Genomic DNA, 56785 nt, shown 5'->3' with positions numbered 1-56785 from the left:
GATTGACGGTCAGCGTATCGCTATTTTTTATCAATAGGCAGAAATTGCCCCACCCCTGTCTTGCGCAGAGCAACAGCATCTCCTTTGACAAAGATTTAAGGCTTTGGTTTAGCCCTTCCTCGTGTTAGCCTCATCAATACGACAGTCATTCTTGAGGAGGAAGACATGGTTGAAAATCGTCGCGTAAAATCACCTTTCAAAAATCGATATGAAAACTACATAGGCGGAAAATGGATAGCGCCCAAAAGCGGTCGCTATTTCGAAAACCGATCACCGGTCAATGGTGAAATCCTGTGTGAAGTTGCCAGATCACAAGCGGAAGATGTTGAAGCTGCTCTTGATGCCGCACATGCTGCCAAGGAGGAATGGGGCCAAACAAGTGCTACCGATCGCAGCATGGTGCTGTTGCGTATTGCGGACAGGGTGGAGGAAAACCTGAGGGCAATTGCAGAGGCAGAAACATGGGATAATGGCAAGCCCATACGCGAAACAATGGCTGCAGACATTCCATTGGTTGTCGATCATTTCCGCTATTTTGCCGCTTTGATCCGCGCGCAGGAAGGCGGAATTTCCGAGATCGACAAGGATACCGTTGCATATCACTTTCATGAGCCACTGGGCGTTGTCGGCCAAATTATTCCTTGGAATTTCCCGATCCTCATGGCCGCATGGAAATTGGCACCGGCTTTGGCCGCCGGTAATTGCGTTATCCTGAAACCGGCAGAGCAAACGCCGGCGTCCATCCTTTTCGTCATGGAGCTGATTGGAGATCTTGTCCCTCCGGGTGTTATTAATGTTGTGAACGGTTTTGGCGAAGAAGCCGGTGTTGCCTTGTCCGGCAATTCAAGAATTGCAAAAATTGCCTTTACCGGAGAGACCGGCACAGGTTCTAAAATTATGAAGGCGGCTGCCGAAAACATCATCCCTGTCACGTTGGAACTTGGTGGTAAATCGCCAAACATATTCTTCGGCGATATTATGGATCATGAAGATTCTTTCATCGATAAAGCCATAGAAGGATTGGTGTTGTTTGCTCTAAATCAGGGCGAAGTCTGCACCTGCCCAAGTCGCGCTCTTATCCACGAAGATATCTATGACAAATTCATGGAACGCGCGCTTTCACGCATCAAGGCGATAAAGCGTGGCGATCCATTTGATCCTGAAACCATGATTGGTGCGCAGGCATCTACCGAACAAATGGAAAAGATACTGCGCTATATCGAAATCGGCAAGCAGGAAGGTGCAGAACTGCTGACCGGCGGGCATAAATCCAGCCTATCGGGCGACCTGGCCCATGGTTGCTACATTGAACCGACGGTTTTCAAAGGCAACAACAAAATGCGCATTTTCCAGGAAGAAATTTTCGGGCCGGTTCTGGCTGTCACCACCTTTAAAACCGATGCCGAGGCATTAGCAATGGCCAATGACACCATGTATGGACTGGGGTCTGGCATTTGGACAAGAGACATCAATAAGGCCTATCGCTTCGGCCGCGCAATACAGGCTGGTCGGGTGTGGACCAATTGCTATCATGTCTACCCGGCCCATTCAGCCTTTGGCGGCTACAAAAAATCAGGTATCGGACGGGAAATGTACAAAACGACTCTCGAACATTATCAGCAAATTAAAAATATGCTGGTCAGTTATAGCGTTGATAAAATGGGCTTCTTCTAGAGCATTTTCCCAAAAGTGTGAAGCGCATCCGTGGGGAGAACGATTCACAGGATCGTTTTTTTAATCCCACTCCTATCGGACAAAAAATGCATAAAAACTAAAAACTTAGAGCACGTATTTGGTTCATCAAATGCCGAACGTGCTCTAGACATATCAGGGAGGGGTCGTCCCCTCCCCGTTCTATCCAAAGCACCGAGAAAAGCATGAATAACCCGCTTGCCGGTTATTCGTGCATGACAGACATTGCATTCAGGATAAAACCTGCTCATAAAACGGTTGAGATCCAACAATATCAGCAAGTCGATGATAGAAAAAACCGCAACGTCACACCTTACCCAGCCATCGCAAAGCATTTTAGCCATTTTATCGATCTGCCTAGCAACGCTCATGGCAATGATCGATACCGGCATTACCAATACGGCTTTGCCGACGATAGCAAGGGAATTCAGTACGGGTGAAGCCACAGTTGTTTGGGCAGTCACATCCTATCTGTTGGCAATGGTGGCCTGTACCCTTCCAATGGCAAGCCTAGGCGAGGTTTACGGTTTTCGACGGATATTTATCGGCGGCCTCGTCATTTTCACCTTGGCATCATTGTTGTGCGGCCTATCATGGTCATTGCCGACCCTTGTGGCGTCGCGAATCTTGCAAGGTGTTGGTGCCGCAGGATTATTGAGTACAAACCTCGCTTTGATACGATTTATTTTCCCGCCGCAAAAATTGGGATTTGGTTTGGGTTTGAATGCTTTATGTATGGGGCTTGGCTTTTCACTTGGGCCAACACTCGCATCCTGCATCTTATGGTTTGCCAGCTGGCATTGGTTGTTTTTGATCAATGTTCCCATTGGTCTCGTCAGCCTTGTCATGGCTCTGCAATCCCTGCCCCAGACACCCTTCAGCGCCTATCGATTTGACCGCCTTGCGGCCTTTTTCTGCGCTATCGGCTTTGCCGCACTCGTATTGGCGATTGGCGAGGGTGCCCATCGGCAGCCTTTAGCGGTGGTTATTGTTGTTCTAAGTATCGCGCTCGTCTGTATAAGCGCACTCATTTACCGGCAAAGACACCATCCTGCGCCCTTTCTCGCTTTTGATCTTTTTGGATATCGCATTTTTGCACTGTCGATCCTTGCCGTATTTTTTGCTTTCATTGCGCAGGGCATCGCTTTTGTGGCGCTGCCCTTTTCATTTCAATCCATTTTGCATCGCAGCCAGTTTGAAACGGGTTTTCTCATTGCCCCTTGGCCGGCAATGGCCGCCATGACTTCGACATTTACTGGGCGCCTTTCTGATCGTTTCTCGCCTGCTGCGCTGGTTGCTATCGGGATGTTGTTCTGCGCTTTAGGCATGTATGCACTCAGCCTTCTGACCGTTAATACATCAACTTGGATGATCGTTTTCTGTATGATGCTTTGCGGCTGCGGCATGGGTTTTTTCAATGCGCCAAACCAACGCATTATCATGTTTTCTACGCCTGCCAGCCGCAGTGGTGCAGCGGGCGGCATTATGGGCATCGCACGCCTTTTAGGACAATCAATTGGCAGCGCACTTGTTGCGTTTTGCCTGATTATTTCGTCTCAAATTGGCCCGCGCTACGCATTATGGTGTGGTGCTGCCTGTTTTGTTATCGCGCTTATTCTAGGCGGGTTCCGCATGATTGGTTTCAAAGGCAATGGATAGTATGCCTATCCATTGCTGAAACGGGTTTCCAATAGATCGACCTCGCGGATAAAGCGGCTGGCGGCTTCCTCCGACAACTGATGTCGCCTACCAAAAGCAAAATAGGTTTGGCGTTCGGCTTTCAACGCTTCTAACCGTAACCGGCGTTCAATTTCTTCAACATTGCGCGCAATAACGGCATCTTCGTCCGAAATATTTTGGCCGGCAAGCCTATCACGGTAAGTTTCCATAACTCTGGCCGCCGCAGTGGTGTAGAGGTCGGCGTCACTGCGCCCTTCACCAAGACTATGCACAGCTTGTTCAACCGCTTTAATTGCGGCTTCCGCAGCAGCGGTGCGGGCACGTTCTTCTTCTTTTTGATGCGAGGGCTCGGGGGGAAGTTCCAAACCATTCAATAGATACGGAAGAGCGACACTTGCTGCGACAAGGGATATCAGTATAACCCCCGTTGCCAGAAAGATTGCCAGATCACGTGCAGGAAATGGTGTCCCATCGGGAAGGAACAAAGGTAGGGTCAAAACACCGGCCAGTGTGACGGTACCACGCACACCGGCAAGAGACGTCGCCGCAATCAAGCGCCAGCCGGGGACAAACGGTTTCTGCCCACGCCGATGCGCGCTTGCCAATGTAAAACGCAAAGAAATCCAGACCCATATGAAACGAAGTGCCGCAAGCGCGAAGTTGATTGCAACAACATAGACGATCAACCACAATGGATCATGATGGCCGGTTTCCTCCACAACGACCGCCGCACTGCTGATAATATGCGGAAGCTGTTCACCCAGAATAACAAAGATCACACCATTGGCGACAAATTGGACTGTATCCCAGACGGCCAAACGCCGGATGCGTGTTAATGCCAGATTTCGCAAGCTATCTTCGGTAAAACTCATCGAGATGCCGGCAGCAACGGCTGCAAGAATACCGGAAGCTTCCGCAGCTTCTGCCGCCAGATAGGCAGCAAAAGGGATCAGCAAACTGACAACAATCTGCGAGCCGGTTTCTTCACCAAACTTGCGTGTCCAGTAATTGGTCACCCAAGTAACCAGAAATGTTGTGGCCGCACCGATGATCAAACCTGCAACAGCTGTCCATAAAAATGTTCCAAAAGCTGCAAACAAGGAAAAACTTCCGGTCATGGCTGCAGTGACCGCAAAGCGCATGCTGACAAGACCGGACGCATCATTCAAAAGCGACTCACCTTCCAAAATATGCATCAATCTTTTTGGAATAGGCACACGTTTGGCAATCGCTGAAACCGCCACTGGATCTGTTGGCGAAACGATGGCAGCCAATGCGAATGCGACAGCCAGAGGCATAGCAGGAATAATCCAGTAGGTAAAAAAGCCGACCCCCAGAACAGTAAAGACCACCAACCCCAGCGCCAATTCCAGCACCGTCCACTTGTCACGCTTCAAGCCTTCTTTCGGAATTCTCCACCCATCAAGAAACAGCAGAGGCGGTAAGAACAGCAAGAAAAACAATTCAGGGCGAAGTTTTACCCCCAAATCTCCCGTAAGAGGTATCAGCACTCCAACCGCAATCTGAATCAAAGGCAAAGGAATGGGAAGGGGCAAAGCGCGCGATATCGCGCCGCTTATGATCACGGCAACGAGCAAGATCAATATGACGATTACGGATTCCACTTTCTTTAAGCCTTTCAACACATTCCGTCGCTGAACATATCAGGGCGGTTAAAAGTTATTTTAAGATAAACCGAAAATAGTGGGCATTAAAAGGCGATAATGGCAGCGGTTTCTTACAATTAGTTGATGAGAGCAACATATCACCGTCCGGCACCGATCAGACTGGCTAGTCATTTGCGGGAACAATCAACAATCCTGGTCTGTTCTTGGTCGCCGGATAAAAAAGTGATAGGCTATTAAGAGGAGACGGGAGGACGATATGGCAATAACACCGGTAAACAGTTTGAAATTCGGCGCTGTAGAAATTATGCAGCAAAATGTTGAGCGACGGGAAAAGCAAAAAGATATTCCCAAATCTGCCAGCGATGCAACTGTGCAATCCGCCCACGACAACGCACCGTCTGCAGCAAAAGAACAAACAGGATATGACAAAATACGAAACAAATTGGCAGGCGCTGAAGTTTTTGATAGCAGCCGCATCACCAAGCAAGAATTGAAAATAAAATTCTTCAAGGAGGTTGCAAAAGCATTTGGTTTTGATCTCGACGAAGGCGGCGAAGATCTCAAGAACATGGCAAACAAACTTAGTGCCGCTATGAGGGATATGAAGCAGAATGATCCAGCAGCGTATCATGAATTACTGGATAAACTTGCCAAAAAACTGGGCTTGGACAAGCTTGGTATTGATGTTGAAGATATTGTCAGCGCATTTGCAGATCCGACCTCGGATGCGGCACGCAAAGTTGATAGGGCATTAGACGCCGCAATGAACAGTGATACACAAGATCAGGTCATGAAACTTATCCAGAAATTTCAACAGACAATTGTCGATGATCCAGACGTCGGAACATATCTGCCAAATAGTTTTCCGCCGGCGCGCTTTTAACCGTCGAGTACGCGCGAAATTTATGGCTGAAAACATTTATGCTGAAACAAAAAACACTATGTGTTTTTTGGAGCTCAAGGTTCTGTCGCAAACTGAAACCTTGACGCTTCAAACATTCACGACAGAATGCACCCGGCTTCATCAATCATCGCGATTTTTATCCTCCACCCCGGCAACAAACGCGCTTTCACATTTAATCAATGAAGTATATCCGAGTGAATGGGCAAACCTAACGGTGGGGTTGCCCATTCGCTGATGCGCGGCACGCTCTAAATTTGGTGATATTTAAAGCGTCTTACTTTGCCCATTCAGCAACCAGACGATCAGGTGTTTTGGTTGCACGTTTTTTCATAACAAAGCATGTGCGTCTCGCTGAGAATTGATTGCGATCTTCAAGCAAATCTTGGCGCATCTCTGCAAGTTCCGCAGTCCGGCAAGCTTGGGCTGACGTGGCGTCGAACACTTTCTTCACCGCAGTTTTTTCGTCCGATACAATAGCCCGCGCTTGTGAGCGGAGCCAATCGAGATAGGCATTCTTGTCTCTGGGGCCTATTCCATCAATCAGGCCGATGTTTAACGCCTGCGCGGCACTGACAGGCAGACAATCGGAAGTAAGCGCTTTTGCTTCTTCAGCACCTACCCGCTTGGGCAATGTATAGGTCCAATATTCCGATCCGTAGAGGCCCATTGTGGCGTAATGCGGGTTTAGAACAATTCCATCACGGGCAAGAACAAGATCGGCTGTAAGAGCCAACATGACGCCACCCGCCCCTGCGCTACCGCTGACGCCTGCAATAACAAATTGTTGCGCTGTTAAAATTTCTAAACATACGTCGTCAATCGCCTGGATGTTGCGCCAAGCCTCTTCACCCGGACAGTCTGCTGCTTCGATTGTGTTGAGGTGGATGCCATTAGAAAATGCATTCCATCCACCCTTCACAATAAGAACCTTGGTCTTTTGTAACTTTGCAAACCGCAAGGCCTCGACCGCATGTTCGCATTGTTCCGTACTCATAGCGCCATTATAAAAATCAAAAGTCAGCTCTCCGATCGGCCCGTCTTGCATATAGCGCACCGGACTGTACTCTTCATCAATCTTTTCTGCCGATAAAGGAGTATCCAAATCCGGCACCGACGCCAGCTTGTCGCCTAGAACCTGTACTGCAGGATATTTGAAAAGCGACCGGCCGTCTTCATTCACCGGCTTCAAAGAGCCGATCCATAGGCTTTTATCCCCGGTACCCAAAAGAATGGATCCAAAACGTTTGCCAAGTATTTTTCCAGCTTCTCCAATTTGATTGCTTGGGTGAGCATCATAAACATAATATTCCTTGTCACCAATTATCGTTTTTATTCCTGGAACACCGTCTGAAGCATTGATTTTTTGGAGAATGGAAAGCGTTGGCTGCGACCAATCTATTGAGCGATCCGCTTGTTTCATGTTTGGTTGCAAACGGCCCTCGACATGGTCGATTTCCGGAAGTGGTGTCGGTTTTCCGCCTTCTATGAATGATGTTATTGTATCAAAGATACATTTCATCGCTGCGTCACTTACGGCGCTATTGTATAATTCCGACTTTCTTATCGGATGCGGCACATCAAACCCATGCGAAGACCATACCGGCCCGGCGTCCATTTCTTCTACGGCTTGCAAGGCTGTCACACCCCATTTTTTCAAACCGTTCACAATGGTCCAATCCAGTGCTGAAGCTCCTCTGTCTCCGATAATTCCTGGATGTATGATAATAACTGGCACTTTATCGTTTTGCCAGAGTTCTGCGGGAACCCGGTCTTTTAAAAACGGACATATAACGATGTCCGGTTGCGCTCGTTCTACGGCACGAACGACTTCAATTTCATCAGTAAAGAGTTGAAAACTAACCATATGTCCCGCTTCCTTAAGCGCAGCCCAAGCTCTTTGCGTTAAGCCATTGAAAGCAGAAGACAACAAAATGATTTTCAGTTTCGGTTGCATTGTATGACTCTTTTCATTTCCTTTGTTCGGCTCGCTCAGCGTTTTATCCAAAATGATGACACTGACTGCCTTTAAGCACTCTCCTTTTGGTTTATGAAAATGATTCACACAACTATTAATTGCAGCTTCTAGGGGTGACATAAGTACGCAGGCTGATTGATAGTTATCAACCAGAAAGCGTCTATAGCACTCTGCGGGTATGGGTTGTGCAATGATTATATTACCGTCGAAAAAGGGAAGGTTTTCAAAACGAAGAGTAACATCGCACTTATAGCACGAATACATTTCTTGAATCGGTTTTGTCGACGTAGAGACGTTATAAATGCAAGGGAAAGCTTAGCGATACCGCTATCGCATTTTGAAGGCACGTGATTTGAGAGTTCACTGGTCGGAGTGAGAGGATTCGAACCTCCGACCCCCTCGTTCCGAACAAGGTACGCTACCAGGCTGCGCTACACTCCGACTGATTGGTGCAGCGGGCTTATACCTCTCCCCCGCCTTTCCTGCAAGTGGTTTTTAATCGGCCCGCAAAACCGCAGCACCCCATCAAGTTAAACCTTGAAATGCTATGTTAACAGCACTATCCCTTTCTAAAGACGAGTGCAGGAATTAGATAATGGCCGAAAAGATTATCAGTTTTATCATGAGCGGTGGTATCGGCTCACGTCTATGGCCGTTATCACGGGAGGATTTTCCCAAGCAATTTCATGATCTATCGGGCAAAGGCTCTATGGTTTCCCGCACGGTCAAACGCATGAATGCGCAGCAAGGCGACGGTGCACCAATCTATCTGATTGCCTCGGAAAACCATGAATACCGCTTGCGACAGGATATCTCAGGTCTCCCTCTCAACGGTGGCAGACCTATCTTTGAACCTTTAGGTCGTAACACCGCCGCCGCTGTCGCATTGGCCACGCAAATTACGCTTGCAGAGCATGGCGACGCATTGATGCTTGTTGTCCCCTCCGATCACGAGATAGCAACGGACGAAGATTTCTGGAATACAATTGAACAAGGGGTTAAGGCGGCGCGGCGCAATCGGATCGTCGTTTTCGGTATTCGTCCGGATAAGCCGGAAACAGGTTACGGGTATGTTGAAACCGGTAATAAAGCGGATGGTATCTACGATGTCGTTCGTTTTGTAGAAAAACCCGATGCATCTACGGCGGCACAATATCTTGAATCCGGTAATTTCTTATGGAACTCGGGAATTTTTCTATTTTCAGCGGCAACGATGGAGCAGGCGTTCATCACCTACCAGCCGGAAATCTGGCAAAAAACAGCACAAGCACGCGCAACAGCCCACACGGATATTTCAGGAACTTGGCTGAATTTCGATGAATATGCCGCCATCCCTTCCAACTCAGTGGATTATGCCATTATGGAAGAGGTGAAGGATATAGCGCTCGTACCGGCGCGTTTCCGCTGGAACGATTTGGGGTCTTGGCAATCTTTGCTCGATCAACAAGCCAGCCCAACCGTATCGGACGAACATGGCAACGTGACTATTGGCGATGTCGTCGCCATTAATTGCAAAGGCAGTTACCTACGCTCTGAGTCCGGGCTTTTATCCGCAGTAGGTCTGGAAAACATGGCTGTTGTTGCAACAACCGACGCGACATTTGTCGCACCTGTCGGGCAAAGTCAAAATGTCCGCGAAGTGGTGGCAACCTTGGAAAAAGTTGGAAGGCTTGAAACCAAGTTTACCCCTGCGGCCGACAAGATGCCACAAAGCGGGGCCTATCTCTCGCGCGTTGAACATTGGTTGTTTGATGAGACACTGCCTTTATGGTCGACACGCGGCGTGGATGAAAAAGGTGGCTTCTACGAAGCCTTGGGCTTTGATGGTCTACCGCTATTGCGTGACAAACGCATGCGGACGATGGCGCGACAAATATATGCTTTTGCTATGGCGGGCGAGATGGGATGGGATGGGCCGTTTAAAGCGCTTATAGATCACGGCCTTGATTTTATCGCGTGCAACGGACGAACCAGTAATGGCGGTTGGGCCTCTGTCCTAGGCAAAGAAGGCGGTATAATAGACGATACAGAAGATAGTTATGACCAGTCATGTGTTCTGCTGGCGCTTGCGCATGCCCATCGTGTTGGCCATAAGCAAGCGCTACCCATGGCCATGGAAACCTTTTCTTTTCTTGATCGCTGCCTGGCGGATAAGCATGGTCGGGGATTTTTGGAAAACACCCATGCGCGAGCCAAAGACGGATTTCGGCGCGCAAACCCGCATATGCATTTGCTTGAAAGTTTTATGGCATGGTTCGAGGTCACCGGTGATATCGGTTTTCTGCAAAGAGCTTCGCGCATTGTCGAATTATTCAAGAGCCATTTTTTCGACGATGACACCTGGACTTTGGCAGAATACTACGATGCCGACTGGCAAAGAGCCGCGTCGCCCGATGGCGACATATGCGAACCCGGACATCACTTTGAATGGTCGTCCCTTCTCGTCGATTTTTCGTCAACGTCCGGCGACCGGAGTGTGATCAAACTTGCGAAAAAACTATACGCTTCCACCATCGCCAACGGGTTAAATCGTGCTACCGGGCTTGCATATAATACGATATCGCGGCATGGCATGCCCATAGACACCAATTCCCGCAGCTGGCCGCAAACCGAAGCGATCAAGGCGGCGTTAGCCCTTGATGGCAATGACGGCCCAGATCTCAAACCGGAAATTGAGGCGCGTGTAGGCCGCCTCTTCCGATGGCATATAGAAGCAGCACCAAAAGGACTGTGGATTGATCTGGTTTCTGAGAATGGTCGTGCCATTGCCGACGATGTCCCAGCATCCATTTTCTATCATATGATTACCGCGCTGACCCAATATCGTAAGTTTGCGCAAGCTGGCGGAAATGGGAAAAGCTAAGATTGCTTCATGCTTAGCGTAAAATAGCACCGCACTGTCCTGGAGCGGTTCCCGATTGATGTGAATCATCAATCGGATAAGATACCGCGACAAATCAAAAGCTTGAGACGCGTCGGCCTGATTCAATCAGGTCGAAAAGCGCTTTAAACCAATACGGGGAACGTCATATAGAGCATTTTCCGAAAAGTGTGAAGCGCATCCGTGGGGAAAACGATTCACAGGATCGTTTTCTTAATCCCACTCCTATCGGACAAAAAATGCGGCAAAACCAAAGACCTAAAGCGCATATTCGATTCATTGAACAGCTTATGCGCTCTAGATTATTTAACGCCACTGTGGGCCGCGTGGCGGGGGTGCAGCGTGGTGCGGACGCATGGGGCCGTGGTGCGGCCGATAATAGGGTGGCGGTGGCGGGGGTGCGCGATATCCATGGCGCGGACCATAAGAGTGGCGATAGCGGGGCGGTGCCTTCTTACCAGAATGATAAATTGCCACGCCACCATTCGGCCCCACAATAACGCCGGATCGCGCTTCGGCTTGCGTCGCAAGTGCGCCGCCGGCGGGAAGAATGATGCCGAGGCTCAATAGAACTGCCAATATGTGCTTCATAACAAGTTTTCCTTTCATGTCATGAGTGCATATTGCGCCAATGCGTTTGAATTGACCGTGAACCTTAAATTTATTTTCAGTTCATGTTCGCTCTGCGAGATGGTATCTTTCAGGATTGGAGTGTTTTCAGCAAAGTATGAAGTGCATCCATGGGGAAAACGATTCACAAAATCGTTTTCTTATCCCGTTCCTATCGCATAAAAAACGCGGTATAAACAAGAGATTAGAGCGTCGATCTGATCCCTTCAGATCGAACGATGCTCGAGGGCCAGAACCTAATCAAATCCGTCAATTTTCAACAACCGATCCAAGGTGTTGATATCAACATTGATATCCATGACATCATTTTTCAACAAATTGGCATGTTCAGCCGAAAAGGCATTATCCAGGCGCATTAAAATCTTCAGGTTTGATTGATCAACATCTTGTACAACCTGCGCGCTTGGCTTGTTCGCCAAAAAAGCCAGATGCTTCTCACCAATATTGATGGCAATGGGCAGATAACGTTTTAAAAAGCGGGTTCCGCGTAGCACGTCGTTGGGATCGGTATCGATGCAATTGATGATATTATCAGCCGACCGTCCAATGCTTCTAAAAACATTGGCGTAACTGTCCGGCAATCGTTTAGCAATCTTCGACAAAGCCAAGACATCTTTTCGAAAAGGCTTTTCGTCAAACTGCCTACCGGCATTCTTGCTTTCTGGCTGATCCAAAGGCTGAGTATTTTCATTATTATTGGCGAGCTTAAGATATTCCCGAACAATAATGGATTGAGAAAGCAATTTATTGACTGCTAGGTCAAAATCCTCGGCCGCGGTTATAGCAGACAGCGTCTCGGCTTCTTTTGTCATATCGGCTAAACGATAAGCTACGGCAAAGAAAGGCCCGGATTTCCCTCGCTTTATACCGGATTTTATAAGCGCGGAGACATAGTCTACAATCTCTTTATAGATAGAGCTGATTTTTTCGAATTCTTTTCTTCTGAAGCTTGAAATGACGTTTAATGTCGCTGTGACACTGCCGTTAATAGAAATAAGAGCCCGTTTTATAGCTATGCCGGTCGAAAATCTGATACTTATCCAACCAACCGGGATGATCGACAAATAGGCCCATATCGTATCGGGAATTGCTTGATAGGGGAGATAGAAGGCCACCATCAACAGCGCGAACCATTCGGTCTTGGCGATTTTATGGCGGACATAGCAATGCATGATCCGTCGTCCATAAAACATTGCAACCCATGCCACCAAACCACCCAAAAGCAGCGCATAAGGTAGTGGCGCACCCAAAAGATAGGCGACAAGCACCTGAATAATACCGCATAAGGTCGGAAAAAAACCGCCAAAGCGATTGCTCATATGGCGCCCGAAAATACAGATAAGGCCCACATAGCTCGCAATCACCAATTCGTCTTTATCTGACGATGCGCCGTATAGTTCAACGTAAATCCATACGGCGGCAAACAGACTGGCCGCATGGATGAAAAGACGCTTGATGATCCCACGCTTCATTTGATAGCTTCAGGCTTCTACGGCTGCTTCGTGATTGCCGGCGCCGCCTGCGCGCCGTCAGATGCGATACGTTCGTTTACTTCTCTGTCAGCCTGTTTCTTTTGACGATCGGCAATATCGGCCAATTTGGTGAAAAGCTCTTTTTCCATTCTCTGGAGATCCTTTTCGACGATTTGCCGATTTTGTCGTCCTTCCTGAGAGATTTTCAGCGTCTCTTCGATCGAATTCAGAAGGCGATTATGTATATCTTTCAACGTATCGATATCAACAATGGAGCGCTCAACTTCACGTGCTGTTTCAATCGAAGTTGTTTCCAGCAATTCGGCATTTTTGCGCAATAGCTTATTGGTAGTATCGGTAACCTGTTTTTGCATTTTGGCAGCGTCACGCTGGTTTTGCAGAGCAATTGCCAATATGAACTGATTTTTCCAGATCGGAATAGTGGTCAGGATACTTGTCTGGATTTTTTCCGCCAAAGCCTGATCATTGCTTTGGATCAGCCGTAGTTGCGGTGCTGTCTGCAAAGTCAGCGTCCGCGAAAGTTCAAGATCATGCAGCCGCTTTTCAAAACGGTCGATCATGCTGTTGAAGTCGCGCAGCTTTTGCGCATCCAACGGATTTCCGCTTTCGTTCGCCATTTTCTGCATGGGCGGCAATTCGCCTGTGCGCGCCTGCTCAACGCGCATGCGGCCAGCAGCAATATAGTCTGTCATACTTTGATGCAGACGCAAATTCTTGCCGTAAAGCTGGTCAAGCATTTCGACGTCACGAATAAGCCCTTCCATGGAGCGATCAAGCTTTTCAGAAACCTGGTTCACCTGATCGGCGATAGTATCAAATTGCTGGACAAAGGTTTTCGCGGCGTCAAAAACCTGACCGATAAGAGGAAGGGCGGCAAGGACACTCTTCTTTTTCAACAAAACGGAAATGTCGAGTTCTTGCACCTTTTGCAACATTCCTGAAAGCAATTCACTGACCGGAGCCACATCACGAGCGCGCACTTTACTTAAAACCGAATCGGCAAAACTTGAAATATCCTGCATCGCATCAGCGCCGTAGGACACCGATAGACTTGGATCCATCAGGTCGATCCGCTCAGCCAAATTTGCCACTTTCTGCTCATCCGGCACGACAACATCTAGACGTGTGATATCTTTAACGCTCATCGGTTCCACCCTCTCAAACTCGTCGGCATATTAAACAACTGACACCAGACTACAATCCCTTTATCCGCTCATATGCAGCTTGCAGGCCATCTGTGAGTGCAGCTCGACCGCCATGCTCGTCGAAAAGTTGCGACACAAGCGCATTTGTACCGTTCTTGGTCGAAAACTCTCGCTCCAGCGCACTATAATCGGGCTTGCTGCTTTTCCGTGTTTCATCCGCGAGGTTTCCAAACATCGTGGATAAGAAGGCTATGGCTTTATCACCATCGAGCCCTTGATTTTGCAGCCACTGGCTCGACGTTTCCATCATATTGAAGTAAACGCCCATCAGTGAGCCTGCCGTCATCATCAGGTTGAACTGATTTTCATCTTTCACCACGATACTGCCACCAAGCGCATCGAACATCGTGCGCAAAAACGGGTGATCCGGATAAATTGCCGTTAAACTTCGGCGTTCGCTGACAAAAGGAAGCGGAACCGCACGATAGACCGGTTGCCCGACCCATTCTTCGGCCTGTTTGGCTGTTACCATTGCCAAAACCGAAACAACAAGCTTGCAGTGGCTGAAATCAAGGTGTTTCAGTGTTTCTTCTGCTATCTGGCTCCGCAGGCAGATGAACACCTGCTCGCTGCGGTCGATGACATCCTGATTGCTTTCCGCAATGTGGACACATGAATATTGGCGTGCAAGGCGGTCTGCTATCACGCCATTGCGTGGAGAAACCATGATTTGCACGACCTCAAGCCGGCTTGCCATCAGGCCATCAATCATGGCAGCCGTTATGGTTCCCGTGCCGATAAAGCCGATTTTCATTTTGGCGCCTCCACAACATAGTTTAATATCGGGCCAAGCCAACGCTCGACCTCGCTTACATCCATTTTTTTGCGCTGTGCATAATCCAGCACTTGATCACGCTCCACTTTGGCAACGCCGAAATAGTAACTTTCGGGGTGCGAAAAATAGAGTCCCGCCACCGATGAACCCGGCCACATGGCGAAACTTTCTGTCAATGAAACGCCCGTTGCCTGATGTGCATCAAGCAGCTTGAACAAAGTCCGCTTTTCCGTATGGTCAGGTTGTGCCGGATAACCGGGAGCGGGCCGAATACCGTGGTATTTTTCCGCAATCAAATCATCTCTGGAAATGTCTTCATCAGGCGCATAGCCCCAATAGAGCTTGCGCACACGCTCATGCAGGCATTCAGCAAAAGCCTCGGCAAAGCGGTCTGACAAAGCCTTGACCAAAATAGCCGAATAATCGTCATTGGCACGTTCGAAACGCTCGGCAATGGCCTGTTCGCCAAAACCGGCTGTTACGACAAAACCACCGACATAATCGGCAACGCCGACAGGGGCCACAAAATCGGCCAGCGCCATATTGGGTTTACCGTCCCGTTTGGTCAATTGCTGGCGCAAAGTATAAAATGTTTCAAGCTCTTCATTGCGGCTGTCATCAGTATAAAGTCGTACATCATCGCCAATGCGATTGGCAGGCCAAAAACCGATGACCGCCTTTGGCTCGAACCATTTTTCAGCAATGATTTTTTCAAGCATGGCTTGCGCATCGGCAAAAAGCTGTCTTGCGGTTTCACCCTGTTTCTCATCCTGTAGAATAGCAGGGTACCGTCCACGCAGTTCCCAGCTTTGGAAAAACGGCGTCCAGTCAAAATAACCGGCCAGTTCGGCAAGATCCCAATGGTCAAATATCTTGGTGCCAAGAAATGATGGTTTGGGCGGTTGATAGCGATCAAAGTCCAGCTGCAAAGCATTTGCCCGTGCATCGGCAATAGGCAGACGTTTTTTAGCCGCTTCGCTCTTTTCATGCGCGGCAGCAACCTGCGCATATTCAGCACGTAGGTTTTGAATAGTTTCTTCTTTCATCGTTGGTGAAAGCAGTGCCGAAACAACCCCGACGGCGCGGCTTGCATCCAACACATATACGCTTTGCCCGCGCTCATAACGCGGATGGATTTTGACAGCCGTATGAACTCGACTTGTCGTTGCACCGCCAATAAGTAGCGGAATATCAAAGCCCTGTTTTTCCATTTCACTGGCAACATTGACCATTTCGTCCAATGAAGGGGTAATGAGGCCGGAAAGGCCGATGGCGTCTGCATTTTCCGCCCGTGCACTCTCCAATATCTTTTGGGCGGGGACCATGACACCTAAATCGATGATCTCATAATTATTGCAGGCTAGAACGACGCCAACGATATTCTTACCGATATCATGGACATCGCCTTTTACGGTCGCCAATATGATCTTACCGGCAGTTTGACGGCCCTGACCGCCGTTCAACCGTTTCTCTTCTTCCATAAAGGGCAGCAAGACCGCAACAGCCTGTTTCATCACACGGGCGGATTTAACCACCTGCGGCAGAAACATCTTGCCAGCGCCGAAGAGATCTCCCACAACGTTCATACCGGCCATAAGCGGGCCTTCAATCACGTCCAGCGGGCGCGTTGCCGCCAAGCGGGCTTCTTCAGTATCAGCGTCGATGTATTCTGTGATACCGTTGACCAATGCATGTTCCAGCCGTTTTTCGACCGGCCACTCCCGCCAGCTTAGATCCTTTTCCTTTTGTGGTCCGCTAGCTTGTCCGCGATATTCCTCAGCCAAGGCCAATAGGCGCTCTGTCGCACCTTTATCCTTGTTCAACACGACATCTTCGCAGGCTTCGCGCAACTGCGGGTCAATCGATTCATAAACCGCAAGCTGTCCGGCATTGACGATCCCCATATCCATTCCTGCAGCAATGGCACGGTATAAGAAGACGGAATGCATCGCTTCGCGGACAGGTTCATTGCCGCGGAAAGAAAATGACAGATTGGACACCCCGCCCGATACATGCGCATAAGGCAATGTCTGGCGTATTTCCTTTGTAGCCTCGATGAAATCGACGCCATAATTATTGTGTTCGTCAATACCGGTAGCAACAGCAAAAATATTGGGATCGAATATGATGTCCTGCGGCGGAAAACCGACTTTTTCCGTCAATATTTTATAAGCGCGGCTGCAAATCGAAACCTTTCGCTCTTTGGTATCCGCCTGTCCGTCTTCATCGAATGCCATGACGACGACTGCAGCGCCATAAGCGCGCGCCAAAGATGCCTGACGCACGAAATTTTCTTCACCTTCTTTAAGCGAGATGGAATTGACCACCGACTTTCCCTGAACACACTTCAGACCGGCTTCAATAACATCCCATTTTGAAGAATCGATCATCACCGGTACACGAGCAATATCGGGTTCTGCGGCCAGAAGATTAAGGTAATCATGCATGGCGGCTTGCGAGTCGATCAAACCTTCATCCATATTGATGTCGATGATTTGCGCGCCGTTTTCCACTTGATCGCGCGCCACATCCAAAGCCGCCGCATAATCATTATTGGTGATCAACTTACGAAAGCGCGCCGAGCCGGTCACGTTGGTTCGCTCACCAATATTTACAAAGGGAATATCATCCGTCAATGTAAAGGGCTCCAATCCGGAAAGACGCAATCGCTTTTCGATATGCGGTGCAACACGCGGTTTGAACGGTTTTACGATTTCGGCAATTGCACGGATATGTTCCGGTGTGGTGCCGCAACAGCCGCCGACAATGTTGATCACACCTTCGCGTGCAAATTGCTCGATTTGCACAGCCATGTGGTCAGCCGTCTCATCATATTCACCAAAGGCATTCGGCAAACCGGCATTGGGATAGACACAAATAAGATGTTCGGTGTTTTCCGCCATTTCTTTAATGAGCGGCAACATGGCGTTGGCGCCCAAAGCACAATTGAGCCCGACAGAAAACGGATTTGCATGGGCAATCGAATAGAGAAAGGCCGTTGGTGTTTGCCCTGAAAGGGTGCGCCCCGACATATCGGTAATTGTACCGGATATCATAATTGGCAGGCGTATATTTTTCTCGATAAAGACTTCTTCGGCAGCAAAGATCGCCGCTTTCGCATTTAAAGTATCGAAGATCGTTTCAACCAATAGAAGATCAGCTCCACCGTCGATAAGACCGCGTATCTGATCGGCATAGGCTATGCGCAGATCATCAAAACTCACAGCGCGATAGCCCGGATTATTGACGTCCGGCGATATCGATGCCGTTCGATTTGTCGGGCCAATGGCACCGGCGACAAAACGCGGTTTACCATCTTGGCTTTCTGCCCGTTCCGCGGCGCGGCGGGCCAAACGCGCACCATCACGGTTCAGCTCGTAAACCATCGCTTCCATACCATAGTCTGCCTGGGCGATGGTAGTTGATGAAAATGTGTTGGTTTCCAGAATATCGGCACCAGCCATGGCATAGCGATAATGGATATCTTCAATTGATTGCGGCTGTGTCAGCGTCAATAGATCATTATTGCCTTGCAACGCGCATTCGCATGCCACAAAACGATGACCGCGGAAATGTTCTTCATCGAAGTGCAAGCCTTGAATTTGCGTTCCCATGGCACCATCAAGGATAAGGATTCGCTCTTTTGCGGCCTGATTTAAAAGCGCAATACGGTCGGTTGCGGGTTTGAGATTTCCAAATAGGCTGCTAGCGGGATGCGACATAGAGAACCCTTTCATATCAAGTACTTTCACTGACATAAAGATTTCTTTATGTCAATGAACCGTCCTATAACAAAACAAAAACGCCGGAAAACCGGCGCTTTTTTTACGGGATATCGCAGATAACCTATCGGACATAAATGCCGATAGACACTGCAACGCATAAGATTGCCAGAATAATCATGCCCAGATAGGCCTTTGGCTTATCAAACAATATGGCAAAAGCTGAAAACCAGCCGACAACGCCGCCTGCCAGCGCAAACAGAAAACCCGCTTTATTCATGGTGACAATATGCATGGCCATCAGGCCACCGATAATCAGCGCACCAAACATAATTAAAAGGCCGGTTGCGAACTTCTCATAATCGTCCATGATCAATCCTCATAATGGCAAAGGCACTTGCCCTGTTTGCAATAGCCCTCCTTCTAACGCATCACGTTGGAAAAACGAAATGTTTTTTAAAAAAAACCGATAAATCTATCGTGTCGGACGTATAAAGTGATGCCGTTGCAGCGCTACGATCAGCCTGTCCGCCATTGTCGGGCAGGCCCTGTTCTCGCCAGTCCGCTTCCCGGTTGATAATAGCCGGGAAACCGCACGGTTCCACCGTCGGCCAAACGTTTTGCGGTCAGTTCATGGGCTATTTCAAGCGTATCAAAACCCGCACGAAGCAAATTCGATATCTGGTCGATCAGAATATTGCCCGTTGCGCGGATCTCTCCCTGATAACCGTAACGGTTTTTCAGCCGCGCGGCTTTGGAGTAAGCGCGCCCATCATGATAAACAGGGATATCCAAGGCAATCAGCGGTATGGTTTCAAGATAGGGGCAAAGCACTTCAACATCATCGGCTGCGGACAACCGGACACCATTGCGCTTCGCATCGTCAGGCCGCGTTTCAACGAGCGATAGCCAAGCTGCAAGCGGCAAAATCAAAAGATGATTAGCGCCATCGTCAAATGCATCACAATGGTTATAAACATTGTCGATAAACCCGTTTATTCCCCATAATTTCGTTGCTGCTATTGTCTCCATCTATGCAGCCTTTGTCGGTTCGCCATAAAGCGCAAGTTTGAAGGGTGCCATTCCCAAACGTCGATAGGCCTCGATGAATGTCTCATGCTGGCTATCCCGTAATTGCAGATAAGTGTCGACAATCGTTTCAACCGCATCTGGAATCTTTTCAGGTTCAAATCCGCGCCCGGTGATCTCACCAATTTCCGTCATCGTGCCGCAAGCCCCGCCAAGGGTTAGCTGATACAGTTCCTCACCCTTTTTTTCCACACCGAGTATCCCGATATTGGCAACGTGATGATGGCCGCAGGCATTAATGCAGCCGGAAATATTCAAACTGAGCTCACCGATATCACGCTGGCGCTTTGCATCGGCAAAACGGGACGATATTGCCTGTGCAATAGGAATAGAACGGGCATTGGCCAATGCGCAATAATCCAATCCCGGACAGGCAATGATATCGGATATTTGCCCGATATTCGCGGTTGCCAGGCCCGCAGCCACAAGCGCATCGTAAACCTGTACCAGATCGGCCTTTGCCACATGTGGCAGCACGATATTTTGATGGTAGGAAACACGCAATTCATCATCAGAAAATTTTTCTGCCAGTTCCGCCAATACATCCATTTGTTCAGCCGTTGCATCTCCCGGAATGCCGCCAATGGGTTTGAGCGAAACGGTTACAATGGCGTAATCAGGGTGTTTATGAACAGCAATATTCTGCTCAACCCATTGATCGAAAGAAGGCTTGTGCAAACGGGCTTGTTGCAAAATAGAAGAACCGTCAGGACGCGCTGCGAGATCGGGATATGCGAAATAGTTTTCAATTGCCGCAATGTCCTGTTGTGGAAGTTTCAGTTGCCCCTCTTTCAAAGCGGAAAATTCAGCCTCGATTTCCTCTTTCAAGGTTTCAAGTCCCGTCTCATGAACCAGGATTTTGATGCGTGCTTTGTATTTATTGTCACGACGACCGTGTAGATTGTAAACGCGAATGATCGCTGTGGCGTAGCTTAATAGATCCTCTTCGCGAACAAAGTCATTGATGAGCCTGCCAACCATGGGGGTGCGCCCCTGCCCGCCCCCGACGTAGAAAGCAAAACCGATCTCGCCATCGCTATTACGTTTTAGCTGTATCCCGATATCATGAACCTGAATGGCAGCCCTATCCTCATCAGCACCGATAATGGCAAATTTGAATTTGCGTGGCAGATAAGAGAATTCTGGATGCAGCGATGACCACTGGCGCAAAATTTCGGCATAAGGTCTCGGATCTGCAACCTCATCGGCCGCAGCACCGGCAAAGTGATCCGAGGTGACGTTGCGAATACAATTTCCACTGGTTTGAATGGCATGCATTTCAACTTCTGCCAATTCTTTTAGAATTGCCGGTATATCGGACAATTTCGGCCAATTATATTGAATGTTCTGCCGCGTGGTAAAATGGCCATAACCGCGATCATATGTTCGAGCAATATAAGCAAGCTTATGCATTTGTCGCGATGATAACGTGCCGTAGGGAATAGCCACACGGAGCATGTAAGCATGCAATTGCAGATAGACGCCATTCATCAGGCGTAAGGGTTTAAACTCCTCCTCGGTCAGTTCGCCCTTGAGGCGCCTTTCCACCTGATCGCTGAACTCTTCAACTCTTGCGGACACAAATGCCTTGTCAAATTCGTCATATCTGTACATCAGCGTTCCTCCACAAAACGGGCCGAATAGGCGATTGTAGGCCCAGCGATACGGATGCGCTCACGCAGTCGTGTTGGAACCTGTTTGCCATCAATGTCGGCAAGATCAATGAGATTGGCATCAACGACGATATTGTTGTTCAGCGCTTCCAATGCTGCACTTTCCAGCAAGACGATGTCTTCCTGATCGGATGCAAAATAGGCCTTCTGGAAATCTTCGAGCCACTGTTTTTCCCCCGCAAACCAAACACAGGTTCCATCGATAAGGCGGTTGGCCGTCAAAACCTTTATACCCATAATGCGTTCCTCATGCGGCTTTTTTCGTGCTGTGCTTGGCTTTCACCGATCGCGCCCAAAAACCTTTGGCGGGCTCTGCATCAACAACTGTTGAGAGAATTTCATAGGCAATCGTTGCCTCACTCAACGTGACAATATCGTCGATCATGTCATCTTCATGCCGATAAAGTCGTAATACTTGTTTTCCTGCGGCCGCAAGCGTGTGTGCGTGCCAGGCTGCATCCCCTTTTCGGTGTATGGCCGGCTGCAAGATCGCATCGCGACGTGCAAGATCGAGGATGGTTTGCGACACATCGTCATTATAGAGGATCACATCAGCATTCATCAGCGCCCGTTGCCCTCGCAGCGTAATATTGTCAGCCTCATCCGTATTGACCGCAAACAAAGAAATGATCCCCTGCGCCTGAGACTGGTTGTCAAGCAATGCCAAACCCGCTTCATAAGCAAGATTTTCATCACCCAACGCGATCGCCCGCGCTACATCGCCCGAGAAAAATCGACGCCAGAATGAACGCCGTTCGCCGCCCTTTTGAAGCATTTCAGCCTGTGGCCGGAACTGTCCGGCAAAGCGTGCCAACCTTCCCAGACTAGGCGCTAATAGCGCATCAATGCGCGCACGAATGATTTGTGCCAGAACAGGCCCCGCGCCTTCAGAGCCGATTGCAACAATGATAGGTGCTCGGTTGACGATCGCAGGAGTATAAAAATCGCAAAGGGCAGGATGGTCAACAACGTTAACGGGAATGTTTGCAAGCCGTGCCGCGTGGACCACTTGATCATTGCTTCGGCTTTCACTTGCCGCTGCAAAAATCAGTGCTGCACCTTCCAGCATCGCAGCGGTAAACGGCCGGTCAATATATTCAATATCCTGTTCGGCTAGAAAGTCGCGCAAAACAGGAAGTGCATCCTCTGCTATGCAAACAAGATCGGCGTTTGTTTGCTGCAAAAGCCTTAGCTTGGCCAGCGCTTCCTCGCCATTTCCGATAACCAGAACACGTTTGCCTGCAACCTTAAAGAAAGCTGGAAATACAGATAGTTTTTCCCTGTCCTGCATGATCGTGTTGCTCCATGTTCCTTCTGTGTGGATTATCCATGGAAAAACGCATTGAGATAAGAGATAGTCGCATTCTGGAATGCCGCCGCTTGAAGCTTTTTTTCTAAACTTGATCGACAGTTGGAAAAAATTATCCGCGTGATTGAAAAAAGGCTGGCACATGCCGCGGCAGGCGGTGAGGCATGACAGCCACAAGATCGAAGCGTAAATCGAGCGCGTTGCGATCTGCCTGTTGCGCCAACCATATGTCAGCGGCCGCTTCGATGCGACGGCTGTTAACGATGCCGACCGCATCCATCGCTTCGGCTAGAGTTGGTCGTGCCTTTACCTCGACAATGGCGACAAGATTACCACGCCGTGCAATAAGATCGATTTCTCCATGCCGGGTTTTAAAGCGGCGGGCCGCAATGTGAAAACCTTTTAGTCGCAAAAACCAGGCAGCGCGTGTTTCGGCAGTAATACCGCGCAAAAAAGCCTGCTTCCTGCGCTTGTCTGCCATGCTTCTTCACCCCTTCAAAGCAATCAAACGCTGAAAGAGATCCTGTTTGCGCAAACCGGTCATCTTGGCCGCTTCACCGGCAGCCTTTGACGTGGAAAGCTCAGCTGCCAATTGCAACAATAATGCATCAACCTCTTCCGGTGTCGAAGATAGGCTTTTCGCGATTGTCTGCTCCACAACAAGGACAATTTCGCCGCGCACCCGCTCCTGTTCGCCGTAACGTTCAGCAAGTTCCCCCAGGGTTGAGACATCAACGGTCTCGAATTTCTTGGTCAATTCACGGCATAAGGCAGCGCGTCTTTCCGCGCCGAAAATCTCGGCCATATCCGCCAGTGTTTCGCAAACACGATGCGGTGATTCATAGAAAATCAGCGATGCCGGAATGTGACACAATTCTTCCAACCGGCTTTTACGCTGCGCCCTTTTTGAACTGAGAAAACCGGCGAAGAAAAAACAATCCGTAGGCAAGCCGGTAGCAATCAAGGCTGCCAAAATGGCGGAAGCACCGGGAATAGGAATAATCTTTATTCCTGCCTTGCGGGCTTCTTCCACGAGCTTGAAACCCGGATCAGAAATAAGCGGTGTCCCGGCATCTGAAACCAGCGCAACGGACTGCCCCGTGAGCATTGCCTCAATCAGTCTTGGGCCGGCTTCGGCAGCATTATGTTCCTGATAGATTACCGGCTTGTGTCGGATAGCATAGCGTTCAAGCAAGACACGTGTGACGCGGGTGTCCTCGCAAGCCAAAATATCTGCCGCCGCGAGCACATCAAGCGCCCGCAAGGTAATGTCACCAAGATTGCCGATCGGCGTGGCAACCAGATAGAGTGCAGGCTCCAACGATGAGGCTGTATAGCCATGGGCACCGATGATGTAATGTCGCTCGCTCATGCTTTGTATCCTATAGCCTGTAGCGAAAAACAGACGCTGGTTTTCGCGTGAGACGCGCGACACCACACAAAATCAATATCTACCGCCCCATACCAGTAACACCCGAAACGCATTAAAGCATTGTGCCGGTTTCAGCCAGCTGCGTATGCCAGGAAAATGCTTCCGCAATCAGATGGGGTGTCTGTCCACCATGGTTTTTCGAAGCCCGTTCGAAATAATCACGCAATTTGTCCCGATAGCTCGGATGGACGCAATTTTCAATAATGACAGGCGCACGCTCACGTGGCGCCAATCCGCGTAGATCTGCCAGCCCTATCTCCGTTACCAGAATATCGACATCATGTTCCGTATGATCGACATGGGTGACCATTGGAACAACCGATGAGATTTTACCGTTTTTGGCTATGGATTTGGTCACGAAGACGGAAATATAGGCATTACGCGCAAAATCTCCCGAACCACCAATGCCGTTCATCATATGTGTACCGCTGACATGGGTTGAGTTGACATTGCCATAGATGTCAAATTCCAAAGCAGTATTGATGCCGATAATGCCTAAACGACGAATAACTTCAGGATGGTTGGAAATCTCCTGCGGGCGCAGGATCAGACGATCTTTATAACGTTCGATATTCGGAAACACCCTGGCTGCGCAAGCCTCGCTTAGCGTTATGGAAGATGCAGAAGCAAAGTCGAGTTTGCCAGCATCAAAAAGTTCAAAGGTCGAATCCTGTAACACCTCGCTATACATCCGCAAGTTATGAAACGGACTATCGACCAATCCGGTCAGAACCGCATTGGCAATAGTGCCTATTCCTGCTTGCAATGGATTGAGCGTCATATCAAGACGGCCATGTTTGACTTCATTTTTGAAAAATTCGACCAAATGCCCTGCAATTGCATTGGTTTCATGGTCTGCGGGCAACACGGAAGACGGGCTATCTTCCTGATTGGTGATAACAATGGCAGCAATTTTTTCTGGCGGTACCGGCACATATTGCAAACCCACTCGGCTTTCACAGGACAGAACCGGAATAGGCTCGCGCGAGGGACGCTTGGTGGGGATATAGATATCGTGCAACCCTTCCAATGCCGGATTGGTGCTGGTATTGATCTCGACAATAATTTTATCGGCTAAAATGGCAAAACTTGCCGAATTGCCAATGGATGTTGTCGGGATGATACCGCCATCATCGTTGATCGCGAGAGCTTCAACAATTGCATAGTCGATGGGTGCGATCTGATTGGATCGAAGCTGTTCTACCGTTTCGGATAAATGCTGGTCGATAAACATAACCTCGCCACGATTGATCGCAGCGCGTAGTGTCGCGTCAACCTGAAACGGCATACGACGCGCCGTCACACCGGCTTCACACAATATCTTATCGACATCGTGACCAAGCGAAGCACCGGTTATCAAAGTGATTTTAAAAGGATCGGTCTTGGCCCGCTTTGCCATTGCAATCGGCACTTCCTTGACATCGCCGGCACGGGTAAAACCGCTCATGCCAACCGTCATGCCATCCTTAATCAGGCTTGCCGCCTGTTCGGCTGAAACAATTTTGTTTCTCAACGCAGCATTGCGGATACGATCTTCATACATCAGCTTCATCCATCATTAAGGTTATTCGGTCGAGGAGGCACCTTGGACTGTTGATTCAAGTTTTGCGCTCAGGGTTGTGCAAGCTCCATTTCGGCTAATATGGATTTGGCAGCGGCCAGAGGGTCTGCGGCCTGAACAATCGGACGGGCAACGACAAGATGGCTTGCACCCGCCAATATTGCATCCTTAGGTGTCATCACCCGTTTTTGGTCGCCCTTGTCGCTGCCTTGCGGGCGAATACCCGGCGTTACCAGAGCCATATCCGGGCCAATAAGCTTGCGTAATGATGCAGCTTCTGCCGCAGAGGCTACAATGCCGCCCATTCCGGCTTCGCGGGCCTGTTTGGCACGCTTGAGAACCATTGTTTCAGGCGTATCGTTATAGCCTGCCTCTTTCATATCTTCGGCATCCATGGACGTCAGAACGGTAACACCCAGAAGACAAAGGTCGCTTCCCTTTGCGGCGGCAACCGCCGCCCGCATCGCCTTGGGATAAGCGTGGAGTGTCAACATATCGACGCCAGATTTCACGATATTTTCAACGGCGCTTGCGATCGTATTATCGATATCGAGCAATTTCATATCCAGAAAGACATTTTTTCCCGAACGAACGAGATCACCGGCAAATTCCAAGCCACCGGCAAACAGCAACTGATAACCGATTTTATAAAAGCTGACCGTATCGCCCAATTGCCCCACCAGCTTTTCAGCCTGGCCGATTTCGGCTACATCCAACCCCACTATCAATCGGTCGCGCATTGCACTCACCATTAAGAATCTCCATTTTCTTTATAGGGTTTTACACAATGCCCGACATAAGAAAAGCCTCCTTCACACCGGTCGCGGCAATGTGAAGCAGGTTTCCCATCGTCATAAACGAAAATCATGTTCCGTTATTTTTTAAACCTGAGGCGGGCATAACCACAGTACCGTTGCCGGTGCTGGCACTGGTTTGCTGTGGTGCGACATTTTCTATGGCTTCAAAAGCAGTGTCCGGGGCATTGGGCCCGTCACGCAGACCGGTTTCCTCAAGCAGCCCCTTGGCTTTCGCGTCATAATAATAACCGCGGGCGTATAAACGCACGGCCTGCGATTCATCCCCTTCAGCAACTTTATAAGCTCCTGCGAGATATTTGACTGCAAAACGCAAATTGGTTTCCGCATCAAGCAATCCCTTCGGATCACCCGCATAGCCCATGCCCTTGGCAGTCGGATGGGTGATTTGCATAAGGCCGAAATATGGCCCGTTACGCGCACCGGGATTACCATTGCTTTCGCGCTTGACAACGCGGCGCACCAAACGCTCCGGCACATTGTAAGCTAAAGAATATTTGGAAATGAGCTGTTCGACTTCGGGTGTTGCCTGTTGCAGGGTAACGGGCGTAGATGCAGTGATAATCGCATCTTTTGTCGCGAGTGCGGCGGGATTTGCTGCTTTCCCGTTAAACGCCAATTCTTTGAATGAAGGGACGGGAATTTTTTTGTCCAGCAAATAGCCGTAGGATAACGGTGTGGTCATTGTCCCCATCTTTGCCGACATTGCCGCCGCTGAAGTTGCATCGGTCAATGAAGCGGATGGGTTTGCACCATTTTGTTGTGTACAGGCAGAAAGTAGCCCTGCGGCCGCGATAATACCAGAGCTGAGAATTAAGCGTTGTCTAGTCATGCGCCACCCGTTCAAGAATCAAAATCTTTTTCAAGTTTCTGTTCCAGTGCAACAAGATCGTCTGGAAGGGGCATCCCTTCTGCCTTCAAGATATTAAGCTTTTCGCGCAATGCCATTTCAATTTCATGGGCATCTTGCGGTTTATTGACCATTTCGTCGAAAAGCAGCGCTATTTCAGCCTTAATATCTTCAAATGCCATGTAAACACTCCGATTGTTTGATACCGCTTACCACAGGTTGAGGCGATTGGCAAAACACAGTTTATGAAAGGCTGTCTTTGATCTGCCGCGCCATTTGCGCATAGACTTTTGCGTGAGGACTTTCAGGGGCGGTTACGAAGATCGGTGTACCGGCGTCCGACAATGCACGCAGATCGGGATCTAACGGAACTTCGCCAAGAAAGGGAACGCCGCGCTTCTGTGCTTCCTGCTGGGCGCCGCCATGGCCGAATATGTCATATCGCGTACCCGTATCGGGGGCGATGAAATAACTCATATTTTCGACAACACCCAACACAGGAACGCCAACCTTTACGAACATCTCGATACCTTTGCGGGCATCAATTAATGCCAGATCCTGTGGCGTGGACACGATGACGGCACCGGTCAACTGCACCTGTTGCGCAAGGGTCAGTTGCGCATCGCCTGTTCCGGGTGGCATATCAACAACAAGCACATCCAATGGCGCCCAAAGAACATCACGCAGCATCTGCGTCACAGCAGACATCACCATTGGGCCACGCCAGACCATGGGCTTTTCTTCATCAACAAGAAATCCCATCGACATCAATTTTAAACCGAATTTTTCCAAAGGCTCCAGTTTTTTGCCATCAACAGCCCGCGGTTTCTCATCGATAAGTCCCGTCAAACGCGGTAATGAAGGGCCGTAGATGTCAGCATCCATCAAGCCCGTTTTGAAACCTTCAGCCTGCAACGCCAATGCAAGATTGATAGCGGTCGTAGATTTGCCAACCCCGCCTTTGCCCGATGCTACAGCAATAACATGCCGGACACCTTCAACAGGAGTTTTTGCCGGGGGCGCCGCACGCCCATGCGCACCAGCCGATTCTGCCACAATTTTCTTCGGTTCGGCCGGACGCGGAGCATCGCCCGCTTTTTTCTCCGCCGTCAAGGTCACGATAGCCGCTTTGACGCCTTCGATCGACATGACCACTTTTTCAGCAGCTTGACGCAATGGCTCCAAGGCTTGCGCTTTTTCATCAGGGACAGTGATGGAAAAAAATACTTTGCCATCGGCAATAAATATCTCTGAAAGCAACCCAAGTGAAACGATGTCACTTTCGAAATCCGGGCCTTTGACTTTTTTCAACTGCTCCAGAACAGCATCACGGCTGATACTTACCACGCTTTTTCCTTCCTGCATATACGCTGGATTTTAGTGATCAATATCGCGCGGCAAGGCAAAACGTCAACCGGCTATCGCGCGACCGGTTTGGTATTGATGGAAACCCGATCCGAATTCTGCGTCCCGATCCATTGACGGATAATATCGGCGTCTGCCTGACCAATCATATGGTCGGCCTCGACCATATGGCTTTCCACCTTGGCACCGCTTGCACGCAGCAAAGACGACAAGGCCGGTGCGAAAGGCGAATAAAGCACGTCTTTCTTACCGGATATGGTCAACACCCGCGTTTTACTGAGATTTTCATTGGGCATATCGTCCAAAACGGGCATGGACCGCATTAAAATGGCACGTCGCACAAGATCGGGATGCTCCATCATAATCACTGCCAACAGATTTGCGCCATTCGAGTAGCCGACAAAAGTGGTACGCGACAAGTCATATTCAACGCCATCGCCAAGGCTTACAAGAAATTTGACAAATGCATCCGCTTCACTGACAACTTCTTTCTGGTCAAACTTCGTCGGCGTAATCTTTCTGTACCAACGCGTTTCGCCATCCTGAACCAAGCGTCCTCGAATACCAACCAGTGTTGCCCGCGGCCATATCGGGCGCGCAAAAGAAAACAGCGTCGTTTCATCGCCGCCTGAGCCATGCAGCAAAACGATAATCTCTCCCGAAGGATTGGCTGGATGGTCAATGCGATAACGAAAATGATTGTGATGGACGAGTTTATCCTGCATCGCCGTATCTTTCTTTACGATAGGATCTTTGTGTTGCTTCAATATTCCTGTCCGGTGCGTGCTTAATCCACGTGCGGAATCACTTTGCGTTTCAGCACTTAATGTCGCATTGGAAAGCACAGCACCTCTGGAAGCTTCCGCAAAGGCGTGCGAAACAAAGCCGGACATTGCCAGCAGACCTATTACCAGACAAGAAAGAATACGCTTTTTCATGGCTCTGTTTTGACGCAAAGTGGTTTAAAAAAAATAAATTCCGGATAGAATTCAACCTTACGCTGCCAACCTGAAGCATCATTGTGACAATGATGCGACAAAAAGCGCTTTGATGCTGTCAGAAGTGTTTATAAAATTCAGCAATCATGTTCGAAATGTAAAACCATACCAAACCGGAAAGCCTCACGGCATATGATTTGCCGCAGCATATCGTCCGGTATCTTGGCCCCTTCATTCAACAAGCGAATATCCCTGCAAGCGGCCTCGACACATAACACACGATTGACATGTTTATGTGAAGAAACGTATTCACGGATCGTTTGCATAAGACCTTTCGTGATCATGCAGTTGTCATTTACCATGCTGGCACCATGCCTGAAACCTATGTTCTAACCCGACCATAATACAATCATAGGTTGAATATTTTTAAATACAACCGATACCGTTTAATATGGTTACCAAAAAAAAGACTGGAGATGCTGTTCATGACTTTCATTCGTAATTTCCTACGCGTGATTTGGACTTTTTTGGCATTTCTAGGTCTCTTGTGGTGCCTTTTCGGCTTTTGGTATCAACTTCCAGGCGGCAAAACCGCTTTTATCATCGTCGCCGTGCTCTGGTCGGCAGCTGGCGTCTATGGCCTCATCAATGAGTGGCGCAAAGCTTGGACGTCGCGTATACTGCTCATCCTGATGTTTTGTGGCTTCGCCGTTTGGTGGGCGACAATCCGGCCATCGCTTGAGCGCGATTGGGCGCCCGAGCTGGCACATACCGTATCGGGCAGCATCGACAGGAACAGCCCCGACACAGTGTATCTGGTCAATATTCGTGATTTCGATTGGATAACCACCGAGACAGCCCACGAAAAATGGATATCGGGCACCTATGATGCCAACGCGATCGTCGGGATGGATATCTATCTTTCTTATTGGATGGGTCCCTACATCGCCCATACGCTCGTTGGATTCACCTTTTCCGATGGCCGCCATTTGGTGTTTTCCGCAGAAATAAGACGTGAAAAGGGTGAAAGCTTTTCCGCAATTGGCGGTTTCTTCAAACAGTTCGAACTTGCAATGATTGCCGCAACCGAAGAAGACATTATTAAGCTCAGAACCGATATTCGCAAAGAAAACGTCTATCGCTATCCGCTGAAGGTCGAAAAGGAGAAGATGCGCGAACTGTTTCTCACTTATGTCACCACCGCCAATGCGCTTGCCGATAAAGCCCATTTCTACAATACGCTGACGGCAAACTGTACGACTGTGGTCTTTGACATGGCGCGCATTCTTGACCCGGGAATTCCGCTCGATTGGCGCATCCTCTTTTCCGGCCAGCTTCCGGCCTATCTCTATAACCATAAGATGATTGATACACAAAAACCGCTGGAGCAGACTGTGCAGGACGCCCGTATTGCACCGCAAAACGATGTTCCACGTATTGATTATTCACGCGCGATCCGAATGGGAGAAAATCGTATCAGCAATTGACTCAAAGCCCGCCAACCCGTATAAGCCCGCAATCTGTCTCGATTGTATCGTTACAGACCAAACAAAACTGTTCAATCAGGCGGGCAACCGCCGCATCGAACCAAGAAGGGCCGCACGCCGCGGTATGTCAAATAAATGAAACGTACTTATCAACCATCCAAACTCGTCCGTAAACGTCGCCACGGCTTTCGCGCCCGTATGGCAACACCCGGTGGCCGCAAAGTTATTGCAGCGCGTCGTGCACGCGGACGCAAGCGTCTTTCCGCTTAACATTTTTGATCCGGAGCAGTCGGGAAAATGGCAAACCGTTTTTCTGCCCGTCATTGTCCGGTAAAAAAACGGAGGCGATATTCAAGCTTATGGCAATCGATATCCCTCCAGCCAGCAAAGTTTTTCCTATGAACGGGAAACGTCCCCTCCGCCTTCGTAAGAGAGCGGAGTTTTTGGCTCTTCGCACCGGTGAAAAACGGCGTGGTCCGTTCTTTCTTCTTGAAGTGAAGAAACGCGATCTTCCAGCCGAAATTGTCGAGCAAACGTCGCCGCGTGTGGGGTTCACCGTAACGCGTAAAAATGGCAACGCTGTAAAACGCAATCGCATCAAAAGGCGGCTGCGTGAAGCTTTAAGGGTTGGATTAACGCGTGACATGGACGCTGGAACAGACTATGTCATTGTGGCGCGCCCTGATGCTCTCAACGCGCCTTTCGAACGCCTGACCCGCGAATTGAACCGCCGGATCGGGCAAAAAACATGAACACTGAAAACTGCAACAGGACCGCTGCTAATGGAATATAATCGCAATTTCTTTATCGCCATTGGATTGTCCTTTCTTATAATCCTTGCATGGCAATTTCTCTATGTCGCACCCAAAAATGCTGACCAGCAGAAAGCCCAGGAAATCGCACGCCAGCTTGAACAGCAGCAGGCTTCCGAGCATCAGGCCGTCCCGACAGCAAATACCGGGACAGCGACACCGCCGCAATCTTCCGGTGCTGAAAATCTTGCAGGCATCGACATGACGCCACAGGCGCGCGATGCCGCCCTTGCACAGTCAAAGCGCGTCGAAATCGATACCCCTGAACTTAAAGGCTCAATCAATCTCGTTGGCGCCCAGTTTGATGATTTGCTGCTCAAAAATTATCGTTTGACGGTCGATAAACAAAGCCCTGAAATTGCGCTGCTTAATCCAAATGGTTTTACCACCACTTATCTCGCAGAATTCGGCTTCACCGGCAAAGCTCTGCCTGCTGGCGCTTTGCCACAGTTCAACACCGAATGGAAAGTTGAAGGCGACAACAGCAAGCTGACACCGACAACCCCGGTCACTTTGGTTTTCGACAATGGTCAGGGGCAAATATTCCGCCGCACCATATCTGTCGATGAACATTACATGTTTACCATCGCCGATAGCGTTACCAATGGCGGGACAGCTGCTGTGGATATCCTGCCTTATGCGCGTGTTGCACGTGCAGCCCCGCCTGAGCATGCCAGTGCAACCTACCTTCTTCATGAAGGGATGATTGGTGTTGCCGGCGATGAGGGAATGCAGGCTGAAAAATATTCGGCCCTGAAAGACCTCAAGCCCGATGCTCAAAATGAAAAGAAAATGGCATTCAGCAATGTCAAAGGCGGCTGGATCGGCATCACCGATAAATACTGGGCGGTTGCCGCTATTCCTCCGCAAGATGAGGAATATACCAGCCGGTTCATCTATTTTGATCGTTTGAACACGCATTACCAGTCCGATTTTACCGGTCAGGCTATGACAATCGCCCCCAGCGAAACCAAAACGATCACCAATCATCTTTTCGCCGGTGCAAAGCGCGTCGAAGCTATCAACAAATATCAGGACAATCTCAAAATTCTGAAATTCGAATTGCTGATCGACTGGGGCTGGTTTTCGATCATTACCAAGCCGATGTTCGCGCTTATCGATATGCTCTATAAATTAACGAGCAATTTCGGCGTCGCCATCCTTCTTGTTACGGTTATTTTGAAGGCAATTCTGTTCCCGCTTGCCAATAAGTCCTACAAGTCAATGGCACGCATGAAAGTTGTGCAGCCTGCCATGATGGAAATCCGTGAGAAATATGCGGATGACAAAGTTAAGCAGCAACAGGCGATCATGCAGCTTTACAAGACTGAAAAGATCAATCCGCTGGCTGGCTGTTGGCCATTGCTGGTACAGTTCCCGATCTTCTTCGCCTTGTATAAAGTGTTGTATATCACCATCGAAATGCGCCACGCGCCTTTCTTCGGCTGGATTCAGGATTTGGCCGCGCCGGATCCGACATCGCTCTTCAACCTTTTTGGTCTACTGCCCTATAATGTACCGGCTTTCTTGATGATTGGCGCTTGGCCGCTGATCATGGGCGTCACCATGTTCTTGCAAATGCGTATGAACCCGACACCTCCAGATCCGACACAGGCTATGATCTTCACATGGATGCCGGTTGTCTTTACGTTTATGTTGGCGTCTTTCCCCGCTGGTCTGGTGATCTACTGGGCGTGGAACAACACCTTGTCGATTACGCAGCAAGGTATCATCATGAAACGTCAAGGTGCCAAGATCGAGCTTTGGGACAATCTCAAAGGTCTTTTCAAAAAGAAACCGAAAAAAGAGGCAAAGTAAGGTGACAAACAGTCCTGCACGCGCGGGACTTTTTGCCCGCAACTGGGTTTTCATCCGCGGTGTACCGGCGATGAAATTTCTTCCTCCCGAAGGCCCGCCGGAAATCGCCTTTGCTGGGCGTTCCAATGTTGGCAAATCGTCTTTGATCAATGCGCTTGTCGGCCATAAAGGGCTGGCACGTACCTCCAACACACCCGGCCGTACACAGGAATTGAATTATTTCGTTCCCGATGGCTTCAGTGGTGAGGTTGACGATATGCCGCCTATGGCTTTGGTGGATATGCCGGGCTACGGCTTTGCAGAAGCACCCAAGGCACAGGTAGATGCATGGACGCGTTTGGTATTCGATTATCTGCGCGGCCGCACGACATTGAAACGCGTTTACGTCTTGATTGATTCACGCCATGGAATCAAAAAAAACGATTCTGATGTTTTGGATCTTTTGGACAAGGCCGCTGTTTCTTATCAGATCGTTTTGACCAAGGGCGACAAGATCAAGCCCTCACAGCTTGAAAAACTGATAGAGACAACACGTTTGGCTATCCTTAAGCGTCCGGCGGCATTTCCGGAGCTTCTGGCGACATCATCGGAAAAAGGTTTTGGATTGGAACAGTTGCGCGCAGCAATTTTACAGGTCATTACCGAATAAGATTTACGACGGCTCCATTGTATTGCCTAAAAAACCTACAATGGACAACAGATTTCACCAATGGGCATATTGGTATGGCCTGCACCATTATTTGTGATGCAGACCTGTCATTTTCTGATCATCCCCAGATGAACAAAGCAGCCAAGCCGACGAAGCCGACAACCAACCGCCACCAAGCGAAGAAACTGTAACCATGGCTTGATACATAGTCGAGAAGTCTGCGTACAACAAAAACACCCGAAATGAAGGCGACGATAAAACCGATCGCAATGGATGCACCGTCATCCCATGTCAAAACCTTGTAGTTTTTTAAAAGATCATAAGCGAAGGCACCCAACATCGTCGGCATTGCAAGAAAAAAGGAAAACTCCGCAGCCGAGCGTTTGTCGGCGCCCATAAGAAGCGCCCCGACAATCGTCGAACCAGAACGCGAGACGCCCGGTATCATCGCGACACACTGGCAAAGACCAATCTTGAAGCACATTGACAATGGATATCGCGTTGCATCGTGGTAGCGCGGTTTCAAGGGAAGCCTATCGACCCACAATAGAATAAACCCGCCGATGATCAGCGAAAGGCAGATCGTTTTGGGTGATTCCAACAAAACAGACTTGATAAATCCGTGTGCGAACACACCTATAACCACGGCTGGAAGAAAAGCGATCAGCACACCGATGACGAAGCGGCGCGCAGCAGGATCATGTGGGATTGCCGATGCAATACGGGTCAGTTTAGCCGAATAAACGGTCAGGATTGCAAGGATTGCACCAAGCTGGATAAGAATTTCAAACGTATTATTGGTAGAATGGAACCCCAGAAAATGGCCCGACAAAACCAGATGGCCGGTAGAGGACACCGGAATAAACTCTGTCAGTCCTTCAATCAATCCAAGGATTGCTGACTTGAATAGTTGCGCAAATTCCATAATGGCTCCACTTTCTTCCATTAACACGTGGTTAAGCATGGCTATGGCATGTTCGCCCTAGTGACGCTCCGTTTCTTGTCCTTAGCGCCAATGGGCTTTATAAGACGTTAAACTAGAAATTCCATCATTGAGTAAGCCATGCTGACGCTTTTTCATCATCCGATGTCTTCCGCCTCCCGTTTTACACGGCTTATTTTAAACGAATATGGCGTGGCGACCAACCTTATTGAAGAACATGAATGGGCACGCCGCCGCGAGTTTCTGGTGCTCAATCCGGCGGGAAGCCTGCCGGTCTTGTTGGCAGAACGGGAAATCCCCCTTTGTGGCGCTTATGTCATCTATGAATATCTGGATGAAACAAGGGGCAGCCTGCGCAGGGACCAACGTTTTTTCCCGGAAAATCCGTTGGAGCGTGCGGAAGTGCGCCGTTTGACCGATTGGTTCTTGGGCAAGTTCGAAAGTGAAGTGACACGGCATATCGTTCGCGAACGAATTTACAAGCGTGAAATGCCGCTTGCAATGGGGGGCGGCGCCCCCGATTCTCAAACATTGCGTAACGCCCGCGCCAATATTCGCCCCCATATGAAATATTTGAACTGGCTTGCCGCTTCCCGTGATTGGCTTTCTGGAACATCGATTTCCTATGCCGACCTTGCAGCAGCTGCATCGCTCTCAGTCCTCGACTTTATGGGCGAAGTAGAGTGGACACAGTTTCCCGCAGCCCGTGACTGGTATATGCGGATAAAGTCACGTCCGGCTTTCAGGCCTTTGCTGAATGACCGTATCAGGGGACTTGCCCCCAGTGCCCACTATGCCGATCTTGACTTCTGAGCACCAGCTAAGGCTGAAATCCTTTCTGCAAGACGAAGCAAAAGCGCAAGGCTTTGATGCAATCGCCATAACCGATAGATATAGTGACAATGCGGGCGTCCGCTTGCTTGATGCTCTGGATCTCGGATATCATGGAACCATGGAATGGATGAGCGAAACGGCACAACGACGTATTGCTTTGACAAACCTATGGCCAGAAGCCAAATCGGTGATTGTATTGGCGATGAACTACGGGCCTGAGATTGACCCGCGTGAAAACCCTGTTCCTGATGCGTGCGGCAATATATCCGTCTATGCCCGGCACCGCGATTATCATGACGTTATCAAGGGGCGGCTAAAGCATATTGCCTCGCGTTTTGCCGCCCGTGCTAAAGCCGATGTCAAGGTTTTTGTCGACACCGCCCCGGTTATGGAAAAACCATTGGCACAGGCTGCCGGTCTTGGCTGGCAGGGGAAACATACCAATCTCGTCAGTCGCGATTTCGGTTCGTGGTTGTTTCTAGGTTCGATTTTTACCAATATCGACCTTCCCTATGACCATCGCGATCATGACCGTTGCGGTTCCTGCCATGCATGCATGTCTGCTTGTCCGACACAAGCTTTTCCTGCTCCTTATCAGCTGGATGCACGCCGCTGTATTTCCTACCTCACGATCGAGCTGAAAGAACAGATACCGGAGGAATTCAGAAAACCGATCGGAAACCACATTTATGGTTGCGATGATTGTCTGGCGGCTTGCCCTTGGAACAAATTTGCCCGCCAAACCCATGAAATGAAATTAAAAGCGCGTGCTGATCTGCTCGCCCCTCCCCTTGCAGATTTGCTTGAGCTTGACGATCCAGCATTTCGAACATTTTTCACCGCTTCCCCGGTCAAAAGGATAGGACGCGACAGGTTCATTCGCAATTGCCTGATTGCAGCTGGAAATAGCGGCGACATCACGCTGCTCAATAAGATCGAACAATTGTTGCAAGATCCAAATCCATTGGTGTCCGGCATGGCGGTGTGGGCGATCAGGCAGTTGACATCAACCGAATATGTCATGACATTACGACAACGCTATGCCACACTGCACACGGATCCAATAGTCGTCGCGGAATGGGAGATGGCATTATGCGCTTCATGATTTTTGGTGCCGGTTTCAGTGCCCGCGCCTTTGCAAAGCAATCGGACGCCCTGATCTATGGCACGACGCGCAGTGAAAGCAAGTTTCCTGCTCTTGCCGAAGCCGGCATCAAGCCTTTGCTTTTTTCGCAACCGACAGCGTCTACCGACTTGCTTGATCAGTTGTCCGAAACCACCCATCTTGTTATATTGATTGCACCCGACGGCAATGGCGATTGCGTACTCAACCAACCTGCATTGCTTGCTGCAATGAAAAAGCTTGAATGGATTGGCTATTTATCGACGATCGGTGTTTATGGCGATCATCAGGGGCAGTGGATTGACGAGAATGCGATTTGCCGTCCTGCTTTGCTGCGCAATCAAATGCGCCTGAATGTCGAAACGGAATGGATACAATTTGCCAAACCCAGGGACATTCCCATAGCGATATTACGATTGGCCGGAATTTATGGTCCGGGCCGCAATGCCTTCATAAAACTTCAACAAGGCAAAGCACATCGCATCATCAAACCGGGACAGGTTTTCAACCGCATCCATAGCGATGACATTGCTGGCGTTATTGACCAATTTGCCAAAGCCAGACAAAGCGGCATCTTCAATCTTTCCGATAATGAACCGGCACCGCCACAAGACGTCATCAGCTACGCTGCGCATCTGATGGGCGTAGAAGCACCGGAGGAAATACCTTTTGAAGAAGCTCAGCTTTCCGAGATGGCGCGATCATTTTACGGTGACAATAAAAAGATTTCCAATCAAAAACTTTTAAAAACCGGCTATAGATTAAAACACCCCGATTATCGCACCGCACTGGATACAATGTGGCTGACGGATAATTGGCAATGATGCTGGAGGATAAGCCAATGGCTGGAGCATTGACGACTATAAGAAAATCGGCAGCTATCCTACTCGCTGGCTTGTTCCTGTCCACGGCGGCCGCATTGGCAGATGAGCCCGCAAAGCAGGCCTTTGGTCATGTTGAACGGCCCTCCGCCACAGCCGCGCAATCTATCGGCTTTTATTCCAAGGGTTGCCTGGCCGGCGCACAGCCACTGCCTATTGATGGGCCAAACTGGCAAGTCATGCGGCTATCACGCAACCGCAACTGGGGTCATCCGGCGATGATCCAGTTTCTTGAACAATTATCTCGGGATGCTGCCAAGGACGGCTGGCCGGGATTATTGATCGGCGATATTTCGCAACCGCGCGGCGGCCCGATGCTTAACGGCCATGCATCCCATCAGGTAGGATTGGATGCAGATATCTGGCTCACTCCGATGCCGGACCATCGTCTGACGCGTGAAGAGCGCGAGACAATGCAGGGCATTTCCATGTTAAAACCCAACTCACTTTATGCCGATCCTAAAAAGTGGACCCCTGCCCGCACCGCACTTATCAAAAACGCCGCAACCAATCCGCAGGTAGAACGTATTTTCGTGCATCCGGGTATCAAGAAACAACTTTGTGAAACGGTCAAAGGTGACCGCGCTTGGCTTGGCAAAGTGCGCCCCTATTATGGGCATTTCTGGCATTTTCATATTCGCATAAAATGTCAGCCGGGTTCGGCCAATTGTAAACCGCAGGCCGCCGTCGCTCCCGGTGATGGCTGCGATAAGAGCCTTGCATGGTGGTTTACCAGTGAACCATGGGCACCTGCAAAGCCTCCCAAAAAGACGACCACCCCGCCTAAAAAACCGCGTGAGGTTATGGTATCTGACTTGCCGCAAGCCTGCGCCGCTGTGCTTGCTGCACCCGATCGCCAACCATAAGCGAGGATGAGAGATGCGTGACATGCCTTTGAATTTTCCGGTCTTAATCGGCGATATTGGCGGTACGAATGCACGCTTCTCGATCATCCCGAATGCGGTTGATAAAGAACAGAGTTTTTCCAATCTTGCCGTTGCCGACTTCCCATCAATCAATGCGGCAATCGCTCAAGAGATACTTTCAGCTAGCAAAGTCAAACCAAAATCGCTGCTCTTGGCCATAGCCGGGCCCGTTGATGGCAGCGAAATAGCCATGACCAACTCGCATTGGACAATCAAACCCCAAGAGCTGATTGAAGAGCTCGGTTTTCAGCAGGTATTTGTCATCAACGATTTCGAAGCACAGGCATTGGCCACGACGGCCCTCGCGGAAAAATATCTTCAGCCTATCGGCGAAGTAAAACCGGTCATGGAGGCGACAAAGGTTATTCTTGGCCCTGGAACCGGCCTTGGCGTTGCGGGCCTTATTCATCTTGACGACCAGTTCATTCCTTTCCCCGGCGAAGGTGGTCACGTTGACTTTGCGCCGCAGAGTGCACGCGATTTAGCCTTGCTTCCCTACCTTAAAAAAGGCAGTGAACGCGTCAGTGCTGAAGAGTTATTAAGCGGCCGCGGTCTGGTGAATATCTATAACGCCATTTGCAAAGTTGATGGTAAGATGGCGGACTTTAGCACCCCCGACGCCATCACTGCGGCAGCGCTTGAAACAGCTCATCGGCAAGCCCATGAAACGGTTGTCTATTTTCTCACCTATCTTGCACGTTTGGCTGGTGATTTTGCACTTACATTTAAAGCGCTTGGTGGGGTCTATATTGGAGGCGGCATTACTCCTAAACTTGCCAATGTCATCAATCATAGAGAATTTCGCAATATTTTCGAAAATAAATCTCCTCATCAAGATGTTTTAAAAAAAACGGCGACTGTCATCATGACACATCCACGCGCTGCTCTTGTTGGTATGGATAGTTACGTTCGTCATCCCGAGCGTTATCTTTTAGATAAGACCGACCGTTTCTGGACGTCCCATTCAAGCTAAAAATCCAAAAAATAGCAAAAATGTCACACTGGGCTTTTTAAAATGTCTTGGCAAAAGCGTTTTGCCAATATGATTTCATGGCCCGTCTTGCGTCTTGGTTGCATATATCCTGGCGTGCAACCCAGTTTGTAGAGCTGACAGTTTTATTAAGGAAATTGTCATTTTTTGTATCTTTTTATGCGGGGATTCAGATGAATTTGGTCGTTGGTTTTCATTTCAAAAATTCCACCTCTATGCTTGCAATTGCAGCGACCATAGGTGGCCTCTTGGCAAACGTTGCGCTGGTTCAATCCTCACATGCGGAAACTTTGTATGACGGTACCAACACAAACTTGTTGCAATATGACCCTACAGGATCATCAAACAATTATAAGCGCTTTATATCGACTATTAGCCAATCGAATATTGCAATTACCATCGACGGCACGACGGCTGATGGAAAAAATGGGCAATGGAATACTACAGGATCGATCAATGCACCTTATGTCGTTTATGGCGGCATAGCCATCCAATCTTATACACTGAATGGAAATGGTGCGGATGGCGACAATATATCAAACAATAAAGTCATCATACGCAACGTTGCCTATAGCTGGAGCGGTCAAAATGCTCCTAATGCAATTAATCGCGGCCGTTTGGGTGGTGTTGGAGGCGGCACAGCAATTGGCGGTGTAAGTGTCGGCTCAGAGGGTCCTGACGATAGTTCGAGCGGTGCAGGCAATGGTGGCAATGGTGGCGATGTTTTCAATAATAAGGTTTCGTTATCAGATACGGCATTGGTCGGCGCAAATGGTGGTTCGGGCGGAACGGGCGGCGAACTGTCTGCCGGCCATACTATTGGTGGCGGAGGCCTTGGGGGATTGGGCGGCGCTACCATCTTAGGTGGCTTGAGTTTAGGTGGGGCCAATAAGACGAATAGTGGTAATGGCAATGGTGGAGATGGCGGGAATGTTTATGACAACGTAATAAGTTTGAAAAATGTATCGCTACGAGGTGGTGAAGGCGGCAACGGCGGTAGCAGCGGCGATAGTCAAAGCGGCGGCGGTGTCGGCGGTATGGGGGGCGGTTCCGTATTCGGCGGCGCCAGTATTGGTGGTGCTGGAGGCATTATGGACGGCGGCTATGGTCAAGCGGTCTATAACAATACGATTACCCTGACAAACTCTATTCTCCAAGGTGGAATTGGCGGAAAAGGCGGGACCTCAAGCTTCGATGGCGGTTCTGGAGCAGGTGGTATGGGTGGCGGTTCGGTAGTCGGCGGGCTTAGTATTGCAGGTGCCGGCGGCCTTGGAGCATATGGAAGCAGAAATGGCGGCGACGTCTATCAAAATACAATAATCCTTAAAGATGTTACACTGATTGGAGCCAATGGTGGTCTAGGCGGCGACGTAGGAACTTATGCAGGGAAAGGCGCCGATGGTTTGTTGGGCGGTTCCGTTTATGGTGGTGTCAGTGTCGGTGGCGCTAGTGGCGATGGCGATGGCAGAGGCAGTGTCGGCGGAAGCGGTGGTAAAGTATCTAACAACAAAATCAAGATTTCCGGCGCCTCATTTTTCTCAGGCAACGTGTATGGGGGCTATAGTTTGGGAAGTAGTGTCGGTGATGGCGGCCAGCAGGGCGTCGGCGGGATTGTCACCGGTAATACGATAACGCTCGAAGGTGATCAAATAAAAATCGGCACACGTGACAGCAGCAACAACATGACCTCCTTTGGAGCAGTTTATGGTGGTTATAGCGTCAATGGTGATGGCTCATTGAGCAGTGCGGACGTTTTTACCGGCAACACACTGAATCTGTTAGGCTATCGCGGAACTGTTTCTGGTATCTACAATTTTGAGACCTATAATTGGACATTGCCAAGTGATGTGAAGAATGGCGATGTGCTTGTGACAATCGCCAATAGCGGTGCCGCCGTTGATCTCACCAATACCAAACACACGGTAGCCGATATGGCTACTGATGGTAATCGCCTTAACACTGGCGATACGGTTACCATGATCAACAAGACACAAGGCAACCTTGCTTCACAGAGTTACACTATTAAACAAGGCAATTTCGTCATCTACGGTGCAACACTGGCACAGCAGAATAGTGGCGATAGAGCACTCACTTTGACAGTGGATAGCAAAAACGGTTCAACTGTTGGAAACGGGGTCAACGGTAAAGGTTCAGCAGCGAAGTTGAATCCACAATCGAAATCTTATTCAGAAGGCCGTGCGGCAGCGCTTGGCTTTGTCAATCAGGGCAGCGACCTGATCAGCAGTCAACTTGGTGATATTCGTTTGCAGGTTTCATCGCAAGGTACAGGCAATAGCCCTGCCCTCATACCGTTCATGATCGCCAATGGTTCATCGCAGCGTTATAAGACAGGCAGCCATGTGGATATTGACGGCTTCAACATGGCGGTCGGTCTTGCCACAGGCTTCGACTTTGCAGCAGGTCACAAGGCAACAGTGGGCGCCTTCTTTGAATATGGCCGTGGCACCTATGATACCTATAACAGCTTTACCAACTTTGCCTCTGTGCATGGTGATGGTGATAGCAACTATAAGGGTGGTGGCATCTTCGGTCGTATTGACTTTGCAGGCACCGGTCTTGGCCGTGTGCGCCAGCTTGCCGCCGATCAGGCCGATGGTCTTTATGTGGAAGCCTCGCTTCGTGCCGGTCGCGCCAAGAGTGAATTCGATGTCGGGCGCAATGCCGATGTACTGGGTAATTTCACCGGTGCCTATCGTGGTTCTTATGATAGTTCAGTGACCTATTATGGTGGCCATGTTGCCGGTGGCTATGTGTTCAACTTCGATGAAAGACAGGCGCTTGATGTCTATGGTCGTTATCTATGGACGCATATGGATGGTGATGATGTTTCTGTCGCCAATGAGCCGCTTCACTTTGACAGCTCGTTGAGTTCACGCATTCAGCTTGGTGGCCGTTATGCTTATGCCTATAGCGAACAGTTCAAGCCTTACATTGGTGCTGTCTATGAATATGAGTTTGATGGCGAGGTGAAGGCGAAGGCGTATGAGTTCAATCTCGACCGTCCATCATTGGAGGGCAGCACGGGTATTTTCGAGGCTGGCTTCAGCCTTCAGCCGATTGCCAGCAACAAGGCGTTGAGCCTTGATGTCAACGGACAGGCCTATGCTGGACAACGCCAAGGTAGTGGGGGCGGTATCAAGCTCAAATACCAGTTCTAAACCGGTTCTTTGGATTAACAGAAGAACTGCGATCTAGTACCATAACAAATAAAACAACGCATCAAATTCCTCTATCGTCGGTGCGTTGTTTGCCGTCTAAAAGACACACCATCATTTCCGCCATATCTTGCAAGCGATTTTCATAGATTCATAGCGAAAAATAAAACCAGTATTTTCATAGTAATAAAAAAGTTTTTGCGACAGCAAAATTTCACTGTAATGATACCGTCATCATTATTTGCAGGAGAAAATTATGCGGTTGGCAGTCGTGGGCGCAAATGGAAAAATGGGATGCGAGCTTATCGCTGCAATACAGCGAATTGAGGGTGCAGAACTATCCGCAGCTATTGTCCGTAAAGGCTCGCCGCTTGTCGGCCAAGATGCCGGAAACCTCGTTGGGGTGGAGGTTTGCGGAATCAAAATAACCGATGATCCTTTGGCTGCTTTTGCTACGTCAGAAGGCGTGCTTGACTTTACCTTACCGGAAGCCAGCGTTACTTACGCAGGCTATGCCGCACAAGCGCGAATTGTCCATGTTATAGGCACAACAGGCTTCAATGATGATGAGGAGCGCAAAATTGCAGCAGCAGCAGCGCATGCTACTATTGTGAAATCAGGCAATATGAGCCTTGGCGTAAATCTCTTAGTTGGTTTGGTCAAAAAAGCATCCAAAGCACTTAACGCTGCAGATTATGATATCGAAATATGTGAAATGCATCACCGAAGAAAAGTCGATGCACCATCTGGAACAGCACTTTTACTGGGTGAAGCCGCCGCAGAAGGCAGAAATGTCGACCTGAACGCGGTGAAGGTAAGTGGGCGTGATGGCTTCACAGGCGCGCGAAAGAGTGGCTCAATTGGCTTTTCGGCATTGCGGGGCGGAACAGTTATAGGAGATCATTCTGTGATCTTTGCTGGTGAAAATGAGCGGATCGTCTTGTCGCATTTGGCACAAGAGCGTTCAATATTTGCGGACGGAGCTGTCAAAGCTGCGTTATGGGCTCAAAAGCAAGATAAAGGCCTCTATTCAATGCTCGACGTCCTGGGCCTGAACGATTAAAACATCATAAAGCTATAAGCCGATAAGGAGAACAGAATGTCGCGCATATTGGTATTAGTACGCCACGGTCAAAGTGAGTGGAATTTAAAAAACCTGTTCACGGGTTGGAAGGATCCTGACCTTACTGAAAAAGGTCATGAAGAAGCAATTTCTGCTGGAAAAAAGTTGAAGGCACAAGGGCTTAAATTTGATATCGCCTACACGTCCGCATTACACCGCGCTCAAACTACGTGCCAGCATATACTTGATGAGATGGGACAACCCGATCTCAAGACCATCAAAGACCAAGCCCTCAATGAGCGTGATTACGGCGATTTGTCGGGGCTAAATAAGGATGATGCCCGTAAAAAATGGGGTGAAGAGCAAGTCCATATTTGGCGGCGCTCCTATGATGTGCCGCCACCCGGCGGAGAAAGTTTGCGTGATACCGGCGCGCGTGTTTGGCCTTATTACATGTACAATATCCAACCGCATGTTTTGCGTGGGCAAACTGTGCTTGTTGCCGCCCATGGAAATTCCTTGCGGGCACTGATTATGGCATTAGAAGGACTGAGCGGTGAAGAGATTGTGAAACAAGAGCTCGCAACAGGAGTCCCGATCGTTTACGAACTTAACGCGGATTCAACGATTGCCCATAAAAAAGTTTTAGACAATTAAATGGTTTGAAGCCGGATCAACAATTGATCCGGCTTTTCGACATTTAGGATGAATTATCTACGAATGCGATTGACAGAATTGATTGTTCAGATTAGATGAAGCCCGTTGCCCAGGTGGCGGAATTGGTAGACGCGCAGGTTTCAGGTATCTGTGCTGCAAGGCGTGGAGGTTCGAGTCCTCTTCTGGGCACCATCCCCGTTTTTATTACTTTTAACCCGTTGTTTTAACTTGTCTATTTTTTAGGTGAGGGCAAGTGGGTAAAAGGTGGGGGCATAGACATTCAGTTTTTGTTCTATTTTTCAAGTTTTCTTATAGCCTCTTTTGCCAGTCTGCGCCGATCTGCCGATTTCGTATAATGCGCGGCCATGTTATCAGCCTCCCATCCGAATAAGGCTTTTAATTGTGCCACAGTAGCGCCTGCATTTGCTGCCCGTGTCGCACTTATCTTGCGCACACCATGAGCAGACTTTTTAATGCCTGCCTCGTTACACGCTTCCCTGAAATAATTCCCAAACGATTCCTTGGTCAAAGGTTGCCTGTTGGCCCCACAAATAAAAGCCAGATCACTTGTCGGCCCTGCATCAAGTGTTTGTTGAAGCACTGGCAGAATAGGCAATGTCACCTCGGTCTTATAGCCGCTCTTTTCTGTTTTGATTGTTGCTACACCGTCCCTCACGTGCTGCCTGCCAATCTTAACGGCATCCCCTCGCCTCAATCCGGTATATAAAAGGACATGAAGCCAAACGCGCTCTTTCGTACCTACGGGCCATTTATTTTCATATTTATCGATATCAGTTTCATTCCAAGCCTCAAAGCCTTCAACACTTTTCAGCTTTGGAGCTTTTACGCCCGCACAAGGGTTGTCTGTGACATATTCAGCATCAATAGCCCATTTGAACAATCCGTTCATGGCCTTTAAGAAGTTTCCAGCCTGTGCCGGTGTATCCGCTCTTTCATCACGGCTAGCTATTATTATCCTTCGTGTAATGTCTTTGTAAGGCTTAGCGCCAGCCTTCTTAATCACGTGCAAAAAAATGTTTTCTCTTTGCCTTCTGGTCGCCATTGATAGAGATAACCAATCAGAACTCTTTCGATATTGCTCGATAAGCCATTCAAGTGAATGACTGGCAACGCGAATAGTCGGCAACTCTTGACCATTTACAGCCGCTTTATAGGCTTTGATAAATTCAGGACTTCCATATTCCCCATAAATGCGAATGCGGGGGTTAGGGCGAATACGCACATACCACACAACGTTTCCGTGCCGGTCAACTTGCCTCTGCAAGTATGGTGGTCGTGGTCGCGCCATATCATCCCTGTTTTTCATAGCGTGAAGAAGTCCTCACTTTTCGTTGAGGTCTTATCCATATAATCGTCAATCGCTGATTCCTTGTCCAGCGGAATTGAAAATTTAACACCTGATGGAAAAGTAATGTGGACAACTGGCGCACCTTCAAGCTTCGCGCCCGCACAAATACGGCGAATATCAGCCTGTGTATAAGCTGCGGCTTTACGTGACATTATCCACCTTCCTTCATTTGCAGACCGGCATCATGGTCCTCCAGTGCAGCGCGTCCAGACGCCGTGAGTACAGCAAGTTTTGTGCCGTCAACATTTCCGTTGTCGTGCCATTCACATAGACCTAGTGATAATAAACGCCCAACTACTGTAGGGCTGACCGCATCATTTATGCGCCATGCACCATAGCCATATCTTCTTTTATAGACACGACTTGCCTTAATTTCTGATAATGCTTTCTTTTGATTATCTGTCAGTGTCATGGCTGGCTCTCCTGTAGGGCGGAAACAGACAATCTCCAACAAGACGCAGCATCTTCCTCGTTTCCACAATAAACAGGCTCCCAATCGCAAGGATTGCCCTCATCATCAAGTTCTGTGGCTGTGAAAGCAATGAAGCCCTCGACGTATTTTTTGCCTCCAAATTTCATATAGGCTTCTTTATCGAGTGAATTATTGCAGGCTATCTCTTCTGGTGAATTTCCTGTTTCATCAGGGTCATCCATATTCCAATAGACATCGTTGTTTTCAATAAACTCTAAACGTTTATCTATTTCTTTGATGCGCTGTTTCAATGCGGCGTTTTCGGCAACAAGGGCTTTGTATTCATTCGGTGTTAAAAGCTTTTGTGGGCAGTCCCAATCTCGGCATGGCTGTCCAATAATTTTCAATGCTCCACAGCCAGGCTTTGTGCAACGCTCTGAATGGCTCATGATTGCACCTCGTCACGGCTAAGACCAAGAATGCAGTAACGTGCCTTAATGCCATACTGACCGCCCTGTAATAGATAGGTTATTCGACGTGTTGTAGAGCTTTTGAATGTATCGTAGCATGTGCCGTCATCATTCATCTTTAACAGCTTAACCAGATCGCCAGTTTGAAATGCTCTGTCATTTAGACGGACTTCAAAATTTTTGCGCCCATCCATTACCGCATCAAAATAGCAAGGCAGTGTTTTCAACTCGTGGGTTTTTATTTTCATGATCGCACCTCGCAGGCTGGTATTTCGGCGTAGTGGGTGTATCCATCAGCAGACGTTTCCTGCCCCAATGGCATCATAGACCAGACACTATTGCCTTTAGGCTTAACAAGCATTGGCTCATATTGAGGCGACAAGAGCATATAGACAGTGCCTGCCTGTCTAGGGCATTCTGCAATCAGTTTAAACTTCCAGAAGATTTCTGGTTCACACCCCTGCGCCAACCGACACTCATAATCTTTCTGACATGCTGATTTTGCTAGACATAAACTTTTGAAGACCCCTATTTTGATATCTTCCAGCCTAGCTACATATTTTTCATCAACCCTTACGATAGTGTATGACGATGCGAATTGAGTAACTGCAATTTCTACTGTTGCTCCTGCCCGTGTTTTTGTATCAACCCACTCAAGAAGCTTCATAATTGCAGTAATGTTAGTGCTCATTTGGACGCCTCCTTGGAAGTAAGCATTTTTTGTACAAGATGGTGATCGTCAGGGTGAAAGAACGCTTGCAAATGTCCATCTGGGTGTGTGCGCAGCTTAATACGTATGCCAGCAGCCCTGCACCTGAAAACATCATCGAAGTGCTGTTCATCCAACATACCGCAGAGATTAAACCATCTCACCCCTTCGATCGTTCGGTAACAAAGGGCCTGATCTTTTACTGTCATGGCTGCACCTCGCAGGCTGGTATTTCGGCGAAGGCGATTGGGAGAATTGCCCCACCTATTTTTTGTCTGTATTGGCCGAGATAATACCATTCGCCATCATAAAAATAGCAGTCTTGGAGGCGATAATAATGGTCTTTTACTATACCATCGCCGTGATAAATTGGTTCCATGACCCAAAGGTCATAATAAGAACCCTCCAACTTCGGGCATTGCTCTATAGGCTTCCAGAAGGGTGCTGGTTGTGGCTGGAGCTTGGTGAGGTCGATATATGCTAATATCAATTTCTTATAGGCGGCCTCAGCCCTTCTCATGCCTACCAAAACATTACCGCATCCGCCCTGTGCAAACCTAAAATCACCCCAGCTTACGCTCCACTTATCATTATCGGCAAACAGGTTCATTGTTGGAAGGTATTCGACCAGGGCATGGTCGTAATTACCATCACCTATGTGGGTTTCCCACTTCAGCGGCGTCACAATGTCTGCTATGTTTGTCTGTTGGGTCATTGGGTGAACCCCACTTCAACACTTGCCAAAGCATATCGGCGGTCATAGTCGGCTTGGCAAGCGGCTTTGGCTATCTCCTTAGATGCGTACTCTCCAATCGTCGAATTCGTGGAACCGTATGTTTCGACACATGTGCTTGTGGAATAGTAAGCTTCCCATGCATCCCTGCCACCTATATGACGCACTCCATAATAAGTGCCGAACACCGTATGGGCTGTTTCTGTAAGGTAACTTAACTTCCACACTAGCTTAGCTGGCTGCCTGTATATTGCCTGTTGGGTCATGGTTTAACCTTTCTTCGCGTTTCTTATGATGACGAGAGCTTGGTCATCGTCACCCGTCACGCCATAGAGTGCTATTGCTGTCTGGCATGGGTCGATCTTGTATTCTTCCCAAAACTTGTTTTCGTTCATTGAATGCTGTTTTCGGTGCATCTCTGGTGAAAGCGGTACAACCCACTTATCGTCTGGCTTTTCGCCACGCCCTGTCTCGCGTTTTGCAAATATCGGGTTGCCAAAGCGGATATGCGCGGACTCTACCCCGTATTTGCCTGTTATCAAGCAAGGTAGCGTTCTAACCCATTTCAAATGCGCTTCGTCGGTTTGACGCGGGCGCTTCTTACCTTTGGACGGAGCATTCGAGAATGCTTCTGGGTGGCGCTGAATGCGAAATGCGGCCATTATCTAACGCCTCCTGCATTTGCCATTCGCAGCAAAACTTCGGCATGGCATGGCTTGTCTAAACTGCACCAACACGCAAGGTTTTTACCTCGAAGATAAGGCAACCCCTCTTCTTTCATCCATGTGGCAAAATTCCAATGTGTTGTTTTGGGGTGAAAATTCTTAGCAAATCGGAGTCCATCAGGTGACATACTAAAACATTGTGTGCCGCCACTGATAAGACGTTCATAAGCATCTACTGCTATGCTAGGGTCATCGCAGATGAAAGGATTACCAAACACTAGCGGGCGCGTAACTTTCACGGTGTTTTCTGGCATCTTCCAGCCCTTATTTCTTTTCAATTGGATACGTTCAACCATTAGCGCCTCCTGCAATCTCTGCCTTCAGCTTCATGGTGGTGATAAGCTTGGCCGCTTCGTGAATAGGCTTAACGGCTTTCTTAGCTTTGGTTTGTTCTTCTGCCTTGTCACGGGTGCTGGCGACAAATGCGTTGTATTTATCAGCATCAATCACAAGAGCACATGGATCCGTTGGCTTGTTACTTTTCCCAAAAATTCGTTTGAAAAGGCTCATGCTGCTTTCTCCTGAACGTATCCGTATGCCTCGGCTAAAAACCGCTTGGCATGTTCGAAATAATCAATCATTTCCGGTTCGGTCATTTTGTCGAATGAGATTGAGGCAGGAATCTTCACCTTGTAACCGCGCAATAGAACGTCTGTTGTGTGACCTGTCTCAAGTTTGACAATCTGGTGCAAAGCTTCAATCGACGGTGCGCATTCAGTCGCTTTGACAACCTCATGCAGCATCTTCCAATAAGCCCGCAACCTGCCACCGTTGCGACGGTTTTTGATGCGCGTCTCAACTGTTTCGCCATCATGGATAGCATCCAGAATACGCATATCCATTTCAGATGCAGGCAATAATCCATTACCTTTCTTGATAAGGTATAGAGGCGCGGTTTCCTTGCTCATTTCATCGCCTCCTAAAATGGCACCTCAGAGTCATCCAGATCACGGCTATATGCGCCTGTATGCTCTGCATATTGGTTGCTGGTGGTTGTGCTTGTTTGCTGTGATTGTGCCGAGCGTTCGTCATTGCCGCCTTTGCCATCAAGCATCTGCAATTCGCCACGGAATTTCTGAAGGACTATCTCGGTCGTGTAGCGGTCATTGCCTTGCTGGTCTTGCCAACGGCGCGTTTGCAATTGGCCTTCAATGTAAAGCTTCGCGCCTTTTTTGACGTACTGCTCGACGACTTTGACCAGACCTTCATTGAAAACAACCACGCTGTGCCACTCGGTCTTTTCTTTGCGCTCACCTGTGTTGCGATCGCGCCAGCTTTCCGAAGTGGCTATACGCAGTGATGCCACTTGGTCGCCGCTTTGCATCCGGCGTATGTCTGGATCAGCACCAACATTTCCGATAATGATCGCCTTATTAACTGAACCAGCCATTATGCGGCCTCCATAACTTCATAAGAATTGTAATTGATGACCTTTTCGACCATGCGGTCTAGTTCATCGTTGAACCTATCCATTTCGCGCGATAGGTGCTTTATGTAAGCTTCGTCACGGCAAGAGCGTTTGATAAAGGGCGGGATGCCAGGCCAATAGACCATAATGTCCACCCACTCGCGTTCGGATATCCATAGCCCGCCTTGGCATTGTGCTTTATGATCTTCTGGGAATTCACCGTCATAAATGCACTCAATGACAAATTCCGGCTTCTTGGTCTTAATCTCAAGAATGCCATTTTCACCAATGAAAGCATCAGGTGAGAAGCCCTTACGTTTATCGTCGGCAAGAACAAATCCTATCAATTGAGGCTGTTCATCTGTAATGAGCGAATAGGCATCGCGAACTACTGGTTCCATTTCATGACCCCGGCGTATTGCTACACTGCTGACAGGTTCGGCGATCTCCCCCGTTATCCTCTCGCCAGCAAGCCGCATCATTAAAGCTTTGTAAGCGGCAGTCTTTTCGCCGTTCTTTTTGGTTGCAATAATGGCTTCAAATTCCGATGCCGTCGGTATTCCAGCACGGGCCGCGTACCATTCAGGCGTACCCTGTTCGCAATCAATGACTATTGGCATTGGACTGCTCCCGTTCGACAGCTTGCTTTGATTTTTTAGCCAATAGAAGCTGTTTGCCAATATGGAACATATTGGCAGGGATTTCAGCCACTGAAGTCGCGCCATAAGTATGACAAAATGCTGCTATGTTCGTTCCTGTTTCATGAACAAGGCTTGTTATTTCATCACGTTGCTTATCGTTCAAAAAGTCTATTGCGACGGCGTTTTTCCCATCATCATCTTCTGCGACTGCTATCCCCAACGCGGCTTTAAGCGTATAACGTTCAAGATAAGTGACAGTTGACCCGATTGACTGAATGCTATTTTTGTTGCCGCTGGCGTCAATCGGTGCAGTCAATGAGTTTTCTTCAAAGTAACCGTCCTTGTGCGCAATGATACAGGTGACTTTTACAACCCCATTTCCGTTTTCCGTTTTGAAACGGAATGAAAGTCCATGCTCTTCCAAAATAGGCTTCACAGCTTCGGATATGTTAGATAGATCTTCATAGCTGTAGTTTGTTCTCGCCCCGCCGTTCTTGCTTGTGAAATCAACCTTCTTGTTTTTTATGACAACTGGTATCTGTGCCATTGCTTTTGCTATCGCATCATTGAAGGCCATTCGTGCTTGACCAGACTGCCAACGCTCTTGCATGTCCATTAGCTTTGAGATGACATCAGGTGCGGTTCCATTCATAATAGCGCGGTCAAGAAGCTGGAAAGGATTGATGCCAACGGTATCAACTACAACTTGATTGTCTTCACGTTCAACCACAGCGTTCTGTGCCATTTTCTGTTCCTCATTGATATTTGTGATTGCGGGCTGGTTACTCATTTGCTGCCCTCCGCTTTACGGGCGGCAAGCATGGCGTCGGCTTGGAAAAGCGCAGTGTTAGCTATTTCTCCAACCCCAGATAGACCCCTGTCGATGCCGCTTGCATATATGCCGGTCAAAGCAGCGGCAGCATAAAAGTCTCGCAACGTTGGCTGTTCGGGTTGCTGCTCTTCCTGTGCTGGCTTTATGACTCCAGCCTGAAGCAAAGCGTCTAAAGCGTCTAAAAATTCACCTTTACCTTGAAAAAGGTCTCTTTCTGTGGGTGCCCTCCCAAACATTTTTTCAAAATAAATTCGGGCTGCTTCTTCCAGCTTTGACCTATCCACAATGACGGGCTGTAATAGATCTGGCTTTGTGAAGCCAATGCCTTCGGAAAGAACGTCAAGGGCAGTGCTAATTGCAGCGGTCACACATTCACGTTGAGTATATTTTTTGACGTTTTCATAGATATCAAAAACACCTAACGCGTTATCTAAAGCCTTCTGTCTCAACTGTTCAGGTGTCATCACGCACCGCCTTTCAGGCTATCGCCCGATACAGTGGGTTTTCTCTCAATGGATTTTATCCAGCCAGTAATGCAGTCATGGAAATGCTGATTTGCAGCGGCTTCCGCCTGTTCTCGCGTTGAATGACGCGACAAAAATTCTTTGGAGCCTTCATCACCCCATGGGCTAGATGGACTCTCAACGATAAAAACCGAATAAAACCGTTCTTCATCTTTATCGGCCCCATACCGATCATTTGTTGCAATTCGATAACTGTGTGGAACATAGAGCCAATCTGTTTCTTCGTTATCCCGGTATTTAAACTGCAACGGCTCTAGGCTTATTATATAATCATTCTTGTCGGTCATCACGCACCGCCTTTCACTACGGATAAAAGGCGTTCCATGAGCCAAAGACTTTTTGTTTCGTTATTAGCTTCGCCCCTCGAGGGCATTGACTCAGCCCAACCGTCCAAAACCTCCCATTTCAAAGCTTTAACAATGTCAGGCACTTGAACTTGTAAGCGTTTCTTACAAGTTGAGTTGTCAAGCATTCCTTGACTACTGGCTTCATCCCGACGGCTAATCATGAGGCTCTCCTATGTTCTTTATTCATGCCCATCAAATGAACGTGGCTTTTGTTTTCCAACGGCGGCAGACGTTCAGGCCGTGGCGGGTGATATAGGTGGTCATGCCAGCCGTTATTGTTGACAACGCGCGGCTCGTAGCATTGAAGATCACGCAGTGGTGAAAGACCACAGTCAACAGCAAGAGCATGAGCTTTATCCTCAAGCGCGCTCAAAGCGCGGGCGTGCTCAGTTAGCTTTGCAGCAGCATAGCTACGTTGTGCATGATGATCTTTCTCGGCAAGCTTTTGTGACGCCTTAACGTACTTCCGTGTTTCATCACGCAGTTCTTTGACGGCAGAAAACAAAGCCTCCACTCGTTCAATCTTAATCATGTGAATTTGTCTCCACTTGGAAGTCAGACCGCTTTGCATCATACGCAAGGTCAACAGCGGCAAGACGTGCAGCGTCTGTATTTAAGTAGTGAATAGCGTCTTCTTTATTCGGCTCAACGTGGACTTTTCCATCAAAGAAGCCAGCGTAATATAGCTTATGGCCTTTGTGATATGTGTGAAGATAGCTTCCCATGATATGTTATCCTGCGAATACGCTTGCCCAGACTATGACAGTCGTGAGAAAGGCAATGATTGAAATGATTTCGATTGTGTCTTGAAGGGCTGTGATAAAGAGGCGCATTATGCTGCCTCCACACATTGCAAAACCTGATTTCTTAATTTTCTGAGTTCTTTCTTTTCATCATATGAAAGTCCGTCTTCACAAGACTTACAAACGGGCTTGCGGAGAAACGCCTCTTTTTCAGATTTCAAAGTTTGCTTGACGTCAGCCAAAACCTCTTGCGAAGTTTTTATTTCACCATCCGCATTTCGATTGTACGGGTTGACCGTGTTTTCAACCGTTATGGTGCGGCTGCGTTTTGGCTTATTGCAGCATTCACACGTGAAATAGACTGTTGTTTTTCTTAGTATTGATGGGAAATTGTAAAACATCACGCTGCCCTCCCGAATGAAGAGCTTGGCAATACGTCATAAGCTGTCACGCGATGCTGCCTTGCATAGCTGCCATACTTGCGGTCATTGGACATCTCATAGTCAACGTCACTTGCGGAATTCTCAAACGCTTCTGAGTTTGCAACGAATGGGTGGGAAATCGCAGCCTCAAACATGCGATCCGACCCTATCACGCCATCATCATAAGCGGCGGCAACGTCTTCGCTAATATCTTCGATTGACTTGTCTTTGCAGTTGATGCGCAAAAGTTGCTGTATGCCTTCGACACCCTCAATTTTATTGATAATGGCGTTTGCATTCGCGAATGGGCCTTTGAAGCAAACATCTTCGTCACAGCCAGTTACGATTAACAGCATTTCATCGGGTTGAATAAACATGTGTTGCATTTGACTTACTCCATTTGCCAGATCGGCTTGCGCTTCTTCGTGGCTCGTTTATGTAATCAAGGTACAACTTGTACCCTATCAAGTCAAGTGAAAAAGATATAAATTATACCTGTTCTTCTTTTTTTTTATTTCAACACACAATAATACCGAATCAACGGCGCTCACTGCTGGCACGTGGGGAATGGGGATGGTGACTGAATGGGGGGGGTGCACAGGCATAAGCCTATGTATTGCGGGGATAAAGGGTGGTGCTTTCGTGGTCGGAATTCCGACTTCGTAATCTACCACCGTAAGGCAATAAAAAAACCCGCCGGAGCGGGCGGGGGATTTTAAACGTCATGAATAGCGGATACGAAACAAAGACAACAACTATTTTTTATCGTTCGGATGCGGCTTTAGGCAGTGTCTAATTGAGAAGTCTATTTTATGCCCATTAAACCAAACCGCCCAAAAGCACTTGCCTGAATGCTCAGGAGGTATATTAACTTCAAAATGGTCTATTCCTGGCCCCACTTTTTCATCAGGCTCATCATGGCGTTCTATTAAACCCCTCAAATGTATTTCATCTTTTTCTGATACACGCTCACCTATGTTATAGGCATTCAGCATACGCGTAAAAAAAACTGTAGCTTCGCCGACAGTATCAAATGGCCTACTACTAAGATTAATTTTTCGTGAATTGCCCATAATAACCTCCTTCGCTTTATCTATTCCGAAAAATATTCTTTAATAAATGCTATCCCCTTATCAGTTACCTTAAAACCACCTTTTACGTCCTCAGCATATCCTTGATAGATGAAGTTAGTTTTTGAAGCTTTATGTGATTTTAGATTTCTTACCAGTTGCGAAAACTTACTATCATTACGCCCCTTTAGTATTTCTTTTGTGTCTTCCGGAACAGTAATGTAATTAGGGAATTCATCAATCAATTCTGAAGTTGTTATGAAGCCATCTGGTTTAGTGGCGGCTATCAATATTGTATATTTCCAGAGGTCATCACGCAGATTGATTACTTTATTATCAAATGGCGTTTTGTTGCCTTCAATTTCCGCAATATCATCAGAATTAAATTGGATAGATGAACTTTTATTTTCTGCCTTAGGGCTTGAAATGCTTTGTTTTTGCAACTGCTTTTGAAGCTTTTTAACATCTGGTGCTACAGGCAAGTTTTCTGGTGTAACACCGCTTATTTCAAGCATAGCCTTTCTAACGCGCTCTCCGACCTGATAATGCGCGTTATTAGCAGCAGCTTTATGAGAAATGCCTTCGTTTATGAGTTTTTCTTCTGTTTGCGTAATTCTGAATAAGTTTGCGGCCAGCTCGGCGCTACCCATATGGTCCAGAATGGCTGCTTTTGTCGGCAAACCTTTTGCTTGCCTTATTTTTGATACATTACGGCCACCATACATTCCTTGGTAACCAAATGATTGGAAAACACTAAAGTCCGATCCAGTGATTACGCCGGCGCTACGTGCAGCTGAAGCTAATTTTTTATTGGAAGATGTAACTTGATCCCGCAAATACAATCGTTTTTCATCCTCAGAGATATTCGAAAAATCTGGATATGCAGGTTTTCTATCAGCTATTTCCATCATCCAAGCAACAACCCACTCAGATACCTGAACCGCAAACTCTGGGCTTAGCCAAGTGGCTAGGTTAATTGCCAATTGTGGATGGACCCAAGTCCCTCGTCCACTATTGGGGCCACCCGATATTGTTTGAATTAATAGGTCCCTTCTAATTCGAAGGGACATCTCTAAAGCCTTTAAAAATTCCTCAGTCTCAGCGTTTTTTCGATAATTGCTCCAGTCTTTACCGGCTGCCTTACACATCGCCGTCGCGTTGATGTAACCATCTGTTGCTCGAAGAGCTATGGTTTCGCCATTATGGGAATAAGCTACTATGTCTTTTATACCTTTATATTTAACATCAGCACCTACAGCGTGCCCGCCAGATTCATTGAAAGACATTTAAGTTGTACCCTCCACATAACAATACAACTTAAAATAGATGATTCGCTAAATATATAAAACGCTGACGTTTCGTCTTCCCCTACATATCAATAACAGAGCGCCGGACGCGGCCAA

General features: G+C 48.5%; 63 protein-coding genes and 2 tRNA genes (2 of these 65 only partly in view). 19 read left to right on the top strand and 46 right to left on the bottom strand.

The window, feature by feature from the left end; all coding sequences use genetic code 11:
• The 3 genes from ACYSNS_RS10105 to ACYSNS_RS10095 form a co-directional block, all read left to right on the top strand.
• Positions 1-37: the final stretch of an iron ABC transporter ATP-binding protein gene (locus ACYSNS_RS10105; protein ID WP_461723031.1), read on the top strand. It extends 722 nt beyond the left edge of the window; the window shows 37 of its 759 coding nt (coding positions 723-759); its start codon lies beyond the left edge, outside the window; it ends in the stop codon at positions 35-37.
• Positions 38-165: 128 nt separating this feature from the next.
• Entirely contained in the window at positions 166-1674 is a 1509-nt protein-coding gene (exaC, locus tag ACYSNS_RS10100; protein ID WP_461723030.1) for an acetaldehyde dehydrogenase ExaC, read from the top strand.
• Between the two features lie 303 nt (positions 1675-1977).
• The gene (locus tag ACYSNS_RS10095) at positions 1978-3351 is read left to right on the top strand and encodes an MFS transporter (RefSeq protein ID WP_461723029.1); all 1374 of its coding nucleotides are present in this window, start codon (positions 1978-1980) and stop codon (positions 3349-3351) included.
• A 5-nt stretch (positions 3352-3356) separates the two neighbouring features.
• On the opposite strand, the gene ACYSNS_RS10090 is transcribed toward ACYSNS_RS10095, so the two are convergent.
• Positions 3357-4997 (bottom strand): Na+/H+ antiporter, encoded by a 1641-nt coding sequence (locus ACYSNS_RS10090; RefSeq protein ID WP_461723028.1) that lies wholly within the window; start codon positions 4995-4997, stop codon positions 3357-3359.
• Positions 4998-5256: 259 nt separating this feature from the next.
• On the opposite strand from ACYSNS_RS10090, the gene ACYSNS_RS10085 reads away from it, so the two are divergent.
• Entirely contained in the window at positions 5257-5883 is a 627-nt protein-coding gene (locus tag ACYSNS_RS10085) for a hypothetical protein (protein ID WP_461723027.1), read from the top strand.
• Positions 5884-6178: 295 nt separating this feature from the next.
• On the opposite strand, the gene ACYSNS_RS10080 is transcribed toward ACYSNS_RS10085, so the two are convergent.
• Positions 6179-7858, bottom strand: a complete 1680-nt coding sequence (locus ACYSNS_RS10080) for an enoyl-CoA hydratase-related protein (protein WP_461723026.1) — start codon at positions 7856-7858, stop codon at positions 6179-6181.
• 385 nt (positions 7859-8243) lie between these two features.
• Positions 8244-8320, bottom strand: a tRNA-Pro gene (locus ACYSNS_RS10075).
• A 154-nt stretch (positions 8321-8474) separates the two neighbouring features.
• Between ACYSNS_RS10075 and ACYSNS_RS10070 the strand changes: the two genes are divergently transcribed.
• Positions 8475-10742 carry an AGE family epimerase/isomerase gene (locus ACYSNS_RS10070; RefSeq protein WP_461723025.1) on the top strand — a complete coding sequence of 756 codons (2268 nt, stop codon included), beginning with the start codon at positions 8475-8477 and terminating at the stop codon, positions 10740-10742.
• 324 nt (positions 10743-11066) lie between these two features.
• Here ACYSNS_RS10070 and ACYSNS_RS10065 read toward each other — a convergent pair whose 3' ends face one another.
• The 18 genes from ACYSNS_RS10065 to ACYSNS_RS09980 all read right to left on the bottom strand — a co-directional run bounded on the left by ACYSNS_RS10065 (position 11067) and on the right by ACYSNS_RS09980 (position 29617).
• A complete protein-coding gene (locus ACYSNS_RS10065) occupies positions 11067-11351 on the bottom strand; it encodes a hypothetical protein (protein WP_461723024.1) in 285 nt (94 codons plus the stop codon).
• Positions 11352-11626: 275 nt separating this feature from the next.
• Complete coding sequence (locus ACYSNS_RS10060; protein ID WP_461723023.1) at positions 11627-12862, bottom strand: 5-bromo-4-chloroindolyl phosphate hydrolysis family protein; 1236 nt, start codon at positions 12860-12862, stop codon at positions 11627-11629.
• Between the two features lie 17 nt (positions 12863-12879).
• Positions 12880-14028, bottom strand: coding sequence for a toxic anion resistance protein (locus ACYSNS_RS10055; RefSeq protein ID WP_461723022.1), 1149 nt, complete (start codon positions 14026-14028; stop codon positions 12880-12882).
• 49 nt (positions 14029-14077) lie between these two features.
• Positions 14078-14842 (bottom strand): pyrroline-5-carboxylate reductase, encoded by a 765-nt coding sequence (locus ACYSNS_RS10050; RefSeq protein WP_461723021.1) that lies wholly within the window; start codon positions 14840-14842, stop codon positions 14078-14080.
• Positions 14839-18585 (bottom strand): methionine synthase, encoded by a 3747-nt coding sequence (gene metH / locus ACYSNS_RS10045; protein WP_461723066.1) that lies wholly within the window; start codon positions 18583-18585, stop codon positions 14839-14841. Before metH ends, ACYSNS_RS10050 begins: the two co-directional genes overlap by 4 nt.
• Positions 18586-18709: 124 nt before the next feature.
• Positions 18710-18955: a hypothetical protein gene (locus ACYSNS_RS10040; protein WP_461723020.1), complete on the bottom strand. Its 246-nt coding sequence runs from the start codon at positions 18953-18955 to the stop codon at positions 18710-18712.
• A gap of 149 nt (positions 18956-19104) precedes the next feature.
• Positions 19105-19617 (bottom strand): DUF934 domain-containing protein, encoded by a 513-nt coding sequence (locus ACYSNS_RS10035; RefSeq protein ID WP_461723019.1) that lies wholly within the window; start codon positions 19615-19617, stop codon positions 19105-19107.
• On the bottom strand, positions 19618-21288 hold the full coding sequence (locus ACYSNS_RS10030; protein WP_461723018.1) for a nitrite/sulfite reductase: 1671 nt from the start codon (positions 21286-21288) through the stop codon (positions 19618-19620).
• Positions 21288-21584 carry a DUF2849 domain-containing protein gene (locus ACYSNS_RS10025; RefSeq protein ID WP_461723017.1) on the bottom strand — a complete coding sequence of 99 codons (297 nt, stop codon included), beginning with the start codon at positions 21582-21584 and terminating at the stop codon, positions 21288-21290. Before ACYSNS_RS10025 ends, ACYSNS_RS10030 begins: the two co-directional genes overlap by 1 nt.
• Positions 21585-21594: 10 nt before the next feature.
• Entirely contained in the window at positions 21595-22638 is a 1044-nt protein-coding gene (locus ACYSNS_RS10020; protein ID WP_461723016.1) for a precorrin-2 dehydrogenase/sirohydrochlorin ferrochelatase family protein, read from the bottom strand.
• A 130-nt stretch (positions 22639-22768) separates the two neighbouring features.
• Positions 22769-23137, bottom strand: a complete 369-nt coding sequence (locus ACYSNS_RS10015; protein ID WP_461723015.1) for a YraN family protein — start codon at positions 23135-23137, stop codon at positions 22769-22771.
• A gap of 6 nt (positions 23138-23143) precedes the next feature.
• On the bottom strand, positions 23144-24028 hold the full coding sequence (gene rsmI / locus ACYSNS_RS10010; protein WP_461723014.1) for a 16S rRNA (cytidine(1402)-2'-O)-methyltransferase: 885 nt from the start codon (positions 24026-24028) through the stop codon (positions 23144-23146).
• 112 nt (positions 24029-24140) lie between these two features.
• Positions 24141-25631, bottom strand: coding sequence for an acetyl-CoA hydrolase/transferase family protein (locus tag ACYSNS_RS10005; protein WP_461723013.1), 1491 nt, complete (start codon positions 25629-25631; stop codon positions 24141-24143).
• A 68-nt stretch (positions 25632-25699) separates the two neighbouring features.
• Positions 25700-26401: an orotidine-5'-phosphate decarboxylase gene (gene pyrF, locus ACYSNS_RS10000; RefSeq protein WP_461723012.1), complete on the bottom strand. Its 702-nt coding sequence runs from the start codon at positions 26399-26401 to the stop codon at positions 25700-25702.
• A gap of 112 nt (positions 26402-26513) precedes the next feature.
• Complete coding sequence (locus ACYSNS_RS09995) at positions 26514-27296, bottom strand: transglycosylase SLT domain-containing protein (protein ID WP_461723011.1); 783 nt, start codon at positions 27294-27296, stop codon at positions 26514-26516.
• An 11-nt stretch (positions 27297-27307) separates the two neighbouring features.
• Complete coding sequence (locus ACYSNS_RS09990; RefSeq protein WP_461723010.1) at positions 27308-27496, bottom strand: hypothetical protein; 189 nt, start codon at positions 27494-27496, stop codon at positions 27308-27310.
• Between the two features lie 61 nt (positions 27497-27557).
• Positions 27558-28661 carry an Mrp/NBP35 family ATP-binding protein gene (locus ACYSNS_RS09985; protein ID WP_461723009.1) on the bottom strand — a complete coding sequence of 368 codons (1104 nt, stop codon included), beginning with the start codon at positions 28659-28661 and terminating at the stop codon, positions 27558-27560.
• A 71-nt stretch (positions 28662-28732) separates the two neighbouring features.
• Positions 28733-29617, bottom strand: a complete 885-nt coding sequence (locus ACYSNS_RS09980) for an alpha/beta hydrolase (protein WP_461723008.1) — start codon at positions 29615-29617, stop codon at positions 28733-28735.
• A 485-nt stretch (positions 29618-30102) separates the two neighbouring features.
• On the opposite strand from ACYSNS_RS09980, the gene ACYSNS_RS09975 reads away from it, so the two are divergent.
• From ACYSNS_RS09975 to yihA, 5 genes are all read left to right on the top strand, one after another.
• Entirely contained in the window at positions 30103-31104 is a 1002-nt protein-coding gene (locus ACYSNS_RS09975; protein ID WP_461723007.1) for an Lnb N-terminal periplasmic domain-containing protein, read from the top strand.
• Between the two features lie 135 nt (positions 31105-31239).
• Complete coding sequence (gene rpmH / locus ACYSNS_RS09970; protein WP_290075897.1) at positions 31240-31374, top strand: 50S ribosomal protein L34; 135 nt, start codon at positions 31240-31242, stop codon at positions 31372-31374.
• Between the two features lie 128 nt (positions 31375-31502).
• Entirely contained in the window at positions 31503-31856 is a 354-nt protein-coding gene (gene rnpA, locus ACYSNS_RS09965) for a ribonuclease P protein component (RefSeq protein WP_461723065.1), read from the top strand.
• 30 nt (positions 31857-31886) lie between these two features.
• Positions 31887-33734, top strand: coding sequence for a membrane protein insertase YidC (gene yidC / locus ACYSNS_RS09960; protein ID WP_461723006.1), 1848 nt, complete (start codon positions 31887-31889; stop codon positions 33732-33734).
• A gap of 1 nt (position 33735) precedes the next feature.
• Positions 33736-34383, top strand: coding sequence for a ribosome biogenesis GTP-binding protein YihA/YsxC (gene yihA / locus ACYSNS_RS09955; protein ID WP_461723005.1), 648 nt, complete (start codon positions 33736-33738; stop codon positions 34381-34383).
• Between the two features lie 118 nt (positions 34384-34501).
• Here the strand turns inward: yihA and ACYSNS_RS09950 are convergent, their stop codons facing one another.
• Positions 34502-35308, bottom strand: coding sequence for an undecaprenyl-diphosphate phosphatase (locus ACYSNS_RS09950; RefSeq protein ID WP_461723004.1), 807 nt, complete (start codon positions 35306-35308; stop codon positions 34502-34504).
• Positions 35309-35446: 138 nt separating this feature from the next.
• Here ACYSNS_RS09950 and ACYSNS_RS09945 point away from each other — a divergent pair, with 138 nt between their 5' ends.
• The 9 genes from ACYSNS_RS09945 to ACYSNS_RS09905 all read left to right on the top strand — a co-directional run bounded on the left by ACYSNS_RS09945 (position 35447) and on the right by ACYSNS_RS09905 (position 45169).
• Complete coding sequence (locus ACYSNS_RS09945) at positions 35447-36139, top strand: glutathione S-transferase family protein (protein ID WP_461723003.1); 693 nt, start codon at positions 35447-35449, stop codon at positions 36137-36139.
• On the top strand, positions 36084-37265 hold the full coding sequence (gene queG, locus ACYSNS_RS09940) for a tRNA epoxyqueuosine(34) reductase QueG (RefSeq protein WP_461723002.1): 1182 nt from the start codon (positions 36084-36086) through the stop codon (positions 37263-37265). The genes ACYSNS_RS09945 and queG overlap by 56 nt, the downstream gene beginning before the upstream one ends.
• Entirely contained in the window at positions 37253-38107 is an 855-nt protein-coding gene (locus ACYSNS_RS09935; RefSeq protein WP_461723001.1) for an SDR family oxidoreductase, read from the top strand. The genes queG and ACYSNS_RS09935 overlap by 13 nt, the downstream gene beginning before the upstream one ends.
• A gap of 17 nt (positions 38108-38124) precedes the next feature.
• Positions 38125-39030: a penicillin-insensitive murein endopeptidase gene (mepA, locus tag ACYSNS_RS09930; protein ID WP_461723000.1), complete on the top strand. Its 906-nt coding sequence runs from the start codon at positions 38125-38127 to the stop codon at positions 39028-39030.
• Positions 39031-39043: 13 nt separating this feature from the next.
• Positions 39044-40063 (top strand): glucokinase, encoded by a 1020-nt coding sequence (gene glk, locus ACYSNS_RS09925; protein ID WP_461722999.1) that lies wholly within the window; start codon positions 39044-39046, stop codon positions 40061-40063.
• A 191-nt stretch (positions 40064-40254) separates the two neighbouring features.
• On the top strand, positions 40255-43260 hold the full coding sequence (locus ACYSNS_RS09920; RefSeq protein WP_461722998.1) for a hypothetical protein: 3006 nt from the start codon (positions 40255-40257) through the stop codon (positions 43258-43260).
• A gap of 253 nt (positions 43261-43513) precedes the next feature.
• Positions 43514-44320, top strand: coding sequence for a 4-hydroxy-tetrahydrodipicolinate reductase (gene dapB / locus ACYSNS_RS09915; protein WP_461722997.1), 807 nt, complete (start codon positions 43514-43516; stop codon positions 44318-44320).
• Positions 44321-44356: 36 nt separating this feature from the next.
• Entirely contained in the window at positions 44357-44977 is a 621-nt protein-coding gene (locus ACYSNS_RS09910; protein ID WP_461722996.1) for a 2,3-bisphosphoglycerate-dependent phosphoglycerate mutase, read from the top strand.
• A 107-nt stretch (positions 44978-45084) separates the two neighbouring features.
• Positions 45085-45169, top strand: a tRNA-Leu gene (locus tag ACYSNS_RS09905).
• 100 nt (positions 45170-45269) lie between these two features.
• Here the strand turns inward: ACYSNS_RS09905 and ACYSNS_RS09900 are convergent.
• The 24 genes from ACYSNS_RS09900 to ACYSNS_RS09785 form a co-directional block, all read right to left on the bottom strand.
• Positions 45270-46286, bottom strand: coding sequence for a tyrosine-type recombinase/integrase (locus ACYSNS_RS09900; protein WP_461723064.1), 1017 nt, complete (start codon positions 46284-46286; stop codon positions 45270-45272).
• A 14-nt stretch (positions 46287-46300) separates the two neighbouring features.
• Positions 46301-46498 carry a hypothetical protein gene (locus tag ACYSNS_RS09895; RefSeq protein ID WP_461722995.1) on the bottom strand — a complete coding sequence of 66 codons (198 nt, stop codon included), beginning with the start codon at positions 46496-46498 and terminating at the stop codon, positions 46301-46303.
• Positions 46498-46758 carry a hypothetical protein gene (locus ACYSNS_RS09890; RefSeq protein ID WP_461722994.1) on the bottom strand — a complete coding sequence of 87 codons (261 nt, stop codon included), beginning with the start codon at positions 46756-46758 and terminating at the stop codon, positions 46498-46500. Before ACYSNS_RS09890 ends, ACYSNS_RS09895 begins: the two co-directional genes overlap by 1 nt.
• The gene (locus ACYSNS_RS09885; RefSeq protein ID WP_461722993.1) at positions 46755-47207 is read right to left on the bottom strand and encodes a hypothetical protein; all 453 of its coding nucleotides are present in this window, start codon (positions 47205-47207) and stop codon (positions 46755-46757) included. Before ACYSNS_RS09885 ends, ACYSNS_RS09890 begins: the two co-directional genes overlap by 4 nt.
• Complete coding sequence (locus tag ACYSNS_RS09880; protein WP_461722992.1) at positions 47204-47476, bottom strand: DUF3850 domain-containing protein; 273 nt, start codon at positions 47474-47476, stop codon at positions 47204-47206. The genes ACYSNS_RS09885 and ACYSNS_RS09880 overlap by 4 nt, the downstream gene beginning before the upstream one ends.
• Entirely contained in the window at positions 47473-47919 is a 447-nt protein-coding gene (locus ACYSNS_RS09875) for a hypothetical protein (protein ID WP_461722991.1), read from the bottom strand. Before ACYSNS_RS09875 ends, ACYSNS_RS09880 begins: the two co-directional genes overlap by 4 nt.
• A 223-nt stretch (positions 47920-48142) precedes the next feature.
• Complete coding sequence (locus ACYSNS_RS09870) at positions 48143-48652, bottom strand: hypothetical protein (protein WP_461722990.1); 510 nt, start codon at positions 48650-48652, stop codon at positions 48143-48145.
• Positions 48649-48936: a hypothetical protein gene (locus tag ACYSNS_RS09865; protein ID WP_461722989.1), complete on the bottom strand. Its 288-nt coding sequence runs from the start codon at positions 48934-48936 to the stop codon at positions 48649-48651. Before ACYSNS_RS09865 ends, ACYSNS_RS09870 begins: the two co-directional genes overlap by 4 nt.
• A 3-nt stretch (positions 48937-48939) precedes the next feature.
• Positions 48940-49332 carry a DUF968 domain-containing protein gene (locus ACYSNS_RS09860; protein ID WP_461722988.1) on the bottom strand — a complete coding sequence of 131 codons (393 nt, stop codon included), beginning with the start codon at positions 49330-49332 and terminating at the stop codon, positions 48940-48942.
• Positions 49332-49691: a DUF4326 domain-containing protein gene (locus ACYSNS_RS09855; RefSeq protein ID WP_461722987.1), complete on the bottom strand. Its 360-nt coding sequence runs from the start codon at positions 49689-49691 to the stop codon at positions 49332-49334. Before ACYSNS_RS09855 ends, ACYSNS_RS09860 begins: the two co-directional genes overlap by 1 nt.
• On the bottom strand, positions 49684-49905 hold the full coding sequence (locus tag ACYSNS_RS09850) for a hypothetical protein (protein ID WP_461722986.1): 222 nt from the start codon (positions 49903-49905) through the stop codon (positions 49684-49686). Before ACYSNS_RS09850 ends, ACYSNS_RS09855 begins: the two co-directional genes overlap by 8 nt.
• The gene (locus ACYSNS_RS09845) at positions 49902-50303 is read right to left on the bottom strand and encodes a hypothetical protein (RefSeq protein WP_461722985.1); all 402 of its coding nucleotides are present in this window, start codon (positions 50301-50303) and stop codon (positions 49902-49904) included. Before ACYSNS_RS09845 ends, ACYSNS_RS09850 begins: the two co-directional genes overlap by 4 nt.
• Positions 50304-50314: 11 nt before the next feature.
• Positions 50315-50785: a single-stranded DNA-binding protein gene (ssb, locus tag ACYSNS_RS09840; protein ID WP_461722984.1), complete on the bottom strand. Its 471-nt coding sequence runs from the start codon at positions 50783-50785 to the stop codon at positions 50315-50317.
• Positions 50785-51423 carry a lambda exonuclease family protein gene (locus tag ACYSNS_RS09835; protein ID WP_461722983.1) on the bottom strand — a complete coding sequence of 213 codons (639 nt, stop codon included), beginning with the start codon at positions 51421-51423 and terminating at the stop codon, positions 50785-50787. The genes ssb and ACYSNS_RS09835 overlap by 1 nt, the downstream gene beginning before the upstream one ends.
• Positions 51407-52234 (bottom strand): ERF family protein, encoded by an 828-nt coding sequence (locus ACYSNS_RS09830; protein ID WP_461722982.1) that lies wholly within the window; start codon positions 52232-52234, stop codon positions 51407-51409. The genes ACYSNS_RS09835 and ACYSNS_RS09830 overlap by 17 nt, the downstream gene beginning before the upstream one ends.
• Positions 52231-52740 carry a hypothetical protein gene (locus ACYSNS_RS09825; RefSeq protein WP_461722981.1) on the bottom strand — a complete coding sequence of 170 codons (510 nt, stop codon included), beginning with the start codon at positions 52738-52740 and terminating at the stop codon, positions 52231-52233. The genes ACYSNS_RS09830 and ACYSNS_RS09825 overlap by 4 nt, the downstream gene beginning before the upstream one ends.
• A complete protein-coding gene (locus ACYSNS_RS09820) occupies positions 52740-53087 on the bottom strand; it encodes a hypothetical protein (protein WP_461722980.1) in 348 nt (115 codons plus the stop codon). The genes ACYSNS_RS09825 and ACYSNS_RS09820 overlap by 1 nt, the downstream gene beginning before the upstream one ends.
• Positions 53088-53304: 217 nt before the next feature.
• Positions 53305-53679 (bottom strand): hypothetical protein, encoded by a 375-nt coding sequence (locus ACYSNS_RS09815; RefSeq protein ID WP_461722979.1) that lies wholly within the window; start codon positions 53677-53679, stop codon positions 53305-53307.
• The gene (locus ACYSNS_RS09810; protein WP_461722978.1) at positions 53672-53872 is read right to left on the bottom strand and encodes a hypothetical protein; all 201 of its coding nucleotides are present in this window, start codon (positions 53870-53872) and stop codon (positions 53672-53674) included. The genes ACYSNS_RS09815 and ACYSNS_RS09810 overlap by 8 nt, the downstream gene beginning before the upstream one ends.
• Positions 53873-53979: 107 nt before the next feature.
• On the bottom strand, positions 53980-54294 hold the full coding sequence (locus ACYSNS_RS09805) for a hypothetical protein (RefSeq protein ID WP_461722977.1): 315 nt from the start codon (positions 54292-54294) through the stop codon (positions 53980-53982).
• Positions 54291-54698: a hypothetical protein gene (locus ACYSNS_RS09800; protein ID WP_461722976.1), complete on the bottom strand. Its 408-nt coding sequence runs from the start codon at positions 54696-54698 to the stop codon at positions 54291-54293. Before ACYSNS_RS09800 ends, ACYSNS_RS09805 begins: the two co-directional genes overlap by 4 nt.
• A gap of 369 nt (positions 54699-55067) precedes the next feature.
• Positions 55068-55385, bottom strand: coding sequence for a DCL family protein (locus tag ACYSNS_RS09795; protein ID WP_461722975.1), 318 nt, complete (start codon positions 55383-55385; stop codon positions 55068-55070).
• A 20-nt stretch (positions 55386-55405) separates the two neighbouring features.
• On the bottom strand, positions 55406-56668 hold the full coding sequence (locus ACYSNS_RS09790; RefSeq protein WP_461722974.1) for a KilA-N domain-containing protein: 1263 nt from the start codon (positions 56666-56668) through the stop codon (positions 55406-55408).
• Positions 56669-56750: 82 nt separating this feature from the next.
• Positions 56751-56785 carry the 3' portion of a S24 family peptidase gene (locus ACYSNS_RS09785; RefSeq protein WP_461722973.1) on the bottom strand. Its footprint extends 613 nt past the window's final position, so 35 of the gene's 648 nt are visible here — the last part of the coding sequence; its start codon lies off the right edge, out of view; its stop codon occupies positions 56751-56753.

The sequence above is a fragment of the Bartonella sp. LJL80 genome, assembly GCF_054871565.1.
Note: the sequence above shows the minus strand (reverse complement) of the source record. Positions and strands in the feature narration are given on the sequence as shown.

Coding starts and splice junctions, on each gene's coding strand:
- exaC (WP_461723030.1), top strand. CDS start 166: ATGGTTGAAAATCGTCGCGTAAAATCACCTTTCAAAAATCGATATGAA.
- ACYSNS_RS10095 (WP_461723029.1), top strand. CDS start 1,978: ATGATAGAAAAAACCGCAACGTCACACCTTACCCAGCCATCGCAAAGC.
- ACYSNS_RS10085 (WP_461723027.1), top strand. CDS start 5,257: ATGGCAATAACACCGGTAAACAGTTTGAAATTCGGCGCTGTAGAAATT.
- ACYSNS_RS10080 (WP_461723026.1), bottom strand. CDS start 7,858: ATGCAACCGAAACTGAAAATCATTTTGTTGTCTTCTGCTTTCAATGGC.
- ACYSNS_RS10070 (WP_461723025.1), top strand. CDS start 8,475: ATGGCCGAAAAGATTATCAGTTTTATCATGAGCGGTGGTATCGGCTCA.
- ACYSNS_RS10065 (WP_461723024.1), bottom strand. CDS start 11,351: ATGAAGCACATATTGGCAGTTCTATTGAGCCTCGGCATCATTCTTCCC.
- ACYSNS_RS10060 (WP_461723023.1), bottom strand. CDS start 12,862: ATGAAGCGTGGGATCATCAAGCGTCTTTTCATCCATGCGGCCAGTCTG.
- ACYSNS_RS10055 (WP_461723022.1), bottom strand. CDS start 14,028: ATGAGCGTTAAAGATATCACACGTCTAGATGTTGTCGTGCCGGATGAG.
- ACYSNS_RS10050 (WP_461723021.1), bottom strand. CDS start 14,842: ATGAAAATCGGCTTTATCGGCACGGGAACCATAACGGCTGCCATGATT.
- metH (WP_461723066.1), bottom strand. CDS start 18,585: ATGTCGCATCCCGCTAGCAGCCTATTTGGAAATCTCAAACCCGCAACC.
- ACYSNS_RS10040 (WP_461723020.1), bottom strand. CDS start 18,955: ATGGACGATTATGAGAAGTTCGCAACCGGCCTTTTAATTATGTTTGGT.
- ACYSNS_RS10035 (WP_461723019.1), bottom strand. CDS start 19,617: ATGGAGACAATAGCAGCAACGAAATTATGGGGAATAAACGGGTTTATC.
- ACYSNS_RS10030 (WP_461723018.1), bottom strand. CDS start 21,288: ATGTACAGATATGACGAATTTGACAAGGCATTTGTGTCCGCAAGAGTT.
- ACYSNS_RS10025 (WP_461723017.1), bottom strand. CDS start 21,584: ATGGGTATAAAGGTTTTGACGGCCAACCGCCTTATCGATGGAACCTGT.
- ACYSNS_RS10020 (WP_461723016.1), bottom strand. CDS start 22,638: ATGCAGGACAGGGAAAAACTATCTGTATTTCCAGCTTTCTTTAAGGTT.
- ACYSNS_RS10015 (WP_461723015.1), bottom strand. CDS start 23,137: ATGGCAGACAAGCGCAGGAAGCAGGCTTTTTTGCGCGGTATTACTGCC.
- rsmI (WP_461723014.1), bottom strand. CDS start 24,028: ATGAGCGAGCGACATTACATCATCGGTGCCCATGGCTATACAGCCTCA.
- ACYSNS_RS10005 (WP_461723013.1), bottom strand. CDS start 25,631: ATGTATGAAGATCGTATCCGCAATGCTGCGTTGAGAAACAAAATTGTT.
- pyrF (WP_461723012.1), bottom strand. CDS start 26,401: ATGGTGAGTGCAATGCGCGACCGATTGATAGTGGGGTTGGATGTAGCC.
- ACYSNS_RS09995 (WP_461723011.1), bottom strand. CDS start 27,296: ATGACTAGACAACGCTTAATTCTCAGCTCTGGTATTATCGCGGCCGCA.
- ACYSNS_RS09990 (WP_461723010.1), bottom strand. CDS start 27,496: ATGGCATTTGAAGATATTAAGGCTGAAATAGCGCTGCTTTTCGACGAA.
- ACYSNS_RS09980 (WP_461723008.1), bottom strand. CDS start 29,617: ATGAAAAAGCGTATTCTTTCTTGTCTGGTAATAGGTCTGCTGGCAATG.
- ACYSNS_RS09975 (WP_461723007.1), top strand. CDS start 30,103: ATGACTTTCATTCGTAATTTCCTACGCGTGATTTGGACTTTTTTGGCA.
- rpmH (WP_290075897.1), top strand. CDS start 31,240: ATGAAACGTACTTATCAACCATCCAAACTCGTCCGTAAACGTCGCCAC.
- rnpA (WP_461723065.1), top strand. CDS start 31,503: ATGAACGGGAAACGTCCCCTCCGCCTTCGTAAGAGAGCGGAGTTTTTG.
- yidC (WP_461723006.1), top strand. CDS start 31,887: ATGGAATATAATCGCAATTTCTTTATCGCCATTGGATTGTCCTTTCTT.
- ACYSNS_RS09950 (WP_461723004.1), bottom strand. CDS start 35,308: ATGGAATTTGCGCAACTATTCAAGTCAGCAATCCTTGGATTGATTGAA.
- ACYSNS_RS09945 (WP_461723003.1), top strand. CDS start 35,447: ATGCTGACGCTTTTTCATCATCCGATGTCTTCCGCCTCCCGTTTTACA.
- queG (WP_461723002.1), top strand. CDS start 36,084: ATGACCGTATCAGGGGACTTGCCCCCAGTGCCCACTATGCCGATCTTG.
- ACYSNS_RS09935 (WP_461723001.1), top strand. CDS start 37,253: ATGCGCTTCATGATTTTTGGTGCCGGTTTCAGTGCCCGCGCCTTTGCA.
- mepA (WP_461723000.1), top strand. CDS start 38,125: ATGGCTGGAGCATTGACGACTATAAGAAAATCGGCAGCTATCCTACTC.
- glk (WP_461722999.1), top strand. CDS start 39,044: ATGCGTGACATGCCTTTGAATTTTCCGGTCTTAATCGGCGATATTGGC.
- ACYSNS_RS09920 (WP_461722998.1), top strand. CDS start 40,255: ATGAATTTGGTCGTTGGTTTTCATTTCAAAAATTCCACCTCTATGCTT.
- dapB (WP_461722997.1), top strand. CDS start 43,514: ATGCGGTTGGCAGTCGTGGGCGCAAATGGAAAAATGGGATGCGAGCTT.
- ACYSNS_RS09910 (WP_461722996.1), top strand. CDS start 44,357: ATGTCGCGCATATTGGTATTAGTACGCCACGGTCAAAGTGAGTGGAAT.
- ACYSNS_RS09900 (WP_461723064.1), bottom strand. CDS start 46,286: ATGGCGCGACCACGACCACCATACTTGCAGAGGCAAGTTGACCGGCAC.
- ACYSNS_RS09895 (WP_461722995.1), bottom strand. CDS start 46,498: ATGTCACGTAAAGCCGCAGCTTATACACAGGCTGATATTCGCCGTATT.
- ACYSNS_RS09890 (WP_461722994.1), bottom strand. CDS start 46,758: ATGACACTGACAGATAATCAAAAGAAAGCATTATCAGAAATTAAGGCA.
- ACYSNS_RS09885 (WP_461722993.1), bottom strand. CDS start 47,207: ATGAGCCATTCAGAGCGTTGCACAAAGCCTGGCTGTGGAGCATTGAAA.
- ACYSNS_RS09880 (WP_461722992.1), bottom strand. CDS start 47,476: ATGAAAATAAAAACCCACGAGTTGAAAACACTGCCTTGCTATTTTGAT.
- ACYSNS_RS09875 (WP_461722991.1), bottom strand. CDS start 47,919: ATGAGCACTAACATTACTGCAATTATGAAGCTTCTTGAGTGGGTTGAT.
- ACYSNS_RS09870 (WP_461722990.1), bottom strand. CDS start 48,652: ATGACCCAACAGACAAACATAGCAGACATTGTGACGCCGCTGAAGTGG.
- ACYSNS_RS09865 (WP_461722989.1), bottom strand. CDS start 48,936: ATGACCCAACAGGCAATATACAGGCAGCCAGCTAAGCTAGTGTGGAAG.
- ACYSNS_RS09860 (WP_461722988.1), bottom strand. CDS start 49,332: ATGGCCGCATTTCGCATTCAGCGCCACCCAGAAGCATTCTCGAATGCT.
- ACYSNS_RS09855 (WP_461722987.1), bottom strand. CDS start 49,691: ATGGTTGAACGTATCCAATTGAAAAGAAATAAGGGCTGGAAGATGCCA.
- ACYSNS_RS09850 (WP_461722986.1), bottom strand. CDS start 49,905: ATGAGCCTTTTCAAACGAATTTTTGGGAAAAGTAACAAGCCAACGGAT.
- ACYSNS_RS09845 (WP_461722985.1), bottom strand. CDS start 50,303: ATGAGCAAGGAAACCGCGCCTCTATACCTTATCAAGAAAGGTAATGGA.
- ssb (WP_461722984.1), bottom strand. CDS start 50,785: ATGGCTGGTTCAGTTAATAAGGCGATCATTATCGGAAATGTTGGTGCT.
- ACYSNS_RS09835 (WP_461722983.1), bottom strand. CDS start 51,423: ATGCCAATAGTCATTGATTGCGAACAGGGTACGCCTGAATGGTACGCG.
- ACYSNS_RS09830 (WP_461722982.1), bottom strand. CDS start 52,234: ATGAGTAACCAGCCCGCAATCACAAATATCAATGAGGAACAGAAAATG.
- ACYSNS_RS09825 (WP_461722981.1), bottom strand. CDS start 52,740: ATGACACCTGAACAGTTGAGACAGAAGGCTTTAGATAACGCGTTAGGT.
- ACYSNS_RS09820 (WP_461722980.1), bottom strand. CDS start 53,087: ATGACCGACAAGAATGATTATATAATAAGCCTAGAGCCGTTGCAGTTT.
- ACYSNS_RS09815 (WP_461722979.1), bottom strand. CDS start 53,679: ATGATTAAGATTGAACGAGTGGAGGCTTTGTTTTCTGCCGTCAAAGAA.
- ACYSNS_RS09810 (WP_461722978.1), bottom strand. CDS start 53,872: ATGGGAAGCTATCTTCACACATATCACAAAGGCCATAAGCTATATTAC.
- ACYSNS_RS09800 (WP_461722976.1), bottom strand. CDS start 54,698: ATGCAACACATGTTTATTCAACCCGATGAAATGCTGTTAATCGTAACT.
- ACYSNS_RS09795 (WP_461722975.1), bottom strand. CDS start 55,385: ATGGGCAATTCACGAAAAATTAATCTTAGTAGTAGGCCATTTGATACT.
- ACYSNS_RS09790 (WP_461722974.1), bottom strand. CDS start 56,668: ATGTCTTTCAATGAATCTGGCGGGCACGCTGTAGGTGCTGATGTTAAA.